Origin of the sequence: Blautia sp. AF19-1 (assembly GCF_003479155.1) — a bacterium.
GTDB lineage: Bacteria > Bacillota > Clostridia > Lachnospirales > Lachnospiraceae > Fusicatenibacter > Fusicatenibacter saccharivorans.
In genome coordinates this window covers 135,203-192,873 of record NZ_QUGQ01000001.1, presented here as the reverse complement: position 1 = coordinate 192,873, position 57,671 = coordinate 135,203, and the positions used below count along the sequence as shown (strand labels likewise).

Genomic DNA, 57,671 nt, shown 5'->3' with positions numbered 1-57,671 from the left:
ACGTATGGCATCCGGTGCTTCTGGTGCAGAACTTGCCAATATGATCAACGAGGCAGCACTCCGTGCCGTCCGTGATGGAAGAAAATTCGTCACCCAGGCGGATCTGGAGGAGAGCGTTGAGGTTGTCATCGCCGGATACCAGAAGAAGAATAAGATCATGACCGACAAAGAGAAACTGATCGTTTCCTACCACGAGGTCGGCCATGCACTCGTCGCAGCACTGCAGAGCCATTCCGCTCCGGTTACGAAGATCACCATTATCCCGCGTACGTCCGGCGCCCTCGGCTATACGATGCAGGTGGATGAAGATGAGCACAACCTGATGAGCCGCGAAGAGCTGGAAAATAAAATTGCAACGCTGACCGGCGGCCGTGTGGCAGAGGATCTGGTGTTCCATTCCATCACGACAGGTGCTTCGAACGATATCGAGCAGGCAACGAAGGTGGCAAGATCCATGATCACCCGCTTCGGTATGAACGAGGAATTTGGTATGGTTGCATTTGAGACGGTAACGAACCAGTACCTCGGCGGTGACACTTCCCTGGCATGCTCCGAATCGACAGCAGCACAGATTGATGAGAAGGTTGTTGCAGCAGTCAGAAAACAGTACGACAAAGCAGAGCAGCTCTTAAAAGATAACATGCCGAAACTCCACGAGCTGGCAAAATATCTGTATGAGAAAGAGACGATCACAGGTGATGAGTTTATGGAAATCCTGAATTTATCCCCGGATCAGCTCACGACAACGAGAATGGAAACAAACTAAAAAGCGATAAAAGCAGATGAGAATCCCGCGTTACTGTTCACCCAGCAGTGAAACACTTGCTGTTTCACTGCGTAAGAAAGTGATTCACGAATCCCGCGTTTCAAGGCGACTTCAGCCTTGCGCGGGATTCTTTCTTGTGCTATAATGCTGTAATGCGAAATTATGACACAAAAAGACAGATTTTTTTAGGATAGACCAAGAGAACATAAGGAGAAACGCAATGAAGAAAAAACAGGCATGGAAAGTGATGGGTGCTGTCCTTGCGGGCACACTGGTATTTTCCGATGCAGTTCCGCTCCGTGCCAGCGCATCGGCAGGAACGGAAAAAAGCGTAGTACAGAACGAAACTGTCTCCGGAACGGAGAACGGTACAGAGACAAAACGGGCAGCCGTTTATGTGAATCTGAAAACCGGCGATGATACGGCAGACGGTACAACGGCAGAGACAGCAGTAAAAACCGTGGAAAAAGCACAGGAGCTTCTTGCAGTTGCAGCGGCAGAACTGCAGGCGGACGGGAAAACAACCGAAAAAAACACTGCTGCAGATACCAGCAAAACGGCAGCGGAGGAAGCAGCAGAAAAATATCTGGTATTCGTCGGAATGGATGAAAAAGAGCTGGAAACGTATCGAAAGAAACAGCAGAAAACAGACTTCTGGGGAAGAGTAACAGATACCGTTTTTGCGGCAGATGAAATCGTGGTGACAGAAGCCGGATATGAGGCTGTTCTGGCAGCAGAAAAAGCAAAAGAAACGGTTTCGGAAACACCAACGCTTGCGCCAGGCGAGTCTCCGGCACCGGATGCGGCAGAAGATACCGTAACACCAACTCCGGGTCCGACGGAAACGCCGGATGCAGAGCCGACCGCAGAACCAACGGTGACCCCGGACGCAGAACCGACGGAAACGCCGGACGCAGAGCCGACCGTAACGCCGGCGGAGGAACCAACGGCAACTCCGACACCGGATGCGGACAACGGAGAAGATACAGGGGATACACCAACGGCAGCGCCGACACCGGATGCGGAACCGACCGTAACGCCGGAAGTAACTCCGACGACAGCACCGGGCGAGAATACCGATGACAGTGAAAATCCGGAGAATCCGGAAACTCCGGCAGAAGATCCAACCGTGACACCTGCCCCGGATGATACAGCAAAAGACGATCTTGCAGCAGATGATACAAACCAGGACGATACAAACCAGGATAACCAGAACGGAACGGGAAATGATGCATCATCGGACCAGTGGAAACAGGATGAAAATCTGGATGACCTTGTAAAAGATGAAATTCAGAAAGAAAACGAAACCGTAAAAAATTTCGATGAAATTTCCAATCCATCCGGTACGGACAGCACAGAAGACGGCTATCTGATCTCCAATGTCTCTCTTTTGATCCAGCCGGTGGCAGTAAGTCTGTCCAGAAGCCTTGTATCAGAGGAGCAGACGGAAACAGCAGAAGCTGAGACGGCGGACGAAGGCGAGCATGAACTGCTTGCAGCTGCAGAGCAGAAATCCAACCTGAGTGCAGGTGAAATGACAGCAAGTGCAGCCGATGACGTAAGTACGCTGCGTGCCGCAGGAACGATCCTTGTAGGACCGGACAACTACGGAACGAATAAGACATCCACTCCGACTCCGACAGCCACACCGTCGAAGAGCAGCAGTAACAACAGCTCTTCCAATTCCAATACCGGAAGCACAAAGATTCCGCAGAAGAAGACACAGACCACTGTAAGCATCCGCAGCATCCCGGTCAACACCGGCGATGAGACGATGGTGCTTCCGCTGGCGATCAGCTCCGCACTTTCTGCAGCCGTTATGTTCTGCATGGCATTCCTTCAGATGCAGGCAAAACGCGCAAAGAGCATGGCCGCATGGCTGGAATTCAAAAAGAATCATCCGTTTGACGAAGAATAAAGAAACAGGCATATCCGGAAAAGCCATTCCATACATTTACAGTATGGGAGGGCTTTTTCTTATGGAAGAAAAGAAAACATGGGCGGTGGGTGCGGGCAGCGGGATCGGCTGGCTGAAGGCTCTTCTCGTTTCCTATCTGATCTCGGTGCTTCTTCTTTTGCTGTTGTCTTTCCTGCTCTGGAAATTTTCCTGGAAGGAAAGCTGGGTGCAGGCGGGCATTGTGGTGATCTATCTGGCATCAAGCTTTTCCGGCGGAAGAATGGCAGGAAACATGGCGGGAAAACGGCGGTTTCTCTGGGGCATCTGCTTTGGAATCGTGTATTTTGCCATTCTGATCATCGTCTCCGCAGTCTTCCTGCCGGGCGGATTTGCCGGAGCCGGAAGACTTCTGTGGGCGGCAGCAGTCTGTGCCGTCGGCGGAATGGCAGGCGGAATGACGGCACACGGCAGATAAAAGCGGACAAAACAGAACATTTTTTCAAAAAACAGACTTTTAAATTTGAAAAACCTATGCTATAATGGGAAGAGCTAATGGCCGAAGACTATAAAAAAGTCGCGCGTCAACTACAATGAAGGAGGAATGTGCCATGAAACACATCAAAACTTTAAATACAAAAAGCTTACAGAACACTGTAAAAAAAGGTGGATGCGGTGAGTGCCAGACATCCTGCCAGTCCGCATGTAAGACTTCTTGCACCGTAGGCAACCAGAGCTGCGAGCATAAGTAAAAGTAATCCATAAGGACGAGTAAAAGGTGTTCCCAGAACCGGTTTCGCCGGATTTGGGAACATTCTTTTTGCCAGGCACATCAAAAAAAGAGAGAGTTATAGAAAGGAATACCACAGTGATACATTTATATAAAAGCAATGGCTTCAACATGGTGCTGGACGTCAACAGCGGCTCCGTCCATGTTGTGGATGACTGCGTATACGATGTCCTTTCCTGCATGAACGAAGGAAAAAATGCAGAAGAGGCAGCAGAGGCGCTTAGCAGTAAATATGCCGAGCAGGACATCACCGAAGCCAGAGAAGAAATTCAGGAACTTACAGATAACGGCATGCTCTTTACAAAAGACATTTACGAAAACGCAATTGATCAGTTTTCCAACCGTCCGACCGTCGTAAAAGCACTCTGCCTCCACATTGCACACGACTGCAACCTTGCCTGTCGTTACTGCTTCGCAGAAGAGGGCGAGTATCACGGAAGACGTGCACTGATGTCCCTGGAAGTCGGCAAAAAAGCGCTTGATTTCCTGATCGCAAACTCCGGCAGCAGAAGAAACCTCGAGGTAGATTTCTTCGGCGGTGAACCGCTGATGAACTGGGATGTTGTAAAACAGCTCGTAGCCTACGGAAGAGAACAGGAGAAGTTACATAACAAGAACTTCCGTTTCACCCTGACCACCAACGGTGTTCTCTTAAACGACGAGGTCATGGAGTTCTGCAATAAAGAGATGGGCAACGTCGTATTAAGTATCGACGGAAGAAAAGAAGTTCACGATCACATGCGTCCGTTCCGCAAAGGTGCCGGAAGCTACGATCTGATCGTGCCGAAATTCCAAAAATTCGCTGAGCTTCGTCATCAGGATAAATACTATGTGCGCGGAACCTTCACGCATTACAACACAGACTTTGCAGCTGATGTTCTCCATCTGGCAGACCTCGGCTTCAAGCAGATCTCGGTTGAGCCTGTTGTAGCGCCTCCGACCGAGGACTATGCGATCCGTGAGGAAGACCTTCCGGTGATCTTCGAACAGTACGACATTCTGGCAAGAGAGATGATCAAGAGAGAAAAAGAGGGAAGAGGCTTCAATTTCTTCCACTTTATGATCGATCTGACCGGCGGACCATGTGTTTATAAACGTCTTTCCGGCTGCGGTTCCGGAACCGAGTACCTTGCGGTAACACCGTGGGGCGATTTCTATCCGTGCCACCAGTTCGTAGGACAGGAAGATTTCTGCCTCGGAAATGTTTACGAAGGCGTGAAAAAGACAGAAACTGTCAACGAATTCAAAAAATGCAACGTTTATTCCAAGAAGGAGTGCAGCCAGTGCTTTGCACGGTTCTACTGCAGCGGCGGATGCGCGGCAAACTCCTACAATTTCACAGGTAAGATCAACGATGTTTACGAGATCGGATGCAAGATGCAGCAGAAACGGATCGAGTGTGCATTGATGATAAAGGCAGCTCTGGCCGAAGATTAAAGAAAAGAGGAAAATCGCGACATGATGAAGAAGAAACAGAGTATCATCGCACTCGTCCTGGCAGCCATTGTAACAGTGCTTCTTGGATGGACGATGATCAAAGGATGGGGTCCTACCGGAACCGGTTCGATGAAGAACATCAACCTGGGTCTGGATCTGTCCGGCGGTGTCAGCATTACCTATCAGGCCGTAAAGGACAACCCGACAGACGAAGAAATGTCAGATACCCGCTACAAGCTGGAACAGCGTGCGCAGCAGTACAGCGAAGAGGCACAGGTATATCTGCAGGGCGACAACCGTATCACCATTGAAATCCCGGGTGCAACCGATGCAACCACCATTCTGGAAGAGATGGGTAAACCGGGAAGCCTGTATTTCATCAAACAGACCAACGATGACGGAACAGAAAACTACACCTACGACAGCTCGACCGGCGAGTACGTTCTGAACGGAAAAACTATCGAAGAGCTCGAGGAGGACGGCTCCGTCGTTCTGACCGGTAAAGATGTGGAGAGCGCAGAAGCCATGCATCAGCAGAACTCCACCACAAAAGCAACCGAGAGCGTCGTTCAGCTGAAAATGACCGACGAAGGAAAACAGAAATTTGCAGACGCAACCCAGGAAGCCTACAGCGCAGGAAAGAGCATCGGTATCTACTATGATGAAAAATTCGTCAGTGTACCGAGTGTAAACGCTGTGATTTCCGATGGTACTGCAGTCATCTCCGGCGGAAACATGGACTGGGATGAAGCAACCAGCCTGGCATCCACCCTCCGTATCGGTTCCCTTTCCCTGAAACTTGAGGAGATCAACTCCAGCGTCGTTGGAGCACAGCTTGGATCTGCAGCTGTTTCCACCAGCGTAAAAGCGGGAGCGATCGGCATTGTACTGATTATCCTTTTCCTTGCAATCGTATATCGCCTGCCTGGTATTGCTGCCGGATGGGCACTGCTCATCTATGTTGAGCTGAATCTGATTGCTTTAAATGCATTTGACCTGACATTGACCCTGCCTGGTATCGCAGGTGTTATCCTGTCGATCGGTATGGCGGTCGATGCGAACGTTATCATTTATGCCCGTATCGAGGAGGAGATCGGTGCCGGAAAGACGGTTCATGCGGCAATCCGCGACGGATTCAAGAAGGCAGCTTCTGCCATCCTGGACGGAAACGTGACGACCCTGATTGCAGCAGCTGTTCTGTATGCGCTTGCGAGCGGAAGTGTCCGCGGATTCGCCATGACACTTGCTCTTGGTATTGTTCTTTCCATGTTCAGCGCCATGGTTGTTTCCAGACTGCTGGTCAACAGCCTGTACGGTATGGGACTGAAGGATGCGAAATACTACGGAACCAAGAAAGAGCGCAAGGGATTTCCATTTGTGGAAAAGAGAAAGATCTTCTTCACGATCTCCTGCATTCTGCTGCTTGCCGTTCCGGCCAGCATGATTTTCATGCATCAGACAAAGGGAAGCGCACTGAACTTCGGCCTTGACTTCAAGGGCGGTACTTCCATCAACGTTCCGTTCAACGAGGATTACTCCATCGAAGAGCTGGACAAAGAGGTAGAGCCGGTTGTGGAAGGCGTGACAAAAGATTCCAATATTCAGATGACAAAGGTTGTCGGAGGCAACAATGTCATCATCAAAACACGTTCTCTGACTCTGGAAGAGCGTGAGCAGGTTTACCAGGCAATGGCAGACAATTTCGGTGTCGATACTTCTGAAATCACTTTCGACAACATTTCTTCTACTGTAAGTAAAGAAATGAGCCAGAATGCGATGAAAGCAGTTATCATCGCTGTAGTCTGCATGCTGCTGTACATCTGGATCCGTTTCCGCGACATCCGTTTCGCATCGAGTGCCATCCTTGCACTGATGCACGATATCGCCATTGTATTCGGATTCTATGTGGTATCCCGTATTTCGGTCGGCAGCACCTTTATCGCGTGTATGCTGACGATCCTCGGCTATTCCATCAACAGTACGATCGTCATCTTCGACCGTATCCGTGAGAATCTGCCGGAGTTAAAGAGAGAGCCGATCGAGTCCCTGGTTGACCGCTGCATCACGGACACCCTGACCCGAAGCATTTACAGTTCCCTCACCACCTTTATCACCATCTTTGTTCTGTTCGTGATGGGAGTTTCTTCCATCCGCGACTTTGCAGCACCTCTGATGGTTGGTATCGTATGCGGAGCTTACACTTCTGTCTGCATCACAGGTGCCCTGTGGTATGTGATGAAGCACGTTGGAAAAAACAAATATGTGCCGTCCAAAGCAGTACAGAATAAGACAAAAAATAAATAAAAGCAGCAAAAACCATAAAAAGAGAAACGCCGGACCGGAAAAGTCCGGCGTTTCCTGCTAACAGGAAAGAGGAGAACATATGAAGAAAGAACGCTGGGTAGTTTCGGCAAAACGCGCCGATTTCCAGGCAATTGCGGACCGGTTCGGCATCGATCCCGTCATCGCCCGCCTGATCCGGAACCGGGATGTGACCGGGGAGAAAGAGATCGAAGAGTATCTCTTCGGTGATCTGGAGCAGCTCCACGATCCGCTGCTGATGAAGGATATGGAGCGCGCGGCAGATCTGATCGCTGAAAAAATTCGGGAGAAAAAGCCGATCCGCATCATCGGGGACTACGACATCGACGGTGTTACGGCAACGTATATTCTGCTGACCGGATTAAAAGATCTCGGTGCCGATGCGGATGTGCGTATCCCGGACCGGATTGCAGACGGATACGGCTTAAATGAGCATCTTGTGCAGTTTGCCGCGGATGAGGGGCGGGACACGATCGTCACCTGTGACAACGGCATCGCGGCGGGCAGTCAGATCCGTCTGGCAAAAGAACTTGGCATGACGGTTGTTGTGACGGACCACCACGAGGTTCCGTTTGAGGAGGATGAAAACGGAGAACGCCGCTACATCCTGCCGCCAGCGGACGCGGTTGTCAATCCGAAACAGAAAGACTGTTCCTATCCGTTTCCGGGCCTCTGCGGTGCGGCCGTCGCATGGAAACTGATCCAGACGATGGAGGCAAAAGCAGGTATTCCAAAGGAGCACAGCTTCCGCTTTCTGGAATTTGTCGCCATTGCGACGATCGGTGATGTGATGGATCTGCAGGGAGAAAACCGGATTTTTGTAAAAGCCGGCCTTCGGGCGCTCCATAAAACGCAGAACCTCGGCCTGCAGGAGCTGATCCGTGTGCAGGGCATCGAGGCGGAAAACGTGACACCGTATCACATCGGCTTCGTTCTCGGCCCGTGCATCAACGCATCGGGACGGCTTGACACGGCGGAGCATTCGTTAAAACTGCTCTGCGCAAAGACACGTGAGGAGGCCGCAAAGCTTGCCGGGGACTTGAAAGACCTGAATGAAAGCCGCAAAGAGCTGACGCGCCAGGGTGAGGCGAAAGCAATCGAGCTCGTGGAAACCTCCCCGCTGCAGAACGACAAAGTCCTCGTCGTCTATCTGCCGGACTGCCACGAGAGCCTTGCCGGAATCATCGCAGGTCGCCTGCGGGAGCACTTCCACAAACCATCCTTCGTACTCACCAGAAGTGAGGAGGGCGTCAAGGGCTCCGGCCGCTCGATCGAAGCGTATTCGATGTATGAGGAGCTCTGCAAATGCAAAGAACTGATGACGAAATTCGGCGGCCACCCGATGGCTGCGGGCCTTTCCCTCGCAGGAGAGGAGATGATCGAACCGTTCCGCCGGGCACTGAACGATAATTCCATGCTGACGGAAGAGGATTTCGTCGAAAAAGTTGTGATCGATGTGCCGATGCCGATCACCTACATCACCAAAAATCTGATCCGCCAGTTAAGTCTCTTGGAGCCGTTCGGAAAAGGCAACACGAAACCGCTGTTCGCACAGAAAGGACTGACTGTATTAAATTACCGCATTTTTGGAAAGAATAGAAACGTGGTGAAAGTACAGCTTGCCGATGCGGGCGGATACCAGATGGATGGTGTCTATTTCGGCGAGGGAGAAGCGTTCGCCGCATACGTGGATGCACATCCAACCCTCTCGGTAGCGTACTATCCGTCGATCGATACGTGGAACGGACGCGACAAATTACAGATCAATATCCAGAGTTATTTTTAAAGATGCAGAAAAGCCGCAAATACCTGATTTTTCTGCCCTGTTTTCTATCGGAAACAAAATTGACGCAGAAGAATATTGATGCTATACTGTAAGGTGAATTGTCAAACCTTGACGAAACGGAGGAATATTTTATGAAAAAAGTAGAGGATTACGTAAGAAGTATTCCGGATTTCCCGGAACCGGGTATTATTTTCAGAGATGTAACGAGTATCCTGCAGGACGCAGACGGACTGCAGCTTGCCATAGATGAGATGCAGCATTTTGTAGAAGAAGTAGACTGTGATGTAATCTGCGGAACCGAGTCCCGCGGCTTCATTTTCGGTATGCCGATTGCTTACAATCTGCACAAACCGTTCGTGCCGATCCGTAAAAAAGGAAAACTTCCTCTGGAGACCGTCGAGGAGAGCTATGACCTGGAGTACGGCAGCGCAACGATCGAGATGCACAAAGACTCCATCAAACCGGGCCAGAAGGTAGTCATCATCGACGACCTGATTGCAACCGGCGGTACCGTGGAGGCTTGTGCAAAAATGATCGAGCGCCTCGGCGGCGAAGTAACCAGAATCGTGTTCCTGATGGAGCTTGCCGGCTTAAAAGGACGCGAAAAACTGGCAAAATATGATGTAAAATCTGTCATCCGTTACGATGGCAAATAACGTATCCAACGAAACGCAGGGGTTAATCATGAGAGCGGAGGATACATATGGAAGAAGAGAAAAGAATCAGTGAAGAAGAATTAAAGAAGGATGTGGCGGCGGCAGAAGCCAGAATCCGCAAGACGGACGATTTTACAAGTCCGGAGGAATTATACGGGGAATTGATCGCTTCTGTGAAAAAATATCATCCATCGGACGATATTTCCCTGATCGAAAAAGCATACCGCGTGGCAGCGGATGCACATAAGGACCAGAAAAGAAAGAGCGGGGAACCGTACATCATCCATCCGCTCTGTGTGGCAATTATCCTGGCAGATCTGGAGCTCGACAAGGAGTCGATCGCGGCAGGCCTTCTGCACGACGTTGTCGAAGATACCGTCATGACCGAAGAAGAGCTGACCGAGGAGTTCGGCCCGGAGGTGTCCCTGATTGTAAGCGGTGTCACGAAGCTGGCACAGCTGAAATATTCTGCGGATAAGGTCGAGGAGCAGGCAGAAAACCTGAGAAAGATGTTCCTTGCGATGGCAAAGGATATCCGTGTTATTCTGGTAAAACTGGCGGACCGTCTGCACAACATGCGGACTGCACAGTACTGGTCGCCGGAGACGCAGAAGAAAAAAGCGCGTGAGACGATGGATATTTATGCCCCGATCGCACAGCGCCTCGGTATTTCCAAGATCAAGGTCGAACTCGATGACCTTTCTCTGAAATATCTGGAGCCGGATGCGTACTATGAACTGGTGCAGAAGGTCAGCATGAAGCGGGAGCAGCGGCAGGAGTTTGTCGATGCGATCGTAAAAGAGGTGACCCGTCATATCCACCAGGCCGGCATTGAGGCAGATGTCAACGGACGAATCAAGCACTTTTTCAGCATCTACAAAAAGATGGTCAACCAGCACAAGACGCTGGATCAGATCTATGACCTCTTTGCGGTCCGCATCATCGTGGAATCCGTCAAAGACTGCTATGCAGCGCTCGGTGTCATCCATGAAATGTACACGCCGATCCCGGGCCGTTTCAAAGATTACATTGCGATGCCGAAGCCAAACCGTTACCAGTCCCTGCATACAACCCTGATCGGACCGAACGGACAGCCGTTTGAGATTCAGATCCGTACTTATGAGATGCACCGGATTGCAGAATACGGTATCGCTGCACACTGGAAATACAAAGAGGCCTCCGACGGCAAGAAACCGGGACCGGAGCAGGAAGAGGAAAAACTGACCTGGCTGCGCCAGATTCTGGAGTGGCAGCAGGACATGGCAGACAACCATGAGTTCATGAACCTCTTAAAGAGCGATCTCGACCTGTTTGCCGACAATGTTTACTGTTTCAGCCCGGCGGGCGATGTCAAAACGATTCCGGTCGGCTCCTGTGCCATCGACTTTGCTTACTCCGTCCACAGTGCGGTCGGCAACAAGATGGTCGGAGCGAGGGTCAACGGAAAACTCGTGCCGATCGAGACGGAACTTCACAACGGAGACCGCGTCGAGATCATCACCTCGCAGAACTCCAAGGGACCGAGCCGCGACTGGCTGAAAATTGCGAAGAGTTCCCAGGCAAAGAGCCGCATCAACCAGTGGTTCCGCCAGCAGAACAAGACGGACAACATCGTCAAAGGCAAGGAAATGCTCACCAGCTATGCAAAGCTGAAGGGCAAAAACCTTGGAATCTATACGAAACCGATGTACGAAGAGGCTGTCATGAGAAAGTACGGCTTCCGCGACTGGGATTCCGTTCTTGCGGCCATCGGCCACGGCGGCTTAAAAGAGGGCCAGGTCCTCAACAAGCTGATTGAGACGTACGAAAAGCAGCATAAAAAAGAGATCACCGACGAGCAGGTGCTCGAAGCGGCATCCGGAGAGAAGGTTCTGCCGGTTGGAAAGAGCAAGGGCGGCATCGTCGTGCGCGGTATCCACGATGTGGCAGTTCGCTTCTCAAAATGCTGCAATCCGATCCCGGGCGATGAGATCGTGGGCTTTGTCACAAGAGGACGCGGCGTGACCATTCACCGCACCGACTGTGTCAATGTCCTGAATCTGCCGGAATCTGAGCGGGTGCGCCTCATTGATGCTGAATGGCAGGCAGAGGACAACGGCGGCTCTCTCTATACCGTGGAGATCAGCGTTTACGCAAACAACCGTACCGGTCTTCTGGTGGATATCTCCAAGATCTTTACCGAGCGGAAGATCGACCTTGCGGCGATGAACGTGAGAACGAGCAAGCAGGGAACGGCTTCCATCGATGTGACGTTCGACGTGCACAACAACGAAGAGCTGAACAGCATCATCGAGAAGGTGCGCCAGGTGGAGAGCGTGATCGATATTCAGAGATCGAGAGGATAAAAAGGAGAAAAGCGTATGATAAAGGTAAATTACCGGGCACTTGGAATGCTCTCGACAAACTGCTACGTTGTGGAAAATCCGGACAGCCAGAAGGTGCTGATCGTGGACCCGGGCGATTCGCCGCTGGAGATTGAACGCCAGATCGACGAGATCGACGGCGACCCGGAGGCCATTCTGCTGACCCATGGCCATTTCGACCATATGCTGGCAGCGGATGCGTTGCGGAAAAAGTACCATATCCCGGTCTATGTCCATGAAAAAGAGCAGCACCTGCTGGGGGATCCAAAGGAAAATCTTTCCGGGCTCTGGAGCAAACCGTACACGATGCAGGCGGACAAAACCGTAAAAGAGGGCGATGTGCTGCATCTCGCAGATTTTGAAATCCACGTTCTTGCGACACCGGGGCACACGGCAGGCGGTGTCTGCTACTATATTCCGGCAGCGAAAACACTTTTTTCCGGTGATACGCTGTTCTGCGAGTCCTACGGAAGATACGACTTCCCGACATCCTCCGGCAGAGAGCTGACCGCGTCGGTCAAGCGCCTGTTAAAAGAGCTTCCCGGGGATGTGACCGTGTATCCGGGCCACAACGATGAAACTACGATTGAACATGAAAAGAGGTACAATCCCCTTGCTTAATATCAGCCTTTGTTTTAACAGAAAAGATTTTGAATACGATGTGTATTCCCTGATCAAGGCATTCTATCCCGGCTGCGAGATCACCTCGTGGTACGAAGAGGATGGAGCGCCGGACGGGGAATTTGCATATTATGATAAGATCCTGTACGCGGCAGACCAGATCTGCTTTTCCATAGAAAATGAGAAGCACGAAGAGCTTTCTGCCGCGTGTGAGGCGGTGGAATATGAAAAAGACCGCCACGAAACGAAAAATGTCCTGAAACGGATGGTCTATCGCACGCTCTCGAAAGTGAGCGGAAAAGAACTTCCGTGGGGCGATCTCACCGGCATCCGTCCGACGAAAATTCCGATGAAGATGCTGGAAGAGGGCAAAACAAATGTAGAGATTGCGAAATACATGCGCGAGACCTACTACACCAGCCCGGAAAAGACGGCACTTGCAATCACGATTGCCAACCGGGAAAAGGATATTTTAAAGACGATCGACTACGAGCACGGCTACAGCCTGTACATCGGCATTCCATTCTGTCCGAGCATCTGTCTGTACTGTTCCTTCGGTTCCCATGTGTTAAGCCGCTGGGCCCATATGGTAGATCCGTATCTGGATGCGCTGATCAAAGAGCTGACCTTCATCAGCGAGCGTATGAAAGACTATACACTTGATACGATCTACATCGGAGGCGGAACGCCGACGACGCTGAATGCAGCACAGATGGAACGTCTGCTTTCGAAGGTGACAGAGCTCTTCCCGATGGATCAGGTGCAGGAGTTTACCGTGGAGGCAGGACGGCCGGATACGATCCATGAGGAGGTCTTAAAGGCCATCCGCAAATTCCCGGTGACTCGTATTTCGATTAACCCGCAGACGATGAACCAGGAGACACTGGATCTGATCGGACGCCATCATACGGTGGAGGAGATTGAAGAGAAGTTCCGCATGGCGCGTGACCTTGGTTTCGACAACATCAACATGGATCTGATCGTTGGTCTGCCGGGCGAGGACAGGGAAAAAGTGGCGCATACCCTGGAAAAAGTGGAGGCGCTGAACCCGGATTCCCTGACGGTCCATTCCCTTGCATTGAAGCGTGCGACGAGACTCAATTTGTTCAAAGACAAATATCAGGAAATCTCGTTTGAAAATTCCGCTGAGATCATGAAAATGACGATGGACAGCGCACATCGCATGGAGATGGGGCCGTATTACATGTACCGCCAGAAAAATATGGCGGGAAACTTTGAGAATGTAGGTTATTCCCGGGAAGGAAAGGCCGGTATTTACAACATTCTCATTATGGAAGAAAAACAGTCCATTCTGGCTGCAGGAGCCGGAGCATCCACGAAATTCGTGTTTGACCACGGAGAGCGCATTGAGCGGGTGGAAAATGTGAAGGATCTGAAAAATTATGTGGAGCGTATCGATGAGATGATCGAGAGAAAGCGTATCGGAATGGAGAAGTATCTGCCAAAATGAAAAAAAAATCCAGTCAGCAGCTTCACATGCTGCGATATACCCTGACCGAACAGCTCATCCACGGCATGGAAGTGAGTAATCTGGCTTACGATCTTGCGCGGGAACTGGGGTATGAAAAAGAAATTTGCTATGAGCTTGCAAAAGCGGGCGTTCTCCACGACATCGGAAAGGTTGTCCTGGAGAATTACGTAGAAGAACAGGATACGCTCGTTGTCGAGGAGATGCGCTTTGTGCGGACCCATCCCACACTGGGATATGAGCTGCTGCAGGGACGCGGATACTCCGATTTTGTGCTGGAGAGCATTCTGTACCACCATGAAAATTATGACGGAACAGGATATCCTGCGAATCTGGCAGGAGAAAAGATTCCGTTTGGGGCGCGTATTTTGCGTATCTGCGATGTGTACTGCGCACTGACCTCCGACCGCCCGTACCGGAGCGCGTTTACGCAGGAACAGGCGATGGAGCTTATGGCAGAAGAAGTCAAAAATTTCGATCTGAAAATGTTCCTGGCATTTCAGAGAGTGATCCACAGCGGCAGCCGGAAAGCGATCGAGCTTTCTGATGTCGATGAATTGATCCAGGAAATCATAAAGGAGAAAACAGAAAATGGCATTAAAGAAGAAACCGGTTACCGGAATGAAAGATATTTTACCGAAAGAAATGGCAATCCGTGACTACGTGATCCGTCTGATCAAGGAAACTTACGGAACCTTCGGCTTTACCTCCATGGAGACCCCATGCGTGGAGCACATCGAAAACCTGAACAGCAAACAGGGCGGCGAGAATGAGAAACTGATTTTCAAGATCTTAAAAAGAGGAGAGAAGCTGAAACTCGAGACCGCTGAGAAAGAAAACGATCTCGTAGACAGCGGCCTGCGTTATGACCTGACCGTTCCGCTCTGCCGTTACTATTCCAACAACGCAAACGAGCTTCCGTCCCCGTTCAAAGCACTTCAGATGGGAAATGTATGGCGTGCAGACCGTCCGCAGAGAGGAAGATACCGCCAGTTCATGCAGTGCGATATCGATATCCTCGGCGAGCCGACCAACCTCGCAGAGATTGAGCTGATCCTTGCTACCACCACACTGCTTGGAAAACTGGACTTCAAGAACTTTACGATCCGTATCAATGACCGCCGTATCTTAAAAGCAATGGCAGCCTACAGCGGATTCCCGGAGGAGTCCTATGACACCGTATTTATTATCCTCGATAAGATGGATAAAATCGGTTTTGAGGGCGTTGCCAAAGAGCTCGAGGAAGCCGGCTTTGCAAAAGAGTCCGTAGAGAAATACCTGAAAATGTTCGAGGAGATCACCCCGGATACCGCAGGCGTAGAGTACTGCCGTGAGAAACTTGAGGGATTCCTTGACAAAGAGTACGCAGACGGCCTGAAGACCATCATCGACAGTGTCAATGCCGTGAAGACCGCAGAATTCAAGATCGCTTTCGATCCGACTCTGGTGCGCGGAATGTCCTACTACACCGGACCGATCTTCGAGATCGCTATGGATGAGTACGGCGGATCTGTCGGAGGCGGCGGACGCTACGATGAAATGATCGGAAAATTCACCGGAAACCAGACCTGCGCATGCGGATTCTCCATCGGATTTGAGCGTATCGTTATGCTTCTGCTTGAGAGAGATTACCAGATCCCGGGCGCGCAGAAGAAAAAAGCGTACCTGATCGAGAAAAACATGCCGGCAGAGGGAATGCAGAAGATCATTCAGCAGGCGACAAAAGAGAGAAGTGAAGGCACGGCCATCAACATCGCCGTGATGAAGAAGAACAAGAAATTCCAGAAAGAGCAGCTTGCCAGCGAGGGCTACACTGAGATCGAAGAATTTTTTGTTGACAAAATGTAAGGAATATCCAATAATAGTAATCGCATGAAAAAACGATGTGCTGCGGATGCAGATTCTTTGTGTCCGCAGTTCCAAATAGGAGGAACAAGAAAATGGCTGAATCCATGAAAGGCCTGAAGAGAACCTGCCGCTGTGCGGAAGTCACAAAAGCAGATATCGGAAAAAAAGTAACCCTGATGGGCTGGGTACAGAAGAGCCGTAATAAAGGCGGAATTATTTTCGTCGATCTGCGTGACAGAAGCGGTATTATGCAGATTATCTTTGAGAACGGCCCGATCAGTGAGGAAGGTTTTGAGAAAGCAGCAAAACTGCGCAGCGAGTTCGTCATCGCCGTAGAAGGTGAAGTTATGGCCCGCTCCGGTGCTGTCAATGAAAATCTGGCAACAGGAGAGCTCGAAGTAAAGGCTGAGTCCTTACGCATTCTTTCCGAGGCAGAAACCCCGCCGTTCCCGATCGAGGAGGATTCCAAGACGAGAGAAGAGCTCCGTCTGAAATACCGTTACTTGGATCTGCGCCGCCCGGACATCCAGAGAAACCTGATTATGAGAAGCAAGGTGGCAATGCTCACCCGTGAGTTCATGTCAAAAGAAGGTTTCCTTGAGATCGAAACCCCGATGCTGACGAAATCCACACCGGAAGGCGCCAGAGACTATCTGGTACCGAGCCGTGTTCATCCGGGCAGCTTCTATGCACTGCCGCAGTCTCCGCAGCTGTTCAAACAGCTTCTGATGTGCTCCGGCTATGACCGCTATATCCAGATTGTAAAATGCTTCCGTGACGAGGACCTGCGTGCCGACCGTCAGCCGGAGTTCACCCAGATCGATATGGAGCTTGCTTTCGTTGATGTAGATGATGTTATCGATGTCAATGAGAGACTGCTGGCACACCTGTTCAAAGAGGTGCTCGGCGTTGAGGTACAGCTCCCGATCCAGAGAATGACCTGGAAAGAGGCTATGAACCGTTTCGGTTCCGACAAACCGGACCTGCGTTTCGGTATGGAGCTGGTTGATGTTTCCGAGACCGTAAAAGATACCGAGTTCGTTGTATTTAAGGGCGCACTTGAAAACGGCGGTTCTGTCCGCGGTATTAACGCAAAGGGACAGGGCGCAATGCCGAGAAAGAAAATCGACAAGCTCGTTGAGTTTGCGAAAGGTTACGGTGCAAAAGGTCTTGCATACATTGCAATCCATGAGGATGGAAGCTGGAAATCTTCCTTCTCCAAATTTATGACAGAGGAGCAGATGGAAGCCCTCATCAAAGCCATGGACGGACAGGCTGGAGACCTTCTTCTCTTCGCAGCAGACCGCAACAAGATTGTTTGGAACGTTCTTGGCGCACTTCGTCTGGAACTGGCAGAGCAGATGGGACTGCTCGACAAGAACGAGTACCGTTTCGTATGGATTACCGAGTTCCCGCTTCTGGAGTGGTCCGATGAGGAGAACCGTTTCACCGCAATGCATCACCCGTTCACCATGCCGATGGACGAGGATCTGCCGCTTCTGGACACCGATCCGGGCGCAGTTCGTGCAAAAGCTTACGATATCGTCCTGAACGGCACTGAGATCGGAGGAGGAAGCGTTCGTATTCACCAGAACGATGTGCAGGAGAAAATGTTTGAGATGCTTGGTTTCACAAAGGAACAGGCACATGAGCGATTTGGTTTCCTTCTGGATGCTTTCAAATACGGAGTTCCGCCTCACGCCGGACTGGCTTACGGACTGGACCGTCTTGTGATGCTGATGGCAAAAGAGGACAGCATCCGCGACGTCATCGCATTCCCGAAGGTAAAAGATGCTTCCTGTCTGATGACCGAGGCTCCGTCACCGGTTGACGCAGTACAGCTGGAAGAGCTTGGTCTTGAGGTTGAGCCGCAGGCTGAGGAAGAGACAACAGAAGAGTAAAGAAAATTTTGTGATTTACAGGACAGACAATTTTGCAGAAGTGCAGCGTTGTCTGTCCTTTTTTAGGTTTCACTCGATCGGTGTAAAGAAAAACTTAAGAAATTCTTCCACGTCTTCCCCGTTGTTTTGCTGGAAAAAAGTGCTACAATATGGTTTGTAAGAAAGATACGGAAACATCCACAGCAAGTGGAACACATAGAGAAAAAGACAAGGAGGGATCACGATGTTAGTTACATTAGTCATGCTGGCAACCTGTTTTGGTCTGCTCTGCGGAATTGGAATTTTATTTGGGATCGTCGGACTGCTGCTGAAATTTGGAGGAAAAGTCCTCGGCGCATGCGCCACTATTCTTCTCCCGATCGGCGTGATCTGGCTTGGATTTAAAATCGTGTTCGCCGTCGTTCCGCTTCTGTTCAAACTGGTCTGTGCAGCGCTGATCTGTTATCTCGTATACCGCATTCTGCGGGAGATGAAACTTGTAGCATAAAAAATAAAATCTAACAGATTCGAAAGAAAACCTGCTTTCCGTCATAAACACGGAGGCAGGTTTTTAATGACAAAAACAAAAATCTATTTTCAGAAAAAGCCAGTATTTGCTAAAAAAAGAGTAAGGAAAAAGTAAGAAAACAAAAAACAAAATGTGATACGATAGAACTAACTTGGGAAAGCAGAAAATTAATTTGTAAAATAGAAAAGTGGGAGGAAGCATATGAAGAAAAAAGTAATCGCGATTGTGTGTGCAGTCGCAGTGCTGGCGGCAGCCGGAGGGGGAGTGACATGGCATTTCCTTGGAAACGGTACAAAAGAGGACGATAACGTCGTCTATGTCAATACTGTAAAAGCCCTGACCAATCTGGGAACTGGAAATGGAATGGAAAACCGCTATGCCGGTGTTGTGGAGTCGGAAAATACCTGGAAAGTAGAGAAAAACAGCGAGAAAAAGGTAAAGGAAGTTTATGTGGAAGTCGGTCAGGAGGTTCAGGTCGGAACACCGCTGTTCTCCTACGATACCGAGAAATTCCAGAGTGACCTCGAGCAGGCGCAGCTGGATCTGGAACGCATAAACAATGAACTTTCAAGTATGAATACCAATATCAACCAGCTTTACAAAGACAAAAAGCAGGCATCAAAAGACCAGCAGGCAAGCATCACACTGGAAATTCAGGAAGCGGAGCTGGATTTAAAGAAAAAAGAATATGAAGGAAAATCAAAACAGGCGGAGATTGATAAATTAAACGATAACATCACCAATGCGACCGTGATCAGTGAAATCGCCGGTGTCGTAAAATCAATCAACAACGATGACAGCAGCGCCGGCGCTTACTCCGGTGACAGCTCCGACAATTCCTTCCTGACTGTTCTTGCAACGGGAAATTTCCGTGTAAAAGGCCAGATCAATGAACAGAATATGAGCGACGGTTCGATTACGGAAGGAAGCCAGGTGATCGTGCATTCTCGTGTAGATGAGAATCAGACCTGGACCGGAACCGTGACAAAGATTGATCGGGAAAATGCAAAGACCGGCAATAACAACATGTACAGCAGTTCCGGCGATGGCATGACACAGTCGAGCTCCTATCCGTTCTATGTACAGCTTGCCGGAACGAATGGTCTGATGCTCGGCCAGCACGTTTACGTAGAGCCGGATGTCGGCCAGCAGGAAGTCAAAACAGGAATCTGGCTGTCTGACTCCTTTATCAACGATGTCGACAGCAATCCTTACGTCTGGGCCGATAATGGAAAAGGCAAACTGGAAAAACGAAGCGTAACGCTTGGAACGTACGATGAAAACATGATGGAATATCAGATCACCGACGGCCTTGCAGAAGATGATGCAATCACCTTCCCGGAGGACGGTCTGGAAGAAGGGATGAAGACCGTAGTCAGCACCGACGGATCACTGGGACAGAGCAATCCGGCCGGCGGCGAGGATGACGGTATGCTTGACAACGACGATGGAATGGTCGACGACGGTATGAAGCAGGATGAAAACGGCATGGTTGACAATACCATGGACGGCGCAGAGTACAGCGGTGAGGAAGATACAACGAACGTGATCGGCGGCGCCGACAATGGTGATGCAGAACCGGCAGACACACAGGAAGCCGGATCAGCAGATGACGGGGAGGTGCAGCCGTGATTCTGGAATTAGAGAATATCTGTAAAGAATATATGCAGGGCAAAATCCCGGTTCCGGTTCTGAAAAACATCAACTTCTCCATGGAAGAAGGCGAGTACGTTGCGATCATGGGTCCTTCCGGTTCCGGAAAAACAACACTGATGAATATTGTCGGCTGCCTCGACCAGGCGACGAGCGGACGGTTGATCCTCGACGGACAGGATATCAGCAAATGCAGTGACAATCAGATGTCCGATATCCGCCTGCAGAAAATCGGGTTTGTTTTTCAGAACTTTCAGCTTCTTTCAAGACAGAGCGCGATGGAAAACGTATGTCTGCCGTTAACCTATGCAGGTGTACCGAAAAAAGAGAGAAGAGAGCGTGCGGCGATTGCCCTCGAGCGCGTAGGACTTGGCGATCGCATGGATTTTAAGCCGACGCAGCTTTCCGGTGGACAGAAACAGCGTGTGGCGATTGCACGGGCAATTGTCAACCATCCGAAAATTCTGCTGGCTGATGAGCCGACGGGAGCACTCGATTCCCATTCCGGCGAGCAGGTCATGGAGCTGTTCCAGAGCCTGAACGACGAGGGCGTCAGCATCTTGATGATTACGCATGACGCGGAGATCGCATCGATGGCACAGCGCACCGTGGAGATCCGCGACGGAATGATGAAATCGAAGGAGGTGGCCGAAACATGAAAAAAGGAAAAGCCGCAAAGAAAGTCGTGATTGCAGTTGTGACCGCAGTTGCCGTGGGCGGTGTCAGTGTCGGCGGTTATTACGGCATCCGCCAGGCGCAGAAGACGACCGTAAAAGTGTATCCGGTCAGTGACTTTACGAGTGGTTACTGGGAAGACAGCATGAATATGGAAGGCCAGATCACCTCGACGGCTTCCCAGAACATCTATCTTTCAGACAGCCAGACCATTTCCCAGGTTCTCGTCAAAGAGGGCGATGTGGTAAATGCCGGAGACACGCTGATGACATACGATACCAGCATGATCGAGCTGGATCTGGAAACGCAGCAGTTACAGCTTGCACAGACAAAGCTGAAAATCCAGCAGAGTGAAAAAGAACTGGAAAAGCTGAAAAAGACAAAACCGGTAGCGGATACGCCGCTGGATCCGGTGGAGCCGGATTTCCCGGATTTTCCAGATGAACCCATCGATCCGGATTTCCCGGACGAACCGATTCCGACCCCAGAACCGGAGCCGACGTACGAGGATGCTGTTCTGTACAGCAGTACGAATAAGCTTGTATTTGGTTCCAAACCATACAAAGGAGAAGGAACGCAGGAAGACCCATACACCTATCTCTGCGCACCGGGGACAGTCCTGACAGGCGGATTCCTGAATCAGATGGCAGGATACGCGGATGAAAAGGGAACGAAAAAAGAAGAGGACAGCGAAGGATACTGGTTTCGCCTGGAGATTCATGAGGAAAACAAAGCCGCAGAGGCGCTGGAAACCGTGTGGGAGCAGGATGGAACGAAGATTGCGAAAGCATACGAGACTTCGTATGAAGCAGTCCTGAGTCTGAAAGAATCCGAATCGGCGGATGCACCGGAAATAAAAATTACCACGCCGATTGCAAATACAGAGGTTGCAGAGGGCGGCGAGCTGAAGCTGAAAATCGGAATCAATGAGAAGAAAGATACCGAAGAGAAGCCGGATGAGAAAGCCGACGATAAAACGGATGATAGAACCGAGAGTCCGTCCGAGGACGATGTGACACAGCCGGGTGAAGCCGGAAATGGAAGCGGTGAGGCAGACGATTCCACGGAAAACACCGAAACGGATGGCACTTACACATACGTCTGGAAACACAACGGAAAGACAATCGACGGAGATTTTAAGGATACTTACACAAAAGAAAACATCACAAAAGAGGATGCCGGAATCTATATAGTAGAAGTGACAGCGAAAAATGACAAGGGTACTTCCATGGCAGTCAGCACTGCAAATGTGGCGGTAAAAGAAGGAACGATTACCCCGACACCAAGTGTAACTCCGACCCCGAGCGTTACGCCGGGACCGAGTGTAACTCCAGAGCCGACCGTCAGCCCGGAACCAAGTACAACACCGATTCCGACCACAGAGCCGGTTCCAACAGAAACTCCGGTGCCGAGCGAGACCCCAGTTCCGACGGAAACGCCGACGCCGACCGAAGCCCCGGCAGAACCGGAAGCGGAACCGCAGAGCGAAGATGCACCGGAAGCAGTGCAGACGACAGCAAAAACCGTATTCTACGGTGAAAAAGCATCGGTACAGTCCCTCTTTACATCATCCACAGGAAGCAGCGCAAATAACAATACTTCTTCCGGTGATGATACCCAGATGACCTACACAAAAGATGAGTTGAAAAAAGCCATCAGCGAAAAAGAAAGCCAGATCCGTAATCTGAAGCTGGATCAGAAGGAAGAGGAACTCAAAGTCAAAAATACGCAGAAATCCCTGGATTCCCAGACCGTAAAAGCGACGATCAGCGGTGTGGTAAAGAAGGTTGGAAATGCAGAAAACCCGTCCAACGACGGAAGCGCCTTTATCCAGGTCAGTGGAAACGAAGGTCTGTACGTGCGCGGCTACTTAAGCGAGACGTATCTCGATCAGGTAAAAGTCGGCGATGAACTCAACGTGACTTCTTGGTCTTCGGGTGCTTTTGCAGCGGCAACCGTAACCGAGATTTCTCCGTACCCGACAACAAGCTACATGTCGTACAGCGAGACACCAGCCTCCTTCTATCCGTTCACAGCCGTTATCCCGGAAGGCGGAGAAGGTTTTGAAAACGGTGACTGGATCGAGATTGCAATCACTGTCGGAAACGATGTAGAAAACGGCAACGGCCTGTACGTCAGCAAAGAATTCATCCGCGAGGAAAACGGACAGAAATTCGTTTATATCCGGGATGAAAATGATAAATTAAAGAAACAGAATGTGGTAACCGGAAAACTTCTGTGGGGCAGTTATTACGAAGTGAAGAGCGGTCTTTCCGAAGAGGATTACATTGCATTTCCGTACGGCAAAACCGTGGTGGAAGGCGCAGACACGAAGGAATCCAGTTCATCGGATTATTACAACAGTTAAGGAGGCGCATTATGTTAGAAAATGTAAGACTTTCCTTTCAGGGAATCTGGTCACACAAAATGCGTTCCTTCCTGACGATGCTGGGTATTATCATCGGAATTGCGTCGATCATCTCAATTGTCTCCACGATCAAGGGAACGAATGAGCAGATCAAACAGAACCTGATCGGAGCTGGAAACAACAACGTGACCGTCAGCTTAAAGCAGGGCGACGGTGATTACTGGATGGACAACGGACTGCCAAGCGGCGTGTCGAAACTGTCCGGTGATCAGAAAAAGCGGATCCGCGAGCAGGATCAGGTGGAAAATGCATCGTTTTACACCGAAAGAACGTATGTGAGCGGCATCGCAAAAGGAAACACAACACTGGACAGTGCGAAGGCGCTTGGAGTGGATGAAAATTATCTGTCGACGTGCGGATATCAGATTTATCAGGGACGCGGCTTTGTGGAGAGCGATTTCTCGAAGACCCACAAAGTTGTCCTCCTCGACGATACCGCAGTGCTGACACTCTTCCCGGATGAGTCGCCGGTCGGCAAAACGATCGAGATCATGGGAGAGCCGTTCACGGTGATCGGCGTGATCAAAAAAGCCGATTCGTTCCAGCCGGTCATCAATTCCAGAGATGACTACTATACGTACAATCAGGAATCCTATCCGCTGGTGCTGATGCCGGATGTCTGCTGGCCGATCGTATTCCAGTATGATGAACCGGAAAATGCCGTTGTGATGGCAAAAACGACCGAGGATATGAGCACGGTGGGAAAGACAACAGCGGATATCATGAACGAATCCGTGACCAATACAACTGATTCTCTTTCCTATCAGGCAGAGGATCTGCTGGAGAAAGCAAAGAGTCTGCAGGAGTTAGGCCAGAGCACGAACCAGCAGCTGATCTGGATCGCGAGCATTTCGCTTCTGGTCGGCGGTATCGGTGTTATGAATATTATGCTGGTATCTGTAACGGAACGTACAAGCGAGATCGGCCTGAAAAAGGCGATCGGAGCAAGAAAACGCAGAATTCTGTTCCAGTTCCTGACCGAGGCGGCGGTGCTCACCAGCATCGGCGGACTGCTCGGCGTGCTGGGCGGCATTATCATGGCACAGGTGATTTCGAGGGTATCGCAGACGCCTGTGGCGATCAGTATTCCGGCAATCATTTTCTCCGTGGTCTTCTCCATGGTGATCGGTATCGTATTCGGACTGCTGCCGTCGGTAAAAGCAGCGAACCTGAATCCGATCGATGCGCTGCGAAGAGAATAGAACAAAAAAGAGTTGAAAAATCCGTGCGGGTACAGCGTAGGTGCTGGATCCGTGCGGATTTTTTGTGCGGCGTGTGCGGATGAAACTTAAGATCTTTACTTTTTGCGGAAAGTCGGTTATACTGGAAAATAAGCGCAATTTGCGGCGCAGCAAAGAGGCATTCGAGTTTCGGATTCGGTATGTTTATGAAAATATAAGAAAGATTCAAAGACATTTCACATTCGTTTATGGTATAATCAAACAAGAGTATGACCAACGAAAAGGAGTATACGCGAATGAATATTTTGTTTTTTATCACACCGAAAAGTGAAACGGCTTATCTGTATGACGACTGCTCACTTCGGCAGGCCATCGAGAAGATCGAATATCATAAATACACGGCGGTTCCGGTACTGAACAAAAAGGGCTGCTACGTGGGAACACTGACGGAAGGAGATCTGCTCCGCATCATAAAAGAACGGTATCTGCTGAATTACCATGAAGCAGAGGATATCCCGCTCTGGCAGGTTCCAAAACGGTGGAATTATGAGTCCGTCAACATCAACAGCAACATCGAGGACCTGATCGAGATGTCCATGCGGCAGAATTTCGTTCCAGTTGTGGATGACGAGGGAATCTTCATCGGCATCATCCGAAGAAGAGATATCATCCAGTACTGTTATCAGAAAAGCGGCATCAAAGAAGAGGAAGAAGCCCGGCGCAGCGCGCGGAAACAAAACGCAGAACAGATGATTCTGCAGTAAAGAAGAAAATGAGGGAAACATTATGAAAAAACTGATCGATCTTATCCAGGAAGAGCTGGTAAAAGCCTTTACCGCTGCGGAGATGGACCCGTCCTATGCAAGGGTTTCCGTTTCCAACCGCCCGGATCTGTGCGAATACCAGTGCAACGGCGCAATGGCAGCTGCAAAAGCATACCACAAAGCACCGATCCAGCTGGCTGAAGCAGTTGTAGAAAAAGTGACCGATCACAGCGTGATCGGTGAAATTGAAGCCGTAAAACCGGGATTCATCAACCTGAAAATCAACCCGGAATTTCTGGCAGATTATCTTTCCAAAATGCAGAACGACGAAGATCTTTCTGTAGAGAAAGCAAAAAATCCGAAAACCATCATCGTAGATTACGGCGGAGCAAACGTGGCAAAACCGCTTCACGTCGGCCATCTCCGTTCCGCGATCATCGGGGAAAGCATTAAGCGTATGGGACGCTTCATGGGCCACAACATGATCGGTGACGTTCATCTTGGAGACTGGGGTCTGCAGATGGGACTGATCATCACCGAGCTGCAGGAGCGCCATCCGGAGCTTGTTTATTTTGATGAGTCCTTTACGGGAGAGTACCCGGAGGAAGCACCGTTTACGATCAGCGAGCTCGAGGAGATTTATCCTTGCGCAAGCGGCAAATCGAAAGAGGACGAGGACTATAAGAAACGTGCACTCGAGGCAACGAGAGAGCTGCAGCAGGGCAGAAGAGGATATCGTGCGATCTGGAAACACATTATGAACGTTTCTGTTGCCGATCTGAAAAAGAACTATGGAAACCTCGACGTTCATTTCGATCTGTGGATGGGTGAGTCCGATGCACAGGAGTACATTCCAGACATGGTAGATTACCTGAAAGACAATGGTTATGCACATTATGACCAGGGCGCACTCGTTGTTGATGTCAAAGAAGAGACAGACACAAAAGAGATCCCGCCGTGCATGATCTTAAAATCCGATGGGGCAGCTCTGTATGATACGACAGACCTGGCAACCATCATCCAGCGTATGAAACTGTACAAGCCGGACGAGATCTGCTATCTGGCAGACAAACGTCAGGAGCTTCACTTCGTACAGTGTTTCCGCTGTGCAAGAAAAGCAAAACTGGTGAATGATGATACCGTTCTTTCCTTTATCGGCTTTGGTACCATGAACGGAAAAGACGGAAAACCGTTCAAGACCCGTGAGGGCGGCGTTATGCGTCTGGAGCGTCTGATCGGCGAGATCAACGATGAGATGTATCAGAAGATCGTGGAGAACCGCAGCGTAAAAGATACGGATGCAAGAGGAACGGCACAGATTGTCGGACTGTCTGCTATTAAATACGGTGACCTGTCCAACCAGGCATCGAAAGATTATGTATTCGATGTTGAGAGATTTACTTCCTTCGAGGGAAACACCGGTCCGTACATCCTGTACACGATCGTTCGTACAAAATCCATCCTCGGAAAATATAAAGAAGAGGGAAATGAACTGAAGAAAGGCGCACTTCTGGCACCGAAGAGCGACAGCGAGAAAGCTCTGATGCTTTCCGTATCCCGTTTCAACGGCGTTGTGGAGAACGCATTCGAGGAGAAAGCACCGCATAAGATCTGTGCTTATATCTACGAGCTTGCAAACGAGTTCAACCATTTCTACCACGAGACCAAGATCTTAAGTGAGCAGGATGAGGCAAGAAAAGCATCTTACCTGGCACTGCTGGATCTTGTCCGCGAGGTACTTGAGACCTGCATCGACCTGCTGGGATTCTCGGCACCGGAACGGATGTAAGATTCGTCAAGAGGGAAAAAATAGATAAAAAACAGGCGATTTTTTTGGCAGCCGTCGGCTTCTGTAGTTCTTGCGGAAACGGCGGCTGTTGTGTTATACTTACATCACGATTTTTCATCCGCTTGGACATTCGTCCTGAAAAATCGATTCTATATTACTCTATCGAAGAGCCATTCGGCTCAATTTATATCCATGTACAAAAACAGAATATCGGACTGACAAACACTTTGACGTAAAAAGAGGAGGCGGGATCATTGGAAAAGTAGAACTTCCGGGAGGGAAGTATCGCCTGCTGTCAGTGCTCGGAAGAGGGGCAACGTCTGTCGTTTATCTTGCAGAGAAAACTGGATCCGGAAAGCGGTATGCAGTCAAGGTAAGTATATGTGACAGGGAAAAATTGCGCCGGGAAGCGTTTCTTTTACAGAAGTTTTCATATCCCGGGATTCCCTGTGCGGTGGAACTTCTGGAAAGTGGGACAAAAAGCTTTCTGGTGATGGAAGCTGTAAACGGAAAATCTATCGGACAGTGTATGCGTAAGGGAGAACGGTTTTCCAGCCGGGAAATTCTGAAAACGGGAATTGCCCTGAGCGGGATTCTCTGTTATCTCCATGCACAGAACCCGCCGGTTTTCTACCGGGATCTGAAGCCGGACAACGTGATGATAACAGAGCGTGGTGAAATATACCTTGTGGATTTCGGTGCAGCCGGAACAGAAGAAACGGGTGTGGAAGTCCGTTATGGAACCCGCGGTTATGCAGCGCCGGAGCAGTATGACGGGAAGTGTGACGCCCGTTCCGATCTTTATGCACTCGGCGCACTGCTTGCGGCAATGGCGAAGCATGCGAAAAAGCGGCAGAAAAGAGGACTCTGGCGGGTGATGGAAAAGTGTATGCAGAAAAAGCCGGAGGAGCGGTATGCGTCTGCCGGAGAAGTCAAAAAGGCACTGCGGCGGCTGGAAAGAAAGCAAAAAGGCAGGAAGACTCTGCGGATCTTTGCAGTTTTTGCTTTTCTGACAGGAGGAGCGGCTGCAGTTGCCAGCAGGATGCCATGGGGTCAGTTTCCGGCGGCAGACGAATGGGAGGAGCAGGGCGATCTCTGGTTCTGCGGAAATCCGGTGGAAGAAGGCAGTCTGCCGAACTACCAGAAAGCGCGGGAAGCGTTCTTAAAGGCAGACCATCTCAGTCAGGCGGGGCGTGTGGAGCAGGAACTTGTGGAATACTGTCTGGCGGATGATGCGGCAAGGGAAAAAATGCAGATGGAGCCATTGCTGGCTGAATTTTATGATGACACGCAGCAGGAGCCAGAAAAAGAAAAACGCTGCCGCAGATATCTTGCTGTTGCAGGAATGTATTTCAGTTTTTCCGAAGAACTGGCGCGTGAAAATGACACAGACGCCATGCGGAAAGGAATCGAAGTGCTGGAAAAGGCCGCGGGCGAGAATATGGAGGGGCAGTGGGAGACGGTTATCTGGCAGAGACTGGCGGATGCGTGCTATCTTGGCGGAAAATCCGGGGATGGGGAAAGAGAACAGGACTGGTGCCAGGAGAGCTTTCTCTATTACGAACGGCTTCTGTGCAGCAGACAGGATGGAAACCGGCGGAAAAATCTGCTCAGGGCCGCAGAGCTGGCACTGCAGTTCGACATGCAGGAAAAAGCAGAACAGTACCTCAACGAGGCAGCAGAAATTCCGGGAATGGAGGAGGACATTTTTTATCAGCAGATCAGAAAAAGATGGGAGGAAGCAGGATGAGAAAAAAGACTATATGTGCAATGATGACAGGATTCCTGGCCGTCCAGGGAATCGAAGTCCACGCGGAGACACAGCAGACGACAGGCGAGGCCGCAAGTGCGGTGGAAAGCGTGGAATTAGAAGCTGAAATCATCGAGAACAGTGATGTGACAGATGCAGACGGGAAAGCCGGACCGGAGGAACTGCTGCCGGACGAAAAGTCAGAAGAAGAACCGCCTATAGAAGAGAAACCAGAGCAGGAACCAGAGCCGCCGGAAGAGAAAACAGATCCGGCAGAGACCGGAAAGAAAGAGACAGAAGAAGAAAAAATGCTTCCCCCGACGGTAATTCCGGATCCGGAGAAAGAACCAGCGGAAAGGTGGGAAGAAGAGGAGGAAGAAATTTCGGAAGATTCAGAATCGGGGAAGCCAGAAGAATTGCCGGAGGCAGGAGATATGGGTTCCGGGGAATCGGAATCAGAGGAAGAATGTGAAGAAACAGATACAAAAGAATCAGAGACAGAAGAGTCAGATTCGGAGAGAACGGATTTTGGAGAAATGGACACAGAAAAACCAGATTATGAAGATACAGGTTCAGAAAAATCCGGAACGGAAAATTTGATGCCAGAAGATCCGGAACCGGAAAAGCCTGATATGGAAGAAACGAAGCAGGAATCTCCGTCAACCGAAAAAGAGTCAGAAAATCAAACCTCGGAAACAAAAGCACCAGAAAAAGAGGAGCCTACCGTAATGCCAGATGCCGGAAAGTCAAACACAGAAAAGCAGGAACAAACGGAGCCCGGGCAATCGTCTCCGGAGAAAGAAGAACTCAAAACAGACGAACAGCTGCCCGTTGCTGCAGCCACGCCCGAGGAGGTGACCCAAGATCCAGATGATACTCCGCTACAAACAGAAGAAAGCAGTCCTCCGCCTGCCGAAACTCCATCTGAGAGTGCCGGGGAGGAGCCATCTCAAATACCGCCGCAGATCATCGCCGATTTCATATTATCACAGATAGCAGACGAAGATTTCGAAGCGCCGAACCCCCTGATTATCCGCCCGGCCGACACCAGCGTCGAAATAGATCCCGGTTATACCCCGGAAATTCTGCTCGAGGGAGCCGCCGACACGGCTGAAATTCTTTCCTGCATGGTAAATGGCTCCGAAGCCGAATACGAATGGAAAGAAAACAAAATCTGTCTGAAAGCCGAGAGCCTTTCCGAAGGCTACAACCGCATCACTGTAAAAGTGCGTGGCGCAGACGGCATTGTACGAACCATGAAACCGTGGGAAGTCAACGTGAAACCAAAAACTTCCACACTTGTCAGCCAGAGAACCAGCCAGAAACCAAAAGGAACCCGCCTCTTGCAGTCCTTAAGGCGCCTCTGGAACCTGATTCGTGCCATTGCCGAAATTCAGAATCAGACCACCCGCTATCTGCGTGCACTCTGCAGAAAATAGCCTGATCCGGTTTTGTTTGTATTTCTAATTTCGATATGCTAGAATAAAAGACATGTCATACGATAAAAAAGTAAAAGAGGAAATAAGAGTATGTCAGATATGATATTATTTGATCTGGACGGAACCCTGACCGATTCCGGTCCTGGAATTACAAGATGCGTACAGTATGCGCTGGCATCCTTTGGCATCGAAGAGCCGGATCTGGAAAAACTGAACTGTTACGTGGGACCGCCGCTTCTGGAATCTTTCATGAATTTTGCAGGCCTTGGCTGCGAAGAAGCACAGCAGGCCATCACAAAATACCGGGAGCGGTACGAGGCAGAGGGCATTTTTGAAAATGAAGTATACGAGGGAATCCCGGAGGTTCTGGCGTATCTGAAAGAGAAGGGAAAAATTCTGGCGGTAGCATCGTCCAAACCGGAAAAATACGTGGAGCAGATCCTGGAGCATTTCGAAATCAGAAAGTATTTTACCGTAGTAACCGGTTCAGAAATGAACGAAACCAGAACCGACAAAGGAGAAGTCATCGCAGAGACGCTGCGCCGACTCGGAGCAGAAGACAGCCGTTCCGACGTGGTGATGGTTGGTGACAGAAGCTATGACGTAATCGGGGCAAGAGAAAACGGACTGCTCTGTGTCGGCGTATCGTATGGGTACGGCGGAAGAGAAGAACTCGAGGCAGCAGGTGCCGCAAAGGTATGTGATACACCGGAAGAACTGAAACTGCTGGCGGAGGATCCGAAAGAAGAGAAGAAAAGACGCGACCGCATCAAAAAAATGAAGCCGGAGCGTATCCCGTGGCTGACAAGAGGAGAAAGTGGAACAGGAATCTTTGCGCCGAAAGAGAAAAAAGCAGAGAATATAAAAGAAAAAAGGACAGCGAAAACAGAGCCAAAAACGGAGGAAATCGTAATTCCTATCCAGCGGAAGCTATGGCGTCTTTTAAAACCGCTTCTGACGTACGAACTGTTTCTGATCGGAGCAACCGTACTTCTGGCGCTGATCCTGATGACGTTTACGACCGGCGGTTATCTGGAAGAGCGTATGCACGCGACATCCGTTCTTGCATCAGCAATCGGCAGTCTGGCGGCGATCCCGGTTCTCTGGAAACAGTACAAAAAAGATGAAGGCATGTTCCCGAAACCGGAAAAACGGTGGAGTGCGGCAGAGGCAGCCGCCTGTATTCTGCTGGTTATGACCTTCGGCCATCTCCTGAATACTGTAATGAACGTGACTGGCTTTACCAGAATCTTTTCCGGCTATCAGGACATGGCATCAAAGATTTATGAAGGACAGAACCCGCTGCTTCTGATCCTGTCCGTCGGTGTGCTGAGCGCGGCCGCAGAGGAAATTGTTTTCCGCGGCATGATTTACCGCAGGGCAAAAGATTTCTGGGGAACCGGCTGGGGCATCGCAGCATCATGTCTGCTGTTCGGTGCATATCACGGCAATGTGACGCAGTTTGTCTATGCAGCCGTGGTAAGTGTGCTTCTGATCCTTATTTATGAGCGGTGCGGAACACTCCTTGCCCCGGTTCTTGCGCACATGGCAGAAAATATCTGGGGACTTTACCGGAGCCAGTTCGTATCCTGGATGACCCAAAAAGCGCCGGCAGGTGCATGGATGTTCATCTTTTTGGAAGCGGTAATCTGCGCCGGAACGTTCTGGTATCTGTTTTTAAAGGATAAACAGGGAAAAACACAAAAATAACAGAAAAAAACCGCAGAATCCGCGAAAAAAATGCTTGTCATGAAAAAAACTCTGTGATACAATCTTACTGTTGCACAATAAGCACCCATGCGGTACCAAGGATGGTGCCTGTTTTTTGAAAAACAGGTTCCAAGGTGAAAAAACATGGGGAAGAATAAAACCATAAGGAGATAAAACAATGAGCGTAATTTCAATGAAACAGTTACTGGAAGCCGGTGTTCATTTCGGACATCAGACAAGAAGATGGAATCCTAAAATGGCTCCGTACATCTACACAGAGCGTAATGGTATCTACATCATCGACCTGCAGAAATCTGTAGGAATGGTAGATGACGCATACAAAGCTGTTGCAGACATCGCAGCAGACGGCGGCACAATCCTTTTCGTAGGAACCAAAAAACAGGCTCAGGACGCTATCGCTGTTGAGGCAGAGCGCTGCGGAATGTACTATGTAAACGAGAGATGGCTCGGCGGTATGCTGACCAACTTCAAAACCATCCAGAGCCGTATTGCAAGACTGAAAGCAATCGAGACCATGGAGCAGGATGGCACCTTCGAAGTTCTTCCGAAAAAAGAAGTCATTGAGTTAAAGAAAGAGCTTGCAAAACTGCAGAAAAACCTTGGCGGTATCAAAGAAATGAAGAGACTGCCGGACGCTATCTTCGTAGTAGATCCGAAAAAAGAGAGAATCTGCGTACAGGAAGCTCATACACTGGGAATTCCGCTGATCGGTATCTGCGATACCAACTGCGATCCGGAAGAGCTTGACTATGTAATTCCGGGTAATGACGACGCTATCCGTGCCGTAAAACTGATCGTTTCCAAAATGGCAGACGCAGTTATCGAGGCAAAACAGGGCGAGGCTGAGGAAGCTGCATACGAAGAAGCAGCAGAGACAGACGCTGAATAATTTACGCGAAGTAATGAACTGGGGGGAACTTGAAATTCAGGTTCCCTTCGGCGAATCTCACAATAGCAGACCGGCATGAAGATGCAGTCTGCTGAATCACGTATACGGAGGAATAAAACAATGGCTATTACAGCAGCAATGGTAAAAGAGTTAAGAGAAGTAAGCGGTGCTGGTATGATGGACTGCAAGAAAGCTCTTACAGCTACCGAAGGTGATATGGACAAAGCAATGGAGTTCCTGAGAGAAAAAGGACTTGCTACTGCTCAGAAAAAAGCTGGCAGAATCGCAGCTGAGGGTATCGTTATGCTGAACGTATCCGAGGATGGAAAGAAAGCTGTCGCTGTAGAAGTAAACGCTGAGACAGACTTCGTTGCAAAGAACGAGAAATTCCGTGGCTATGTAGCACAGGTTGCAGAGCAGGCTATGGATACAACTGCAGCAGACGTAGAAGGATTCCTGGCAGAGCCTTGGAAATTCGATACCAACGAGACCGTTGGCGAAGAGCTGGCTCATCAGATCGCTACCATCGGCGAGAACATGAACATCCGTCGTTTCCAGCAGGTAAAAGAGGAGAACGGTTTCGTTGCTTCTTATACTCATATGGGCGGTAAAATCGGTGTTCTGGTTGACGTTGAGACAGATGTTGTAAACGATGACCTCAAAGAGATGGCTAAAAACGTTGCAATGCAGATTGCAGCTCTTCGTCCGCAGTACACAAACCGCGACGAAGTAAGCGCTGATTACATCGCACATGAGAAAGAAATCCTCATGGCTCAGATTCAGAACGACCCGAAAGAGTCTCAGAAACCGGAAAAAGTTATCCAGGGAATGATCCAGGGCCGTATCAACAAAGAGCTCAAAGAGATCTGCCTGCTTGACCAGGTATACGTAAAAGCAGAAGACGGAAAACAGTCCGTAGCTCAGTACGTAGCACAGGTTGCAAAAGCAAACAACGCAACTGTAGCAGTAAAAGGCTTCGTTCGTTTCGAGACCGGTGAAGGAATCGAGAAGAAAGAAGAGAACTTTGCTGAGGAAGTTGCTAAACAGATGAACGCATAATTCAACTGTGAATTTGTAAAAATAACGCAAAAATATAAAACCCTCATAAATGTGCAGAAAATACACGATTTATGAGGGTTTTTTACTGTCACAGGCAGTATCCATCGGAAATGCAGTAAGTGCCCTGAAGGATACCGTCCCCGGAGATTTCCCGGCAATGAATCTTTCGGAGATTTGTGAATTAATCCAGGAACATAAATCGAATGTCCGGTAATGGAGATGAAACGTTAAACATAAGAAAAGAGGAACAAATTTGAAAAAACAAGACAAAAGAAACTGGCCGAAAGCAGTGATTCAGATCCTTTCTTTCCTGCTGATCCCGGGCTTGTTTGAGGCGCAGTTTTCTGCGGTTGGGACGATTATTTCTGCAGTTTATCAGGGGACGGTTTCGTGGGAACGGATCAGGTATTCGGTATGGATGGTGCTGGCGACGGTTCCGGCGGTGATTATTGTGGGACGGTTTTTCTGCGGATATTTCTGCAGCTTCGGGGCTGTGCAGGATTTTCTGTGGTTTGCAGGAAATAAGCTGAAAAAGCGGTTTCGAAAAGCAGGTGCGAAAAACCTGCATTCAAATTCAAAGAAGAGTGGAAGAAATGTTCCAACAGGCTGGATCAAATATGGTGTGCTCCTGTTCTGGGCAGTCTTCGTATGGAGCGGTATGATAAAATGGAACATCGCAGGGCCGTGGCAGGTGTTTGGACAGTACAGTTCCATCGGACACTGGCCGGGCGTGAAGCCGATGTTTTCGATTGGCGGTGCGCTGATTCTGGTGATTTTCGTCGGATCCGTCTTAATCCAGCGTTTTTTCTGCCGGTATCTCTGTCCCATGGGAGCCATCTACAGCCTGATTTCCAGATGTACGCTGTTAAAAATTGTAAAACCGCGGAGCAAATGCGGAAACTGCCATCTCTGTACTGCAAAATGTACCATGGGAATTGATCTGACAGAAAAAGAGCAGATGGCAGGCGGCGAGTGCATTGGATGCGGGGTATGTGTAAACGGATGTCTGAAGAATAATGCACACTGGAAGTACCGATACAGCGTGTGGATCGGTGTCGGGGTGACCTGCCTTACGATTGCAGCGTCACAGTTCCTGATCCGGAGCGAGAGCGGTTCCGTTGGTAAGACAGCAGGTGATGCGGCCATTGATACGGCAGAACAGAATCTGGACAGCAGATTCCAGGACGGCACTTATTCCGGAAGTGGAGAAGGCTACCGCGGAACCGTGACCGTTTCCGTAAAAGTGGAACAGGGAACGATAACCGGACTGACGATAGAGAACGCCGAGGATGATCAGACATATCTGGACAGAGCAAAGTCAGGAATCTTTTCGGAAATCATGAAAAAACAGAGTGCCGAGGAGATAGATACTGTTTCCGGCGCCACCTACAGCAGTAAAGGGTTGATTGAGGCCACTCAAAATGCGTTAAAAGAAGCTGCCGGAGATGAGAATACTGTACAGGAAAATACAGCATCTGAATCGACGGATACAACGGAAGAAAAACAGGCATTCCTGGACGCCGGCCGTTTCCACGACCTGAAAGACGGCATCTGCACGGGTACCGCCGATGCCTTCCGCGGGGATGTCGAAGTGCAGGTAACGGTAGAAAACCAGAAAGTGACCGACATCTCCATCCTTTCCTACTGCGACACCGAGGAATACTTTTTCCGTGCAGCGCCTTACGTGATAGGGCAGATGAAAGAAGAACAGAGCCTTAACATCGATGCCTTGAGCGGTGCCACCTACAGCAGCAACGGTATCATTCACGCCACCGCCAATGCACTTGAAATCCCGGAAGACGAATATGCACCGCGTCCTGGCCGGGATCTGGCACACAAGCAGAAAGAGCACGGTCATATTGTAAAACATACGATCGAGAGCCAGGAGCAGTATGAAGAAAAAGTAAAAGAATACGAAGACGCACAGAATTAAAAAACAAAAATAATCTCAAAATAAGCACTGTAAATACATCCATCTGTATTTGCAGTGCTTTTCTGCTGTAACAGAACCCCGTCTGACTGCATCAAAAATATAAAAAATTTAACAATCATTTGATATAGACCTTATAGGAACAGGACAGCAGTTAAAATACAAATGTGCTACGATCGTGATTGCAGTAAAAAATATTCTGAAAGAAATGGCAGGAACAGCAAAAATACAGCGGTTAGGCTGGAGTCTGGAATGGATGCAGCGCATATCTGAAAAAGGAAACGAAAACCTGGGACAGCTGGGATATACGGATCATTCGCAGAAACACTGTATGCAGGTTGCCCATCATGCAGAGTACGGTACACTTCTTGCAAATGAACTTTTAAAAGAAACGGATATGACGTTGGAAGACAGAGTAACCATCGTTCCTCGGTTCTGCAGTTATTGCAGCTGTAAAACTGGCAGGCGGAACGATCAACGTGGCGGTTGCATGCCTGGCGATTTTCTTTGCACTGGGATTTGTTTTCCTGAAAATTGCAGATCGGCAGCCGATGGCGGGGGAGAGATAAAACAGAACATAGCATAAAAAATCTCAAAGCAGGAGAGAAATCCGCTTTGAGATTTTTTGCGTTTCACTCCGGGGTTCCGCAATGAGAGGTTTTGTGGTACAATAAGCAGTGAGTCGGGCCGCAGGGGATGAGGGGGCCTGAAAAATATGAATCATACAGACAGGATGAAACAAAATGGAAAAAACCAAAAAACTGGCGGTAGGCATTTTAGCGCATGTCGATGCGGGAAAGACGACGCTGGCAGAGGGAATTTTATATAAAACAGGCCAGATCCGGAAAGCCGGAAGAGTGGATCACAAGGACGCCTTTCTGGACACGGAGGAACTGGAAAAAGCAAGGGGCATCACGATCTTTTCCAAACAGGCCGTGCTGAAGCTGAACGAGACGGAGGTCACACTCCTTGACACGCCGGGCCATGTGGATTTCTCGGCGGAGATGGAGCGCACTTTACAGGTCATGGACTATGCGGTTCTTCTGATCAGCGGTGCGGACGGCGTGCAGGGGCATGTGGAAACCCTGTGGCGGCTGCTCGCGCGGTATGAGATCCCGGTCTTTCTCTTTATCAACAAGATGGATCAGCCGGGCACGGATGCGGAAAAACTGCTGGAAGAACTGCAGAGCCGTCTCTCAGAGCACTGCCTGAATTTCTCGCAGGATCTCCAGAACGCAGAATTGCTGGAAGAACTCGCCATGTGTGATGAGGACGTGCTGGAGCAGTATCTGGAAACGGGAAGCGTGGAAGAAGACCAGATCCGCAGGATGATCGCAGAGCGGAAGGTTTTTCCGTGCTGCTTTGGCTCTGCACTCAAGATGGAGGGCGTGACGGAATTTCTGAAAATTCTGGACCGGTTTACAAAAACGCCGGAGTACGGCGGGGATTTTGGCGCGCGCATTTTTAAGATTTCAAGGGACACGGCAGGAAACCGTCTGACGCATCTGAAAATCACGGGCGGCGTGCTGAAGGTGAAGCAGATGCTCGGCGAAGAAAAGGCAGACCAGATCCGCATTTATTCCGGTGCGGGCTATACGATGGTACAGGAAGCACCGGCGGGGACGATCTGTGCTGTAACGGGACTGAACAGCACCTTCTCCGGTCAGGGCATCGGCAACGAAACCGAGGCGGAAAAACCGGTGCTGGAGCCGGTGCTGACGTACCGCATCGAGCTTCCGCCGGACTGCGATGTCCATCAGATGCTTGGAAAACTGCGCCAGTTAGAAGAAGAAATCCCGGAGCTCCACATTGTCTGGAATGAGCGCCTCGCGGAAATCCATGCGCAGGTCATGGGTGAGGTGCAGATCGAGATCTTAAAGAGTCTGATCCACGAGCGTTTCGGCGAATGGGTGGAATTCGGAGCCGGAAATATTGTATACAAAGAGACGATCCGCAGTGCCGTGGAGGGTGTCGGCCATTTCGAGCCGCTGCGCCATTATGCGGAAGTTCATTTGCTGCTGGAGCCGGCAGAACCGGGCAGCGGACTGCAGATTGGAACCGTCTGCAGCGAGGACACCCTGGACCGCAACTGGCAGCGTCTGATCCTCACACATCTGCTGGAGCGGAAGCATCCCGGCGTGCTGACCGGGTCGGAGATTACCGATATGAAAATCACGCTGGTCAAGGGCCGTGCGCACATTAAGCACACCGAGGGCGGCGACTTCCGCCAGGCGACGTACCGTGCGGTGCGGCAGGGACTGAAAAAAGCAGAATCCGTTCTGCTGGAGCCGGTCTATGCGTTCCGTCTGGAAATTCCGTCGGAATCGACGGGACGGGCGCTGAACGATATCCAGCGGATGTACGGCAGCTTTGAACCGCCGGAAATGGAAGGCGATATGACAGTGATCACCGGAACCGTACCGGTTGTGACGATGCGGGATTATCAGAAAGAAGTGACTGCTTACAGCCGGGGACGCGGAAGAGTGTTCTGTACCTTAAAAGGATATGAGCCGTGTCACAACGCGGAGGAAGTGATTGCCTCCATCGGCTACGATTCCGAGGCGGATGTGGAAAATCCGACGGGTTCTGTGTTCTGTGCCCACGGGGCAGGCTTTGTCGTTCCATGGAATGAAGTGGAAGACCATATGCATCTGGAATACACGCTGGAAAATCCGGAAGAAGAAAGCGATTCAGCCGAATCTGCGGCAGACCGGAGCGGCGGAGCATCCTCTGTGCAGAAAGCAAAAAAAGCATCCGACCGCGTGCCGATGGCAGCTTCCCTGCAGGAGGCAAAGGAGCTGGAAGAAATCTTTACGAGGACATACGGCAAAGTGGAGCGGAAGCGCGCCGGTTTCGAGCGGCGGACACGTCCGGTCACCTCGTCATCCGGCATCGGGGATCCCAAATATGCAAAATCAAACCGCCCGAAGGAGCCGCAGGAGGAATATCTGCTGGTGGACGGCTATAACATTATTTTTGCATGGGATGATTTAAATGAGCTGGCGAGGTATAATATTGAGAGCGCCAGAGGAAAGCTGATGGACATCCTGTCAAATTATCAGGGATATAAAAAAATGACGCTGATTCTTGTCTTTGATGCCTACAAAGTAAAAGGCAACCAGGGTGAGGTCGGCATGTACCATAATATTCATGTCGTTTATACGAAAGAGGCGGAGACGGCTGACCAGTACATCGAGAAAACGGTTCACAGGATCGGCCACAACGGCAACGTAACGGTGGCTTCCTCGGACGGTCTCGAGCAGATCATCATTATGGGAGCGGGCGCGCATCGTCTCTCCGCACGGGATCTGCGCACCGAGATTGAACATACAAACGGCCAGATCCGGGAAAACTATCTGGAGAAAGAACAGAAAACGAAGTCGTACCTGCTGGAGAACGCCTCTGGAGAACTGGGAGACTTTTTAAAAGAGCTGGAAGAAGAGCGAAAAAAAGAGAGTAAAAAGAGCAAAGGAAAGGCTTAAGATGAATTACGCAATCATATTATCGGGGGGAATCGGAACGAGAATGCAGATGGGGGATTTTCCGAAGCAGTATTTGGAAGTGGAAAAGAAACCGATTCTGCTGTATACGCTGGAGCAGTTTCAGAAAAGCAGTGCCGTTGAGAAAATCGTCATCGTGGCGGCAGATGCCTGGAGAGAGAAGATCCGCGGATGGATGGAAGAAGACGGGATTACGAAATTTCTCGCCTTTGCGGATGCCGGGGATACGCGGCAGGAATCCATTCATAATGGCCTTACCGTCTGCATGGAGGATTCCGTATCGGAGAACGACGGTGTGATCATCCACGACGGCGTGCGGCCTCTGGTGAGCGAACAGCTGATTGGCGACTGCCTTGCGGCGCTTGCCGATCATGAGGGCTGTATGCCGGTGCTGCCGATGAAGGACACGATCTATCAGAGCAGCGACGGAACGAAAATTGACCATCTGCTGGAGCGCAGCACGCTGTTTGCCGGTCAGGCGCCGGAAGCCTTCCGGCTGCATCCGTACGCGAAGATCAACCGGGAAGCATCGAAAGAGGAGCTGTCCCTCACAAGGGGAACGAGTGAAATTGCCTACCGCCATGGAATGGATGTGGCGATGATCCCAGGGGATGAGCGGAACTTTAAGATTACAACAAGGAGCGACCTGGAGCGTTTCTGTACGATTGTGGAAGGAGAAACGAAATGAGAGCATACGAGCTGCATGGAGTCAATGATTTAAGAAGGGAAGACATAGAAAAACCGGAAATCCCATCCGGCTGGGTTCTGGTGCAGGTAAAGGCATCAGGAATCTGCAGCTCCGATATTCCGCGGATTTTCACAAACGGAACATACCATTTTCCAACGATTCCAGGTCACGAGTTTTCAGGCGTGGTTGCCGCATACGGCGAGGGTGTGCCGGAAGAGCGAGTTGGAAAACGGGTCGGCATTTTCCCGCTGATCCCATGCCGCACCTGCCCGCAGTGCCGGCAGAAAAAATATGAGATGTGCGAACACTACGATTACCTCGGCTCGCGCCGGGACGGCGGCTTTGCGGAATACGTGGCCGTGCCGGACTGGAACCTGATGGAGCTGCCGGAAAACGTCAGCTTCCGCGAGGCAGCAATGCTGGAGCCGCTCTCTGTGGCGCTTCATGCGGTGAAACGAAGCGGTGCGAAGCCGGGCGATACCGCAGCAGTGATCGGAACGGGCATGATCGGTTTTGCAGCGGCAGCGTGGGCGAAAGCGCTCGGCGCCGAAACCGTTTTTGTGATTGGACGGGGCGAAGCAAAACGTGCGATCGCAGAACAGATCCCGGGCATCTCATATGTGACGGAAGAGGAGAGTAAAGCGATTCAGGCGGATGTTGTAGTAGAAGCGGTCGGAACGCCGCAGGCCGTTTCCAGTGCAGTTCTTCTTGCAAGACCGGGCGGAAGCATCGTGCTGATGGGAAATCCATCGGGCGATCTTGCGATGGAAAAGAACGTGTACTGGCGCATCCTGCGCAAACAGCTGAACCTGATGGGAACGTGGAATTCTTCTTATGAAAAAGATGAAGCCTGCGACTGGACGGAGGCACTCGATGCGCTTTCGAAGAAGAAAATCCCGGCACAGGCGCTGATCACGCACTGTTTCCCGTCCGAAAAGCTGATGGACGGACTGGAACTGATGAAAAATCATAAAGAGCCATACTGCAAAGTAATGGTTTCATGGGAGTAGAAATATGAGAAAAAGTCAGATATCGGCATCCATGATGTGCTCAAACCTTGTGGATCTGCAGGCGACGATCGATGTATTTGAAAAAGAAAAAGTCGAATATCTCCATATCGATGTGATGGACGGCGAGTTCGTTCCGAACTTCGGCCTTGGCGTCGACTACATCCGCGGACTGCGGGAACTGACGAGTATTCCGCTCGATCTTCATCTGATGATTAAAGACCCGGAGTACAAGCTGCCGTGGATCGGCATTTACAAAGAGGACATCGTGACGATTCATTATGAGAGCACTTTCCAGGTGCAGCGCGCGCTCGATTACCTCGTGCCGTACGGCTGCAAGCGGTTCCTCGCGATCAACCCGGCGACACCGATCGGGCAGATCGAGGAAGTGCTTGATTATATCGACGGCGTCAATCTTCTGATGGTGAATCCGGGCTTTGCCGGACAGAAAATTGTGCCGAGTACGCTGCGCAAGGCGGAAAAGCTGCAGAAATTTCTGCAGGAGATGCACCGGGAGGACATCATTTTAGAAGTGGACGGAAACATTACGAAGGAGCACGGCGCGACGCTGCGTTCCTTTGGAGCCAGCATTTTTGTGGCGGGAACTTCGAGCATTTTCTGCACCGATGTATCGCACTTCGGAGAAAAAATCCGGGAATTCCGGAAAGCAGTGGAATAAGAAAAAGAACTGCCTTCCCGGGATGCACGGTTTGAAAAACAGACGAATACTGTAAAGTGAGAAATGACGGAGCGTGTCATATGGTAGAATTGCTTCTGCTTGCTGCGGCGCTCTCAGCCGATAACTTTGCAGTAAGCATCGGATATGGAAGCAGTAATACGAGAATTTCACCCGGCATGACGGCGCTGCTGAATCTGTTTTGCAGTGCTGCCCTGGTTGCTTCCGCGCAGTTTGGAAAAAGATTTCTGCAGTCCGCAGGACCGGAATGGGGAACCAGAGTGGGTGCGGGCTGCTTTTTTCTTATGGGAACGCTGAAAATTTTTGAAGAACTGAGAAAACGCAGAAGAAAAAAGCAGGGAAAACCAGAAGCAAGACTGGAACATCTGGAAAAACAGCTCCACCCACTGGAATTTGGCCTGCTGGCGGTTTCGATGTCGGTGGATGGAATTGTCTCCGGCGTCTTTGCCGCGGATCTTCCGGTGACAGGAGGACAGATCTTTTTTGCCTCCTTCGCGGTCGGAATGGCGGCGATGTATGCCGGAACTGCCATCGGAAAAAAGACGGGGCAGAAAAACGGCGGAAACGGAGCACTGTTCGGAGGAATTCTGTTCTATTTACTGGCGTTTTTAAAGCTCACATAGAATTACATGTAAGAAAGAAAAACCAGCAGATCCCGGCGTAAAATTGACAAGCCCGTGCAGATATGCTATAAAAGTAGGAGGTTTGCTGCTGGAAAATTTAAAAAACAGATGCAGCAGACAAAGTAAGAGAGGAAAATACATGATTTCAGTAGTAATCCCTTCGTACAACGGTGCAGAAACACTGTTTCAGGCAATCGACTCAGTCCTTTGCCAGACAACAAAAACCCCGCTGGAAATCCTGGTGATCGACGACCATTCCACGGACGATACGATGGAAAAGATGGGGCGTTACGGAGAAAATGACCGGGTACGGTATATCCGGAATGAGACAAACAAAGGAGCATCCGCATCCAGAAACCGCGGTGTACAGCTCGCAAAGGGCGATTACATTGCCTTTCTGGACGCGGATGATTACTGGGATCCCGAAAAACTGGAAAAGCAGGAAAAAGCCCTTGCAAAGACCGGTGATGTGCTCTGCTGTACGGGTCGGGAGCTGATTTACGATCAGGAACCGGAAAAGCAGAAGATTTTTTCTGTCCCGGAGCGGATCACCTACAAAATGCTGCTGCGCGGCAACGTGATCGGCTGCTCGTCGGTACTGGCCAAAAGAAGCGTTCTGCTGGAATTCCCGATGGAAAAGGACGAGTGCCACGAGGATTATCTGGACTGGCTGCGGATCCTGAAAAAATACGGGAAAGCCTGCGGTGTGGATGAGCCTTTGCTGAAATACCGGCTGTCCAGCACAGGAAAATCGGGGAATAAACTGCATTCTGCAGGAATGACTTACCGTGTTTACCGCGAGCTGGGAATGGGAACGTTCCGCTCCCTGTACTGTTTTGCGTGCTATGCGGTAAACGGTGTGCGGAAGTATTACGGTAAGGGCAAAAAGAGAGGAAGAGGTTGATGAACTATAAAAACAGGGAACAGTACAAACATCTGATGCGTGTCCTGGCGGTCGCGGCGATTGTGCTTCTGGAATGCGCTGTTTTTTCTGTGTTCTGGGACAGATACTATGCGAGCCACCTGTGGCTGGAGCCGTTCTGGGATAAGGGAAATCAGATTATCGTCGTGATCTACGGCATTTTTCTTCTGGTTTTCATGTACATTTACGGCGGCATGAAGATCGGCTACATGAAGGGAAGCAGCATCATCTATTCCCAGATGATGACGGCATTCTGTGCCAATGCGCTGATGTATCTGCAGATTATCCTGCTGTGGCGCCACCTGCCGTACATTCTGCCGATGGTCGGCATGACACTCGTGGACTTTGCGCTGGCAGGCATTGTATCCTGGCTTTTTGAGAAGACGTTTGCGCGTCTCTTTCCGCCAAGAGAGGTGCTTCTGATTTACGGTGAATACCCGATGGAAAGCCTGGAGCTGAAGATGAACCAGCGGCCGGACAAGTATATTGTAGCACATAAGGTGAGCACGGAAGTGGGAGAGAAAGAGCTCTGCCGCCAGATTGACACATACGGTCAGGAGGGTGTGATCCTTGGCGATCTTCATTCGGAGCTGCGCAACCGTCTGCTGAAATATTGCTATGCGAAAGAAATCCGTGTCTATCTGACGCCGAAGCTGTCGGATATTATGGTACGGAAAGCGGAAGCGCTCCATATTTTCGATACACCGCTTCTGCTCGCGCGAAACAGTGGTCTTTCGTTTGATCAGAGATTCTGCAAGCGCCTGCTGGATCTGCTCGTATCGACGATTCTTCTTGTGATCACGTCGCCGATTATGCTGATCGCAGCGCTCTGCATCAAGCTGTATGACCATGGCCCGGTGTTCTTTAAACAGAAACGTCTCACGATCGGCGGAAAAGAATTCTATGTCTACAAATTCCGAAGCATGATCGTGGATGCCGAAAAAGACGGCGTAGCCCGCCTGGCAACGAAGAACGACAGCCGCATTACGCCGGTCGGGAAGGTGATCCGCGCGACGAGAATTGATGAGCTGCCGCAGCTTCTGAACATTTTCAAGGGCGATATGAGCGTCGTCGGACCGCGCCCGGAGCGGCCGGAGATTGCAAAGGAATATGAGGAATCGATTCCGGAGTTTGCTTACCGTCTGAAAGTAAAGGCAGGCCTTACCGGCTACGCCCAGATTTACGGAAAGTACAACACGACCGCATACGACAAGTTGAAGCTGGATCTGATGTACATAGAGAGCTATTCGATTTTAGAGGATCTGAAGCTGATTCTTGCAACCTTTAAGATTGTCTTCACAAAGGAGAGCACAGAAGGGCTCGAGGAAGGACAGACGATCAGCCTGAACGCGAAGGAAGAGGAGAAAAAAGATGTTTAATACCGAGGACGAAATTCTGCGCCGGCTGCAGGAAAAAAATCTGGAAATGGCCGTTATGTTTTACCACTGGTGCCAGAGAAATCATCTGACCTGTTATCTCTGCGGCGGCGGCTGTATCGGTGCAATCCGCCACGGCGGCTTTATTCCGTGGGACGATGATCTCGACTTTTTCATGCCGCGGAAAGATTACGAGAAGTTCCTGAAAATCTGGGATACGCAGGAGGAGAGTAAAATCTACAAGCTCGAGTACCCGAAAGAGGGCTTCTGCAATGCGCACACGTTTGCGAACATCCGCGACAGCCGCACCACGCAGGTGAAAAAGGAGCAGGTCGATATGGATCTCTGCCACGGCGTTGCGCTTGATATTCTCCCGATCGAGGGCTATGCACCGGGAAACCTTGCGCGGAAATGGCAGGTGATCGAGGGAAAGATTTTCCAGCTCTTCTGCACGCAGGTTATTCCGACCAAAGAACGCCACGGCGCGTTTATGCATTACCTGGGAACGATTCTGCTGGCGCTGGCTCCGACGCAGAAGATGCGGTACCGGATCTGGAAGCAGGCAGAGAACTATATTACAAAATTTGATATCGACAGCCCACGGGTGGACGGCATCACCGAGATGTGCGCACCGCAGGCGATTCTCCGGAAATATCCGAAAAAGATTTTTGCATCGGCGATTGAGGTTCCGTTCGAGAACGAGCGCCTGCCGATTCCGGTCGGATATGACACATATCTGCGCATGGCGTTCGGCGATTATATGAAACTGCCGCCGAAAGAACAGCAGAAAGGCCACCACGATGCGGCGTTTCTGGATCTCGATCATCCGTATGAGCAGTATAAGGGGATACACTACTGCTGTAAGAAATAAAGAAAGAGGATAAAACAATGCCGGAAATTTCAATCATTACCCCGGTGTATCAGGCAGAAAAATTTTTAAAAAAATGTGTGGATTCCATTCTCTCCCAGTCTTTTACGGACTGGGAGCTGCTTCTTGTAGATGATGGAAGCACCGACAAGAGCAGTGAAATCTGCCGGACATACGCAGAACAGGATGCGCGGATCCGTTATCACCAAAAAGAGAACGGCGGCGTCAGTTCGGCGCGGAATGCGGGCGTTGCGCTTGCAGAGGGGCGTTATATCACGTTTGTGGACAGCGACGATTTCGCAGCGGAGGATCTTCTGGAAACACTGTATCGTCTGGCGGAAAAATATGATGCCGAAATGAGTATCTGCCGCGGATACGATCTCTATGAAGGAAGGCCGGTGCCGGATCTGAAACAGGAGGGAATCGAATCTGTGACCGACAGCGAGGAGGGACTGCGCCAGGTGATGAAGGCGCGCGTGTTCGGCGTGATGCCGTGGGGCAAGCTGTATCGGAGAGAGATTTTCGAGGGCGTTGTCTATCCGGAGAAAACAATCGCCGAGGATGCATACGTCATCGTTCCGTTAATGGAGCACTGCCGGAAGGTGGCCTTTTCCACAGCACAGAAATACTATTATGTGCACCGGCGCGAAAGCCTCACGACAAGCGGTTTTCGCTGGTCAGATCTGGGTTCGGTGGAAGTATGGGATCATAATCAGAATGTCGTGGAAGAACGCCACCCGGCGCTGAAAAAAGAAGCAGGTGTGCGCTGCTGCTGGGCGCGGTTTTTCGTGCTGGACAAGCTGATGCTGTTGGAAACCATGGACGCGGAGAAAAAGGCGCTTGCGAAGAGGCTGGCAAAAGAGCTTAAAAAGCATCCGCTTCTGGTACTGGAAGGCGATCACTTCACGAATGGGCGGAAAATCGCCTATCTGACCCTGTTTCTGGGAACCGGAATTTACCGGCAGTGCGTTCGTGCACTGTTCCGGAAAAGAAATTTATAAAAAATGCGGCAGAAACGAATGAGATTTTCGTTTCTGCCGCATTTTTATATGGATTTTTCTAGCTTTCTTTTTCGGAAAGCAGAACACCGTTTTTATCAAACACATACGTTGTTCCGTCAATTTTTTTCGTCCCGGTGACGCATCCGCCCCAGCTCTGGAAATAATATGTTTTTCCGTCAATTTCTGCCCAGCCGGTCTGCATGGAAGCATCATCGTTGAAGTAATACCAGTTGTTTTTATAATAGAACCACTGCGATTTTCTCGCACCGCCCCAGCTGTAGGTAAAGTACCAGACACCGTCCCGGATCACCCATTGGTTTGCCGGCATGACGCCGTTTTCATCAACAAAATAAAGATTGTTATCATACGTAAAGGCTTCATCCGTTTTCCGTGTACAGTCCTCATTAATATAATAGTATTTATTCTGAAGCAGCAGCCAGCCTTCGTGTGCGGCACCGCCCCAGCTTCTGAGATAATAATAGTTTCCATCCCATTTCAGCCACTGGTTCTGATACATTTTTCCGCTCTTATTTACAAAGTAGAGATTGTTGTCATACAGGAAACTTTCGTTCTGCTTCAGGGAACCGTCCGCATTCATAAAATACCAGGCGCCATCGATCTGATACCAGCCATTGGTTACGCAGGAATATTTCTGTACATAATACCAGGCACCGTCATGGTACAGCCAGGTGCTGCCGGAAATACCGCCCCAGGAAAGAAATTTGACGCGGTAACCGTTTAAGGTAAGTGTCGTATTGCGTGCGGCACCTCCCCATGTGTAAAAATAGTACATCGTTTTGGTCTCCGGATCAGCGTGCCATCCGGACGAATACATAATACCGGTATCCTTGGCGAGATAGTACCAGTTGTTGCTGATAAACTGCCATCCGGTCTGCATCTCACCGCTGCCGGAAAAATAATAGTAATCTCCATCAAGCAGAAGCCAGCCTGTTGCCATAACGCCGTCCGCGCCGAGGTAATACGTTTTGTGGTCGAGGGTGAGCCAGCCGGTATACGGTGTTTCATCATCGTTGTAGTAATACCATTTTCCATCCCGTTTTACCCAGCCGATGACGTGGCGTTCGTTTGTGATCACGCCGTTTTCATCGGAGGTATATTCGATGCCCGTTTCTGTGTCGCGCCAGGAAGTGGAGCATACGAGAAGATGGCTGCTGTCTGCATAATATTTCTGTCCGCCGCGGGTGAAAAATCCGCTGTACGGGATGCCGTCATGATAAGCAACGAGCTTGGAAGAACGGCCGCGGTAAATTTCATAGGTATCATCCACGTTGGAAGTGACCGCGGAACCGGAAAAGTCAGCAATGACTGCCGGAAGATCGCCGGAATATTCTGTCGTGGAAAATACGCGCAGCCCCAGAGAGGTCAGGGTCTCGACGGTATCGTTATCCATAATACGGAAGTCACCGGTCTGGATAAAATATTCCGGGTTGACGGCAGCAAGATAGTCTGCATCGACAGCATTCGGATATCCGTGATGATTGGAAGTCATCAGATCAATGCTGTACAGCCCGTAGTTCGAAACAATCCGGCTGGCATCGCCCTCGATGTCGTCGATATCGCTCGTCAGAAAAGCGCGGTGGTCGTTTGCGGAGGCAATTACACCAAGACAGAACTGGTTGGCGTCCTCTTTTGGACTTGTGAGATAATCTTCCTCGTAGTTGACAATCTGGATCTGGAAATTTCCAAAAGCAAAATCAGGAGATCCTTCTTCTGCGGAGGCGGCACCGGGATTCAGATGCTGGATCAGGGTCACACCTTCAGTCTCTTCTACAGCAGTAAGAAGCTGGTCGTAGACATAAAGATTGTCCCAGAGACGCGCAGTATTATAGATATAACTGTCATCATACGGGAGCAGATAAACCCGGTCGGGGGAATACAGCCGCACGATGGTATCGCCGGTTCCAATATGGTCGCTGTGCGGATGTGTTGCAACATAAAACTGCAGATTATCGGAGGTGACACCGAGGGAGTCCAGGTAGGAGAGTACCTCATCGTCGTAGCCGGTCGACGTTGTGATGCCGCTGCGCAGCGGATAACGCGGATCAGATCCGTCAGGGTAATCCCAGTCCTCGCCGGAGTCTACCATGCCGAAAATTTTCTGGCCATTATCGTCTACACTTTCCAGAACGATGGCATTGGAGCCGCTGCCGAGTGTCAGAATGTGAATTTTTGCTGTAGTATCAGCCGCATGTGTGTTTTCCGGGGTGAGAAAAAGAAAAGCAGCGGCAAGGGATGCCGCGCCGATGGAAAACACGGATCTGCGGGTATGCCGGGAAAAAGGCATATCAATGGCTCCTTTCGTAACATATATCATTAAAACAAAAAGTAAAACAGCCGGGTGGAAAATAAGCGCTCAACATCACAATTATACAAAATTTCAGGGAAAAGTCAATGTTTATTAGAATTTCGATTACTTGACGCAGACAGGGCATCATGTTAGAATGAGTGGGATTGGGAATGTAAGGAAAAGAAAGGAACCAAACATGATTACCTTATTAAAAATGCCGGCACTGTTTCTGGGAATGCTCGCAGTGTTCTGCTGCCTGGGTTCTTTTTTTATCAGAGAAAACAGGTATGAGAGCGGACATCTGGGTGAAACTGTGCTGTTTGGCTTTATTGCATATTACTTCTTATTTGAACTGATTTCTGTGCCGATGATGGTGCTCGGTGCAAAGCTGCATCTGCTCGCATGGGTATGGGCTGCTGTTGTGGCTGTCCTTGTAATTGCTTCCATCTGTCTTCATCTGGGAATGTGGAGAGAGTGGGGAAAAAGAAGCGGCGGTTTCTGGAGAGGAAAGACGGCGGCTTTTTATGTGATGCTGGTGCTGATTGGAATCCAGCTGTATTTTGTTGCTGCACTGCAGGAAAACGGCAGTGCGGATGCAGCGTATTATGTGGGAAGTGTGACAACGAACCTTGCGACAGATTCCATCAGCAGCTTTGACCCATATACAGGAAAAGCACTGGATTTTTTTAACATCCGTTATGTGTTCAGCATGTATCCGGCAGCAAATGCAGTACTGTGCCGTTTAACGGGCCTTCATCCGCTCGTAGTGACGAAGGTGATTCTCTGTATGATGACGGTAGTTTTAAGTTATCTCGTCTATGCACAGATCGGAAAGGCGCTGTTAAAAGAAAAACAGATGGTATGGGTGCTCCTGTGCTTTATTAGTGTTGTGAATCTGAATTTTCATACGATCTTTTCGAATGCGTCGTTCCTGCTGACGAGGGGATACGAGGGAAAGGCCGTATTGTGCAATATCATCCTCCCGTTTCTGTTTTATCTTGGTCTGCGCATGTATCAGGAGAAAAACGGAAAGAGAGTCTGGCTGCTGTTTTTCATGACAGGCGTCGCTGCGATTGACCTTACGATGTCATCCATGATGACTGTACCGGTGGCCATGAGTGCTGTGATTCTGCCGAATCTTGTGCGGAAAAAACGCTGGGGACAGAGCAGGCTCTATCTGCTTGCTGTGCTGCCGTGTGTGCTGGTGCTTGGGGTCTATCTCCTTGGTGTGCGCGGTATCCTGCAGATTCCGGTTGTGCGGTAGAAAGGAGAAAATGTGGGCGGAATAAATCTGAATGAGAGCGGCCTCGATTTTGTGAGACAGGTCTTTGTGACGTTTGGAGGAAACACAACCGTACTGACGCTGTTTCTGCTGTCGGTGCTGTATCTCGCTTTAAAAGGAAAAAAGGAAGAGCGGTATGTGTTCGTAACAACCGCTGTTTTTCTGGCCTTTACGGTATACAATCCATTTGCGGTGAAATATATCCTGGGAAAACTTGGAATGGTCAATGTCTATTACCGGTTTTTCTGGATTCTGCCGATGGTACTGACCATCGGATATGCCTGCACGAAAGTTGTGGGCGGGCAGAAAAAAGGCTGGAGACGGTATCTGACCGCGGCTGCGCTGGCAGCGGTCATCTGTTTTGGCGGAAATTCCGTACTGGCTGGCGGACTGCCGAAGCTGCCGGATAACCAGTACAAGATGCCAGATGATCTTCTGGCCGTCTGTACGGTGCTGCACGAAGAAGCGGGAGAGGGAACCGTAAGAGTTGTCTTTGAACCGGATTTCAACCTGATCGTGCGGCAGTATGATGCTTCGTTTGAACTGGTTCTGGACCGCGATATGGTTCTGACCTATCAGGGCTCCAATACGGTATCAACCGATGCACTGACCGAGCAGGAAATTGAAGACGAAACAAAGATCCTTCAGATTATCACACAGATGGATCTGTCGCTGGATCAGAAAGAATTTTACAGAAGTCTTAGGGAAATGAATGCAGAGTATATTGTACTTTCGAGCAGTTCAGCGGCAGTATCCTATGTGGAAACAGCGGGGTGCATCCCGGTAAGAGAAGTAGAAGGGCATATCATTTTCCGCGTGGAAGAAAAGTAAGAAGGAGGACTTGTTTTTGAATAAGGCAAAAAATTATATTCAGCTGCACCTGAATATCCTGCTGTTTTCTCTGACGAGTGTGTTCTCGAAAGCAGCATCGGTTCAGCTGAACCGGGGAGGAATCAAAAATCCTCTATTATATGTATTTTTATTTCTGATGGTTGCAAACTGTGGCATTTACGCTATTGCATGGCAGAAGGTAATCAAAAAATTCTCTTTGTCAACCGCATATGCAAACCGCAGCGTCTATCTGATCTGGTCCCAGATCTGGGCCGTGCTCATTTTTCATGAAAATCTGACGGTAAAAAATATCATCGGCCTTCTGATTGTGCTGGTGGGAGTTATGGTGGTGCAGCGATATGAATAAATATATGATTTTAATGCTGATCTGTACAATGTTTTCCGCAGTATCACAGATTCTGCTGAAACAAAGCGCCAACGAGGAGCATGCATCTGCACTTCGCGAGTATCTGAACTGGCGCGTGATTGTGGCGTATCTGATTTTTGGCAGTGTACTTCTTTTAAATACGTATGCCTACACACAGGTAGATTTGAAATACGGTCCGGTGTTGGATACCTTTACGTACGTCTTTGTCCTGCTGCTTTCCTTTGGCGTTTTGAAAGAAAAGGTATCAAAAGGAAAGCTGATTGGGAATCTGATTATTATCCTGGGAGTACTGGTGTATACATTGCCGTAAAACGTTCCGATGATGGAAAGAAAGCGATATCAGCTAAGCAGTCCTTGTCCTTTGAAATAGGGGGTCTGCGTACAACAAACGAACGGCTTTTGATTATGAATAAGAAAAAAATAGATTATCGTTTTAAGATATTATATGCTGTGGCGATTCTGATGGTTGTTGCGGGACATTGTGATGGTGGTGGAATTTCTTTGGACTTTGCGCAATGGTTTCCGTATGAGGGAATCCATCTGGCGCTGTTTACTTTTTGTTCAGGATATTTTTTTAAAGATGCAGCACTGAAACGACCGGGGAGATATGTCTGTAAAAAGCTTCGTACCCTGATACTTCCAATGTATGGGTATACGATTGCGTATGGGCTGCTTGTCAGGTTATTACATCGGTGGGGCTTTCAAATCGGTGGAAAATTTAATTTGCACAATATTCTGATTTCACCTTTAAACGATGGGCATCAGTTTGTCCTTAATATGGCCGGCTGGTATATTGTGCCCTTGTTTATGGTAGAAATATTAAATTGTATGATTCGGGCATTTTTTAAGCGAAAAGGATGGCAGATACCGGAATGGATATTTTTTGCAGGGGCAGTACTTATTGGAATGGGCGGCAATTTTTTGGCGATTATGGAATATCGCACCAGCTGGTGGCTGACAGTGGTCAGAATTCTGTATTTTGCTCCGTTTTATGCAATGGGTATTTTTTATAAAAAGATACTGGAGAAATATGTGGACAGGATTCCATCTGTAGTGTATTTTGCGATTGTGTTTGCTGCAAAACTTATGATTTTTCTTCATTATAAAACTAGGTTGGCTTATACGCCAGCGTGGTGCAATGACTTTAATCAAGGACCGGTCATGCCAATTATTATTGGTTTTTTGGGAATTGCACTTTGGATGCGGATTGCAACGATAATGGAACCAGTATTTGGAAGAAAAAAGTGGATTAATCTTCTTGCAGACAACACATTTTCGATTATGGAAAATCAGTTTTTGGGTTTTTTACTTGTAAAAGTTGCTTTCGGAACAATTGCGAATGGCACAAAGCTGTTTTTGAAGTTTGACTGGTCAAGATGTAAAAGTGATATTTGGTGGTATTATATGCCGAAGGACGTAGAACAGACAAAAATTCTGTATTTATTAGCAGCGATTTTTGTTGCCTTACTGATCCAGTGGATCCTTACACAGGTGAAAAAAATGGGAAAAAACATATTTTTGTACGTAAGACAATAGTTAAGCGTATACTGCTTTAAATATTTTGCAAAATAAAAATCCCGCAGAAAAAGAAATGAAAACTTTTTCTGCGGGATTTTATTTTATATTGCATAGATCTGAATCGTTATCAAATTTTTATTGATAATCGATAGGAGACAGGTCGTGAGGATCATCTTCCGCAGAAGAGCCTAGATGTCTGATGGTTTTGGAATTATCCTCATTTTCAGAGAAATCGTCCTCATCTATTCCAGAAGAAGAACTTTCGACTGTGGAATCCAAATCGTTTTCTGTAAAAGAAGAAGCGGAGGAAATGTCACTTACCGAAGTGGAGTCGGGTGTTTCCTCTTCCAATTCAGGATTTGTATCGCAAGGACCCTCGATGAGATGGTAATCCGACTCGGAAAAATGATACCATTTCCCATCCTCAAGCTTTTGCCAGCCGGAAACCGCGTGGCCGTCCTTATCAATAAAATAAGACTGCTTACCGTCAGCCCAGAGCTGATGTGGATTGTAAGTTACCCATTCGTTATTGGCAAATCGATCTTCTTCCTTAATATAAAATTTCTGATATTCGCCATCGCCGACCCAGACGGGGGTAAGATCAGCATCAAGTTCATCGAAGAATCGGGAGCCCATAGAGAGCTGGCGATTCAGTTCATCGAAGCCAAGTTCTTCGGCAAGTGTAGGCTTGTCTGAAAAAAGATTCGTACCAAGTCCAAGACGGTCACCGTCAATGACAGCTCCAAGGCTTGCGAGAGTAGTTGGGAACATATCCATCGTGGTGAAAATCCGATTTTTTTCATGAACCGGAAGAATGGGTGAATTTAAAATAGCGTTATAAGTAGAACGTTGATAATCTTCATCGATGTTTTCACAAAAATCAGAGTCCATGGTCAGATGATCACCGGAAAGAATTATAGTCGTGTTTTCATAAAAAGGCTGTTCCTTGATCCAGTCTATAAACTCACTGACACGGGAACTGGAGCAGTCAATCACCATACCGTAGTGGTCATCTCCGTACTGCTTTTCATCACACTCGTCACATTTGTAGCCGTCCTCGAAGTGGGTGGCAACAGTCAGCATACTGAAGTTGAACGGTTCGTCATTCTTGGAAATCTCCGTCAGTTTATCTTTTGCATACTCAAACAGTTTGGCATCTTCATAGCCCCACCACTGGTAGTAGCCTTCCGGGATCAGTCCCTCGCTGATCGCCCAGTAGTAATCGTCAATTTCATAATCACCGTGCGAAGTGAAGTAATTCTTCCGTCCGCCGAATGCGGCATCGGAACCCATCATAAAGTACTGTTTGTAGCCGGCTTCATTGAGAACGTCGCCAAGTGTTGAAAGTTGCGGAAAAAAGCTGTCCTGATAAGCCATCTCATTGCCTTGAATCGAAAGCTTCAGCGGAAGACCGGAAGTCTGTGCAAAGAGACCGCCCATGGTCCAGGTGGTTCCGGTTGTCGGATAAGCGCCGCCCAGCTTGTCGGAGTTGGAAAAATTGATATTGTCCAGGGCAAGATTAGTCAGGGCGGGAATAAAATTGTGGTCGTAAGCACCGCCGTCTTTTTTATCAGAATAGGTGCTTTCCATTGATTCCAGATAAATATAGATCAGATTCCGTTTCTTTTCCGGGAATGTAATCGTTGTCTGGGACGGATTGACGTAATTATCTTCGATCAAAGTGCTGTAGCTGTTCTGAATGTGCAGGTAAGTATCGATATCCAGCGTCGTCCAGACATTATAAAGAGAATAGGAAGAAAGAGCGATTCCCAGGGCAATGCAGATGCAACCGAGAATGATTTCCACTTTCTTCCGATGGCGCAGGATAATAAAAAGCGCGATCAGAATAGCAAGAACGGCAAAAGAGATCATGCCGCAGGACCAGACGTAACTCCAGAGCACATCCTTGCTGGTACCCTCAAGGGGTGCCTTTAAGTGATAAACAAGTTCTTCCATATCAAGATGCGCCCAGGTCGCGAGCATCCAGCGGGAAGACGTAAAAAGAAGGATCCCAAGGAATCCTAACAGAACGGAAAGAATGGAAAAAAGTATCTTTCCAACATGCTGTACTTTTTTGCGAGACACAGTAAATAACCTCCAGTTTTCTTTAGTGTTTTATAATAGGTAACAAACAGGTAGCGTTAGGTATAAAATATAACTGGGAACTTACGATATTATAACAGAAACTTTACGAAAAAAATAGTATTTTCTTAAAAAATACGAGTGGAAAATGAAAATCCGGGAATTTACATAAAAAGCGGCGGGGCGGGCGTGAAAATGGGTTCTTGAGTTTCTCAGAAAAGAATGGTATAATAGCAAAGATTGTAGACACAAAAGAGGTCAAAAAAAGATCTGTTCACATTTTTGTGGAGAAGAGAAAGGAAAGAAAAATGGGAAAAATTAAAGTAGAATCTTGTGAAATTGAAGGATTAAAAGTAATTACCCCGACCGTATTCGGCGATGAGCGCGGATATTTTATGGAGACATACAATTACAATGATTTTAAAGAAGCCGGCATTGATGTCCAGTTCGTACAGGATAACCAGTCTGCATCCAAAAAAGGTGTCCTGCGCGGACTTCACTTCCAGATCAATTACCCGCAGGACAAACTGGTACGCGTGGTAAACGGTGAAGTATTCGATGTTGCAGTTGACCTTCGCGAGGGATCCAAAACCTACGGAAAATGGTTCGGCGTGCTGCTTTCAGCAGAAAACAAGAAACAGTTCTTTATTCCGAAGAATTTTGCACACGGATTTATCGTACTCTCTGACTACGCAGAATTTGCTTATAAATGTACGGATTTCTATCATCCAAACGATGAAGGCGGTCTGTATTTTGACGATCCGGAGATCGGCGTGGAGTGGCCGATGCCGGAAGGAATGACAAAAGAAGATCTGATTATTTCGGAAAAAGATCATAAATGGGGCGGAATTAAGGATTTAAAGAAATAAGGAGTAAAAAACATTTATGAACGTATTCAAAGAACTTTATCAGAACCGGAAACTGATCTGGAAACTGTCGAAAAATGATTTCCGCAACAAATTTGCCGGAGCGTATTTTGGCATCGTATGGGCATTCATTCAGCCGATGGTGACGGTTGCTGTTTACTTTGTCGTGTTTCAGCTCGGACTGCGTGTACAGCCAGCTGCCACTGGATATCCGTATATCTGCTGGCTGGTTTCCGGTATTATTCCGTGGTTCTTCTTTTCTGATGCACTGCCAAGTGCGTCAAATTGTCTGCTGGAATACAGTTACCTGGTAAAGAAGGTTGTATTTAAGATCAGTGTGCTTCCAATTGTGAAGGTGATTTCTTCCCTGTTTGTACATCTGTTCTTTATTGTGTTTGCTATTTTGATTTTTGCACTGATGGGAAAACTTCCGCCGGTTCAGATTATCCAGATCGGGTACTATACCTTTGCGGTGATCTGTCTCGTCGTTGTACTTTCCTATCTGACCTGTTCCATCACACCGTTTTTCCGCGATTTCGGCCAGATTATCAATGTAATTCTGAATGTCGGCATGTGGGCAACCCCGATTCTGTGGGATACCACAACAATTCCGAATATTCCGAACTGGCTGAACAGCCTTCTGAAGCTGAATCCTCTGTACTATATTGTCCAGGGATATCGTGACAGCTTTATGAATGGACTCTGGTTCTTCGAGCATCCATGGCACACCCTTTACTTCTGGGCTTTTGTGCTTATGGCAGGACTAATCAGTTCCAAAGTGTTCAAGCGCCTCCGGGTTCATTTCTCAGATGTATTATAGGAGGATGGAATGAGCACAGAAAATACAGAAACAGTAATTTCAATTAACCATGTCAGCAAGGTCTACAAGCTGTTTGAAAAGCCGATGGACCGTCTGAAAGAATCGCTTTCACTGACACATAAAAACTATCACACCGATCATTTTGCGCTGGAGGATATCTCACTTGAGGTGCATAAGGGCGAGTGTGTCGGTATCATTGGAACGAACGGTTCCGGAAAATCCACACTGCTGAAAATCGTCACAGGTGTCTTAAACCCGACGAGCGGAAACGTGGAGTTAAAGGGAAGAGTCAGTGCCATTCTGGAACTGGGTGCAGGCTTTAACATGGAGTATACCGGTATTGAGAACATTTTCCTGAACGGAACGATGCTTGGCTATACCGAGGAGGAGATGAAGGCAAAGCTCGACGATATCATTGCGTTTGCAGAGATCGGTGACTTTATCAATCAGCCGGTTAAGACGTATTCCAGCGGTATGTTTGCCCGCCTTGCCTTCGCGGTTGCGATCAATGTGGATCCGGATATTCTGATTGTCGATGAGGCCTTAAGCGTCGGAGACATTTTCTTCCAGTCCAAGTGTTACCGGAAATTTAACGATCTGAAAGAAGCAGGAAAAACGATCCTTTTCGTTTCCCACGATATGGGCAGCGTCATCAAGTACTGTGAGAGATGTCTTCTGATTAACAAAGGAAAACAGGTGATGGTTGGAAAATCGTCGGAGGCAGTCGATGTCTACAAGAAGATTCTTGCCAACCAGTACGATGACGAGACAAAAGAAGAGGAAGAGACCGAAGAGAGTGCAGAACAGACCGAAGAGAGAACCGAAGCAGATGCATCCGGTGCCGTATCGGCAGAAAAGCCGAAAAAAGGCCTCTGGAGAGAACGCCTGATTGCGAATGCGCAGCTGGTAGAGTATGGAGACAAGGCTGCGGAGATCGTGGACTTTGCGATTATCGACCACAAAGGTATGATTACATCTTCTGTGGATAAAAACCAGAGATTCCGCATCAAGATGAAAATCAAGTTCCATGAAACGATGGAGCATCCGATTTTTGCCTTTTCGATCAAAGACCGGAAGGGAACGGAGATTACCGGAACGAATACGGCGCTGGAGGATTACACAAAAGACGTGGTGGAAGCAGGAAAGACCGTCACGGTATGCTTTGACCAGATCATGCCGCTGCAGAGCGGACAGTATCTGATGTCGTTTGGATGTACCAGCTACC

47 protein-coding genes (2 of these 47 running past the window's edge) are annotated in these 57,671 nt (G+C 49.2%); 45 read left to right on the top strand and 2 right to left on the bottom strand.

The genetic code is table 11. The features are described from left to right. The 37 genes from ftsH to DWX26_RS00640 all read left to right on the top strand — a co-directional run. On the top strand, positions 1-766 hold the end of the coding sequence (gene ftsH / locus DWX26_RS00815; RefSeq protein WP_117760802.1) for an ATP-dependent zinc metalloprotease FtsH. The gene continues 1,094 nt to the left of window position 1, outside the view; only the last 766 of its 1,860 coding nucleotides appear in the window; the start codon falls outside the window, past its left edge; it ends in the stop codon at positions 764-766. Between the two features lie 220 nt (positions 767-986). Continuing rightward, positions 987-2,684: a hypothetical protein gene (locus tag DWX26_RS16680; protein ID WP_158568538.1), complete on the top strand. Its 1,698-nt coding sequence runs from the start codon at positions 987-989 to the stop codon at positions 2,682-2,684. Between the two features lie 61 nt (positions 2,685-2,745). Next, on the top strand, positions 2,746-3,138 hold the full coding sequence (locus DWX26_RS16675; RefSeq protein WP_022461130.1) for a TIGR04086 family membrane protein: 393 nt from the start codon (positions 2,746-2,748) through the stop codon (positions 3,136-3,138). Positions 3,139-3,271: 133 nt separating this feature from the next. Then, the gene (scfA, locus tag DWX26_RS00805; protein WP_022461131.1) at positions 3,272-3,412 is read left to right on the top strand and encodes a six-cysteine ranthipeptide SCIFF; all 141 of its coding nucleotides are present in this window, start codon (positions 3,272-3,274) and stop codon (positions 3,410-3,412) included. Positions 3,413-3,528: 116 nt separating this feature from the next. Further along, a complete protein-coding gene (gene scfB / locus DWX26_RS00800) occupies positions 3,529-4,887 on the top strand; it encodes a thioether cross-link-forming SCIFF peptide maturase (protein ID WP_117509255.1) in 1,359 nt (452 codons plus the stop codon). 24 nt (positions 4,888-4,911) lie between these two features. Next, the gene (gene secD, locus DWX26_RS00795; protein WP_117509424.1) at positions 4,912-7,191 is read left to right on the top strand and encodes a protein translocase subunit SecD; all 2,280 of its coding nucleotides are present in this window, start codon (positions 4,912-4,914) and stop codon (positions 7,189-7,191) included. A 79-nt stretch (positions 7,192-7,270) separates the two neighbouring features. Next, on the top strand, positions 7,271-8,995 hold the full coding sequence (gene recJ, locus DWX26_RS00790) for a single-stranded-DNA-specific exonuclease RecJ (protein WP_117760806.1): 1,725 nt from the start codon (positions 7,271-7,273) through the stop codon (positions 8,993-8,995). Between the two features lie 131 nt (positions 8,996-9,126). Beyond that, positions 9,127-9,651 (top strand): adenine phosphoribosyltransferase, encoded by a 525-nt coding sequence (locus DWX26_RS00785; protein ID WP_022461135.1) that lies wholly within the window; start codon positions 9,127-9,129, stop codon positions 9,649-9,651. Between the two features lie 47 nt (positions 9,652-9,698). Further along, positions 9,699-11,996, top strand: coding sequence for a RelA/SpoT family protein (locus DWX26_RS00780; RefSeq protein WP_118600550.1), 2,298 nt, complete (start codon positions 9,699-9,701; stop codon positions 11,994-11,996). Between the two features lie 15 nt (positions 11,997-12,011). Beyond that, positions 12,012-12,635 (top strand): MBL fold metallo-hydrolase, encoded by a 624-nt coding sequence (locus DWX26_RS00775; RefSeq protein ID WP_117804365.1) that lies wholly within the window; start codon positions 12,012-12,014, stop codon positions 12,633-12,635. Next, on the top strand, positions 12,607-14,106 hold the full coding sequence (gene hemZ, locus DWX26_RS00770; protein ID WP_117804366.1) for a coproporphyrinogen dehydrogenase HemZ: 1,500 nt from the start codon (positions 12,607-12,609) through the stop codon (positions 14,104-14,106). Before DWX26_RS00775 ends, hemZ begins: the two co-directional genes overlap by 29 nt. Next, positions 14,103-14,783, top strand: coding sequence for an HD-GYP domain-containing protein (locus DWX26_RS00765; protein ID WP_117804367.1), 681 nt, complete (start codon positions 14,103-14,105; stop codon positions 14,781-14,783). The genes hemZ and DWX26_RS00765 overlap by 4 nt, the downstream gene beginning before the upstream one ends. Continuing rightward, positions 14,716-15,972, top strand: a complete 1,257-nt coding sequence (hisS, locus tag DWX26_RS00760) for a histidine--tRNA ligase (protein WP_055227609.1) — start codon at positions 14,716-14,718, stop codon at positions 15,970-15,972. Before DWX26_RS00765 ends, hisS begins: the two co-directional genes overlap by 68 nt. Positions 15,973-16,064: 92 nt before the next feature. Continuing rightward, a complete protein-coding gene (aspS, locus tag DWX26_RS00755; RefSeq protein WP_117804368.1) occupies positions 16,065-17,873 on the top strand; it encodes an aspartate--tRNA ligase in 1,809 nt (602 codons plus the stop codon). Positions 17,874-18,096: 223 nt separating this feature from the next. Continuing rightward, a complete protein-coding gene (locus DWX26_RS00750) occupies positions 18,097-18,360 on the top strand; it encodes a hypothetical protein (protein ID WP_022461142.1) in 264 nt (87 codons plus the stop codon). A gap of 222 nt (positions 18,361-18,582) precedes the next feature. Further along, positions 18,583-20,013 (top strand): efflux RND transporter periplasmic adaptor subunit, encoded by a 1,431-nt coding sequence (locus DWX26_RS00745; RefSeq protein ID WP_117509247.1) that lies wholly within the window; start codon positions 18,583-18,585, stop codon positions 20,011-20,013. Continuing rightward, positions 20,010-20,693: an ABC transporter ATP-binding protein gene (locus DWX26_RS00740; RefSeq protein ID WP_118600548.1), complete on the top strand. Its 684-nt coding sequence runs from the start codon at positions 20,010-20,012 to the stop codon at positions 20,691-20,693. Before DWX26_RS00745 ends, DWX26_RS00740 begins: the two co-directional genes overlap by 4 nt. Continuing rightward, on the top strand, positions 20,690-23,077 hold the full coding sequence (locus tag DWX26_RS00735) for an efflux RND transporter periplasmic adaptor subunit (RefSeq protein WP_117804370.1): 2,388 nt from the start codon (positions 20,690-20,692) through the stop codon (positions 23,075-23,077). Before DWX26_RS00740 ends, DWX26_RS00735 begins: the two co-directional genes overlap by 4 nt. 11 nt (positions 23,078-23,088) lie before the next feature. After that, positions 23,089-24,339 (top strand): ABC transporter permease, encoded by a 1,251-nt coding sequence (locus DWX26_RS00730; RefSeq protein WP_117760814.1) that lies wholly within the window; start codon positions 23,089-23,091, stop codon positions 24,337-24,339. Between the two features lie 275 nt (positions 24,340-24,614). Beyond that, the gene (locus DWX26_RS00725; protein ID WP_022461147.1) at positions 24,615-25,082 is read left to right on the top strand and encodes a CBS domain-containing protein; all 468 of its coding nucleotides are present in this window, start codon (positions 24,615-24,617) and stop codon (positions 25,080-25,082) included. Between the two features lie 22 nt (positions 25,083-25,104). Beyond that, positions 25,105-26,871, top strand: coding sequence for an arginine--tRNA ligase (gene argS / locus DWX26_RS00720; RefSeq protein ID WP_022461148.1), 1,767 nt, complete (start codon positions 25,105-25,107; stop codon positions 26,869-26,871). A 142-nt stretch (positions 26,872-27,013) separates the two neighbouring features. Then, positions 27,014-28,621 carry a serine/threonine protein kinase gene (locus DWX26_RS00715; protein ID WP_118600546.1) on the top strand — a complete coding sequence of 536 codons (1,608 nt, stop codon included), beginning with the start codon at positions 27,014-27,016 and terminating at the stop codon, positions 28,619-28,621. Then, complete coding sequence (locus DWX26_RS00710) at positions 28,618-30,060, top strand: hypothetical protein (protein ID WP_117801726.1); 1,443 nt, start codon at positions 28,618-28,620, stop codon at positions 30,058-30,060. Before DWX26_RS00715 ends, DWX26_RS00710 begins: the two co-directional genes overlap by 4 nt. Positions 30,061-30,150: 90 nt before the next feature. Beyond that, positions 30,151-31,770 carry an HAD hydrolase-like protein gene (locus DWX26_RS17445; protein WP_117801725.1) on the top strand — a complete coding sequence of 540 codons (1,620 nt, stop codon included), beginning with the start codon at positions 30,151-30,153 and terminating at the stop codon, positions 31,768-31,770. Between the two features lie 178 nt (positions 31,771-31,948). Then, positions 31,949-32,680 carry a 30S ribosomal protein S2 gene (rpsB, locus tag DWX26_RS00700; protein WP_022461152.1) on the top strand — a complete coding sequence of 244 codons (732 nt, stop codon included), beginning with the start codon at positions 31,949-31,951 and terminating at the stop codon, positions 32,678-32,680. A gap of 120 nt (positions 32,681-32,800) precedes the next feature. After that, on the top strand, positions 32,801-33,739 hold the full coding sequence (gene tsf / locus DWX26_RS00695) for a translation elongation factor Ts (RefSeq protein WP_022461153.1): 939 nt from the start codon (positions 32,801-32,803) through the stop codon (positions 33,737-33,739). 253 nt (positions 33,740-33,992) lie between these two features. Next, positions 33,993-35,672 carry an FMN-binding protein gene (locus DWX26_RS00690; RefSeq protein WP_118600544.1) on the top strand — a complete coding sequence of 560 codons (1,680 nt, stop codon included), beginning with the start codon at positions 33,993-33,995 and terminating at the stop codon, positions 35,670-35,672. Positions 35,673-35,847: 175 nt separating this feature from the next. Beyond that, on the top strand, positions 35,848-36,255 hold the full coding sequence (locus DWX26_RS17000; RefSeq protein ID WP_243030449.1) for a hypothetical protein: 408 nt from the start codon (positions 35,848-35,850) through the stop codon (positions 36,253-36,255). A gap of 157 nt (positions 36,256-36,412) precedes the next feature. Then, positions 36,413-39,151 (top strand): translation factor GTPase family protein, encoded by a 2,739-nt coding sequence (locus tag DWX26_RS00680; protein ID WP_118600542.1) that lies wholly within the window; start codon positions 36,413-36,415, stop codon positions 39,149-39,151. Between the two features lies 1 nt (position 39,152). Beyond that, positions 39,153-39,857, top strand: a complete 705-nt coding sequence (locus DWX26_RS00675) for an IspD/TarI family cytidylyltransferase (protein WP_055219430.1) — start codon at positions 39,153-39,155, stop codon at positions 39,855-39,857. Continuing rightward, positions 39,854-40,867, top strand: coding sequence for a galactitol-1-phosphate 5-dehydrogenase (locus tag DWX26_RS00670; RefSeq protein WP_118600540.1), 1,014 nt, complete (start codon positions 39,854-39,856; stop codon positions 40,865-40,867). The genes DWX26_RS00675 and DWX26_RS00670 overlap by 4 nt, the downstream gene beginning before the upstream one ends. Before the next feature lie 4 nt (positions 40,868-40,871). Then, complete coding sequence (locus DWX26_RS00665; RefSeq protein ID WP_117801721.1) at positions 40,872-41,543, top strand: ribulose-phosphate 3-epimerase; 672 nt, start codon at positions 40,872-40,874, stop codon at positions 41,541-41,543. An 80-nt stretch (positions 41,544-41,623) separates the two neighbouring features. Then, positions 41,624-42,184 carry a manganese efflux pump gene (locus DWX26_RS00660; RefSeq protein WP_055219426.1) on the top strand — a complete coding sequence of 187 codons (561 nt, stop codon included), beginning with the start codon at positions 41,624-41,626 and terminating at the stop codon, positions 42,182-42,184. Positions 42,185-42,323: 139 nt separating this feature from the next. Then, positions 42,324-43,088 carry a glycosyltransferase family 2 protein gene (locus DWX26_RS00655; protein ID WP_118600585.1) on the top strand — a complete coding sequence of 255 codons (765 nt, stop codon included), beginning with the start codon at positions 42,324-42,326 and terminating at the stop codon, positions 43,086-43,088. Continuing rightward, positions 43,088-44,485, top strand: coding sequence for a sugar transferase (locus DWX26_RS00650; RefSeq protein WP_117801720.1), 1,398 nt, complete (start codon positions 43,088-43,090; stop codon positions 44,483-44,485). Before DWX26_RS00655 ends, DWX26_RS00650 begins: the two co-directional genes overlap by 1 nt. Beyond that, a complete protein-coding gene (locus tag DWX26_RS00645) occupies positions 44,478-45,353 on the top strand; it encodes a LicD family protein (protein WP_055219421.1) in 876 nt (291 codons plus the stop codon). The genes DWX26_RS00650 and DWX26_RS00645 overlap by 8 nt, the downstream gene beginning before the upstream one ends. 17 nt (positions 45,354-45,370) lie before the next feature. Next, on the top strand, positions 45,371-46,351 hold the full coding sequence (locus tag DWX26_RS00640; protein WP_055219419.1) for a glycosyltransferase family 2 protein: 981 nt from the start codon (positions 45,371-45,373) through the stop codon (positions 46,349-46,351). Positions 46,352-46,409: 58 nt separating this feature from the next. Here DWX26_RS00640 and DWX26_RS00635 read toward each other — a convergent pair whose 3' ends face one another. Beyond that, positions 46,410-48,656 (bottom strand): hypothetical protein, encoded by a 2,247-nt coding sequence (locus tag DWX26_RS00635; RefSeq protein ID WP_158580575.1) that lies wholly within the window; start codon positions 48,654-48,656, stop codon positions 46,410-46,412. Between the two features lie 199 nt (positions 48,657-48,855). On the opposite strand from DWX26_RS00635, the gene DWX26_RS00630 reads away from it, so the two are divergent. From DWX26_RS00630 to DWX26_RS00610, 5 genes are all read left to right on the top strand, one after another. Continuing rightward, complete coding sequence (locus tag DWX26_RS00630) at positions 48,856-49,923, top strand: DUF6077 domain-containing protein (protein WP_118600536.1); 1,068 nt, start codon at positions 48,856-48,858, stop codon at positions 49,921-49,923. A gap of 12 nt (positions 49,924-49,935) precedes the next feature. Continuing rightward, on the top strand, positions 49,936-50,772 hold the full coding sequence (locus DWX26_RS00625) for a hypothetical protein (RefSeq protein WP_055227571.1): 837 nt from the start codon (positions 49,936-49,938) through the stop codon (positions 50,770-50,772). A gap of 16 nt (positions 50,773-50,788) precedes the next feature. After that, positions 50,789-51,139, top strand: coding sequence for an EamA family transporter (locus tag DWX26_RS00620; protein WP_118600534.1), 351 nt, complete (start codon positions 50,789-50,791; stop codon positions 51,137-51,139). Beyond that, positions 51,132-51,470 carry an EamA family transporter gene (locus tag DWX26_RS00615; RefSeq protein WP_022462983.1) on the top strand — a complete coding sequence of 113 codons (339 nt, stop codon included), beginning with the start codon at positions 51,132-51,134 and terminating at the stop codon, positions 51,468-51,470. Before DWX26_RS00620 ends, DWX26_RS00615 begins: the two co-directional genes overlap by 8 nt. 95 nt (positions 51,471-51,565) lie before the next feature. Continuing rightward, a complete protein-coding gene (locus DWX26_RS00610) occupies positions 51,566-52,696 on the top strand; it encodes an acyltransferase family protein (RefSeq protein ID WP_055227568.1) in 1,131 nt (376 codons plus the stop codon). Between the two features lie 117 nt (positions 52,697-52,813). Here DWX26_RS00610 and DWX26_RS00605 read toward each other — a convergent pair whose 3' ends face one another. Further along, complete coding sequence (locus tag DWX26_RS00605; protein WP_070103202.1) at positions 52,814-54,763, bottom strand: sulfatase-like hydrolase/transferase; 1,950 nt, start codon at positions 54,761-54,763, stop codon at positions 52,814-52,816. Positions 54,764-55,068: 305 nt separating this feature from the next. On the opposite strand from DWX26_RS00605, the gene rfbC reads away from it, so the two are divergent. The 3 genes in view from rfbC to DWX26_RS00590 are tightly spaced (at most 16 nt apart) and all read left to right on the top strand, a layout consistent with a single transcriptional unit that may run on beyond the window. Beyond that, entirely contained in the window at positions 55,069-55,629 is a 561-nt protein-coding gene (rfbC, locus tag DWX26_RS00600) for a dTDP-4-dehydrorhamnose 3,5-epimerase (protein ID WP_022462980.1), read from the top strand. Positions 55,630-55,645: 16 nt separating this feature from the next. Then, entirely contained in the window at positions 55,646-56,446 is an 801-nt protein-coding gene (locus tag DWX26_RS00595) for an ABC transporter permease (protein WP_055227566.1), read from the top strand. Positions 56,447-56,455: 9 nt separating this feature from the next. Beyond that, on the top strand, positions 56,456-57,671 hold the 5' portion of the coding sequence (locus tag DWX26_RS00590; protein WP_117801715.1) for an ABC transporter ATP-binding protein. 116 nt of this gene lie beyond the right edge of the window; only the first 1,216 of its 1,332 coding nucleotides appear in the window; the start codon lies at positions 56,456-56,458; its stop codon lies off the right edge, out of view.

What these genes read in the sequence shown, in the direction of transcription:
- DWX26_RS00710 (WP_117801726.1), top strand. Translation starts at nt 28,618, where the DNA reads ATGAGAAAAAAGACTATATGTGCAATGATGACAGGATTCCTGGCCGTC.
- recJ (WP_117760806.1), top strand. Translation starts at nt 7,271, where the DNA reads ATGAAGAAAGAACGCTGGGTAGTTTCGGCAAAACGCGCCGATTTCCAG.
- scfA (WP_022461131.1), top strand. Translation starts at nt 3,272, where the DNA reads ATGAAACACATCAAAACTTTAAATACAAAAAGCTTACAGAACACTGTA.
- hisS (WP_055227609.1), top strand. Translation starts at nt 14,716, where the DNA reads ATGGCATTAAAGAAGAAACCGGTTACCGGAATGAAAGATATTTTACCG.
- DWX26_RS00725 (WP_022461147.1), top strand. Translation starts at nt 24,615, where the DNA reads ATGAATATTTTGTTTTTTATCACACCGAAAAGTGAAACGGCTTATCTG.
- DWX26_RS00780 (WP_118600550.1), top strand. Translation starts at nt 9,699, where the DNA reads ATGGAAGAAGAGAAAAGAATCAGTGAAGAAGAATTAAAGAAGGATGTG.
- secD (WP_117509424.1), top strand. Translation starts at nt 4,912, where the DNA reads ATGAAGAAGAAACAGAGTATCATCGCACTCGTCCTGGCAGCCATTGTA.
- DWX26_RS00650 (WP_117801720.1), top strand. Translation starts at nt 43,088, where the DNA reads ATGAACTATAAAAACAGGGAACAGTACAAACATCTGATGCGTGTCCTG.
- DWX26_RS00645 (WP_055219421.1), top strand. Translation starts at nt 44,478, where the DNA reads ATGTTTAATACCGAGGACGAAATTCTGCGCCGGCTGCAGGAAAAAAAT.
- DWX26_RS00655 (WP_118600585.1), top strand. Translation starts at nt 42,324, where the DNA reads ATGATTTCAGTAGTAATCCCTTCGTACAACGGTGCAGAAACACTGTTT.
- DWX26_RS00665 (WP_117801721.1), top strand. Translation starts at nt 40,872, where the DNA reads ATGAGAAAAAGTCAGATATCGGCATCCATGATGTGCTCAAACCTTGTG.
- DWX26_RS16680 (WP_158568538.1), top strand. Translation starts at nt 987, where the DNA reads ATGAAGAAAAAACAGGCATGGAAAGTGATGGGTGCTGTCCTTGCGGGC.
- DWX26_RS00735 (WP_117804370.1), top strand. Translation starts at nt 20,690, where the DNA reads ATGAAAAAAGGAAAAGCCGCAAAGAAAGTCGTGATTGCAGTTGTGACC.
- DWX26_RS00615 (WP_022462983.1), top strand. Translation starts at nt 51,132, where the DNA reads ATGAATAAATATATGATTTTAATGCTGATCTGTACAATGTTTTCCGCA.
- argS (WP_022461148.1), top strand. Translation starts at nt 25,105, where the DNA reads ATGAAAAAACTGATCGATCTTATCCAGGAAGAGCTGGTAAAAGCCTTT.
- DWX26_RS00630 (WP_118600536.1), top strand. Translation starts at nt 48,856, where the DNA reads ATGATTACCTTATTAAAAATGCCGGCACTGTTTCTGGGAATGCTCGCA.
- DWX26_RS00775 (WP_117804365.1), top strand. Translation starts at nt 12,012, where the DNA reads ATGATAAAGGTAAATTACCGGGCACTTGGAATGCTCTCGACAAACTGC.
- DWX26_RS00640 (WP_055219419.1), top strand. Translation starts at nt 45,371, where the DNA reads ATGCCGGAAATTTCAATCATTACCCCGGTGTATCAGGCAGAAAAATTT.
- DWX26_RS00765 (WP_117804367.1), top strand. Translation starts at nt 14,103, where the DNA reads ATGAAAAAAAAATCCAGTCAGCAGCTTCACATGCTGCGATATACCCTG.
- DWX26_RS00660 (WP_055219426.1), top strand. Translation starts at nt 41,624, where the DNA reads ATGGTAGAATTGCTTCTGCTTGCTGCGGCGCTCTCAGCCGATAACTTT.
- DWX26_RS17445 (WP_117801725.1), top strand. Translation starts at nt 30,151, where the DNA reads ATGTCAGATATGATATTATTTGATCTGGACGGAACCCTGACCGATTCC.
- DWX26_RS00680 (WP_118600542.1), top strand. Translation starts at nt 36,413, where the DNA reads ATGGAAAAAACCAAAAAACTGGCGGTAGGCATTTTAGCGCATGTCGAT.
- DWX26_RS00745 (WP_117509247.1), top strand. Translation starts at nt 18,583, where the DNA reads ATGAAGAAAAAAGTAATCGCGATTGTGTGTGCAGTCGCAGTGCTGGCG.
- DWX26_RS00635 (WP_158580575.1), bottom strand. Translation starts at nt 48,656, where the DNA reads ATGCCTTTTTCCCGGCATACCCGCAGATCCGTGTTTTCCATCGGCGCG.
- DWX26_RS00595 (WP_055227566.1), top strand. Translation starts at nt 55,646, where the DNA reads ATGAACGTATTCAAAGAACTTTATCAGAACCGGAAACTGATCTGGAAA.
- DWX26_RS00610 (WP_055227568.1), top strand. Translation starts at nt 51,566, where the DNA reads ATGAATAAGAAAAAAATAGATTATCGTTTTAAGATATTATATGCTGTG.
- DWX26_RS16675 (WP_022461130.1), top strand. Translation starts at nt 2,746, where the DNA reads ATGGAAGAAAAGAAAACATGGGCGGTGGGTGCGGGCAGCGGGATCGGC.
- DWX26_RS00730 (WP_117760814.1), top strand. Translation starts at nt 23,089, where the DNA reads ATGTTAGAAAATGTAAGACTTTCCTTTCAGGGAATCTGGTCACACAAA.
- DWX26_RS00675 (WP_055219430.1), top strand. Translation starts at nt 39,153, where the DNA reads ATGAATTACGCAATCATATTATCGGGGGGAATCGGAACGAGAATGCAG.
- hemZ (WP_117804366.1), top strand. Translation starts at nt 12,607, where the DNA reads ATGAAAAGAGGTACAATCCCCTTGCTTAATATCAGCCTTTGTTTTAAC.
- DWX26_RS00750 (WP_022461142.1), top strand. Translation starts at nt 18,097, where the DNA reads ATGTTAGTTACATTAGTCATGCTGGCAACCTGTTTTGGTCTGCTCTGC.
- rfbC (WP_022462980.1), top strand. Translation starts at nt 55,069, where the DNA reads ATGGGAAAAATTAAAGTAGAATCTTGTGAAATTGAAGGATTAAAAGTA.
- tsf (WP_022461153.1), top strand. Translation starts at nt 32,801, where the DNA reads ATGGCTATTACAGCAGCAATGGTAAAAGAGTTAAGAGAAGTAAGCGGT.
- DWX26_RS00785 (WP_022461135.1), top strand. Translation starts at nt 9,127, where the DNA reads ATGAAAAAAGTAGAGGATTACGTAAGAAGTATTCCGGATTTCCCGGAA.
- rpsB (WP_022461152.1), top strand. Translation starts at nt 31,949, where the DNA reads ATGAGCGTAATTTCAATGAAACAGTTACTGGAAGCCGGTGTTCATTTC.
- DWX26_RS00670 (WP_118600540.1), top strand. Translation starts at nt 39,854, where the DNA reads ATGAGAGCATACGAGCTGCATGGAGTCAATGATTTAAGAAGGGAAGAC.
- aspS (WP_117804368.1), top strand. Translation starts at nt 16,065, where the DNA reads ATGGCTGAATCCATGAAAGGCCTGAAGAGAACCTGCCGCTGTGCGGAA.